This window comes from Peptoniphilus sp. DNF00840 (assembly GCF_001553125.1).
GTDB lineage: Bacteria > Bacillota > Clostridia > Tissierellales > Peptoniphilaceae > Peptoniphilus_A > Peptoniphilus_A vaginalis.
Window position 1 is genome coordinate 1 of sequence record NZ_KQ960196.1, and the last position, 57,671, is coordinate 57,671.

Below are 57,671 nucleotides of genomic sequence, written 5' to 3' on the forward strand. Positions count from 1 at the left end.
GTATTAGGTCCAACTTTATGGGGTCACCACAAATCATGAGGTTATTTTAATATTAACGCTTATATTAAATTAAATTACAATTTACTCATTCTTTTTTATTAGAGTAACAAAAAATTCACTAGCCTTAACAGCCTCAATAGAAATATAATTTTCACCATCAAACTTCAAAACCTTACCTGGTTCAAACTCTCTATCTTCTTCATCATTTAATAGTACTTTTATTTCACCCTTAACAATAGTTACAAGTACAGTAAAGCCAGGGTGCTTGTGTTTTTCAATAATTTCTCCAGAGGCTAAAACTTTTTTTACTAGAGTAAATTCTTTTTCGTTAAAAACTTTTCCAGGCATACTTCCTACATAACCAATCATTTTATACATCCTTTCTTAAAATTATTTTTCAAACTTATCTAAGTCTTTAAAAGAATCTAAATTTAAGTTCGACTTATCAAGATCCTTATCTCTTGAAGTGTTTTTCGCATCATCAAGATTTTTCTTTATAAGCTGATCATCTTCCATTGTAGATTCTTTTTCAGTTTTAATTTCTTCTCCCTTTTCAATTGAATCAATTAAATCTTCTGATGATTTTAAATCTTCAATCTTATATCCAGGCATCTTATCCAAGAAAGTTGAAAGATTAATAGTTTCACTTTCATACAGTCTTCTAATAATTTCATCAATATTTTGTGAATTTTTGCGAACTAATTCAGACCTAATTTCATTTAGAATATTAATTTTTTCAATGCTATATTTTTTTGAAAATTTTTCTAAATCTTCAAAAATAATATCAGTAATAGTTGGGTTAATCCTAGAAGAATTTAGTGAAAAAGTTAAAGGTCCTCGTTCAATAGATTTATTAATAGAGATCAAAGACTTAGACAAGATGTCAAACCTTTGATAAACCATTTTTCTTGAAAGAGCTCTTTTTTCTAAAGCTTCATTTACTTCGAAGTTTTCAGTAGCTATTAGTACATAATCATAGCCCATAAACATAAAGTCTTTATCAACTTCGTGTTCCTTTAATTTAATTCTGCCTTGGGACTTCTCAGCAATATTTACAATATTCGTTGTAAAAGAATCTCCAATCATATATATTTCTGCTTCTGAATCAATAACAGACTTTAAAGCAGAATAGGCAAGATAACCTCCCCCTAAAATTAGGATTTTTTTGTCGAGAGTATCTAAGCTCACTGGCATATATCGCATCTTATCACTCCTTTAAAAAATTTTTACATTAGTGTATGTATCACTTAGCTTAATTATACCAAATAAGAGCTAAGTTTATTCAAGATATTGTTTTAATAGAGACTTTTCCTTGTTAATTTAATAGAATTTTAATAAATTCTAAATTTCATAAAAGTAGATTTATGTTATAATGATTAAAAGATCTAGAAAGAAAATGGAGGTTTTATTATGAAATCCAACAATTTAAAGAGAGCTGCTGCTCTTGGACTTGCAGCTTTGATGCTAGCGCCAAGTGCAACTTTTGCAAAAGAGTTCAAAGATGTAAAAAAGAAAAACAACAAATATTCTTGGGCTTATGATGCTATCGATAAATTAAGTGACAACAATATTATTAATGGACACCCTGATGGAGAGTTTAAACCAGCTGAATCTGTTTCTCTAGAAGAGCTTCTACAACTAATCAAACAAGTTTTAAGGCCAAGTGATCAAGAGTTAAAAACTGCTAAAGAAAAATATTCTAAAATCGCTAAAGATAACGGTGTAAACTCTTGGGCAGAAGAAGCAATATGCCTAGCACTTCACAGAGGTTACCTAGATGAAAGCTCTTTAAAGAAAGCAAATGAAAGAGGTTTCTTTAAAATAAGTGGTAGAGAATACCCAACTAGAAGCGACATAGCAATTTTCTTTGCAAGGGCACTACAACTTAGTCCAAATGGAAATACAAGCCTTTTAAAACATAAGGATAAGGATAAGATGAGCGAAACTCTTAAGGGTTATTTATCTTCTCTTGTAGATGCAAAAATATTCGCTTCAACTGGATCTGATGGAAACTTTGAAGGTGATAGAGCAATCACTCGTGCCGAAACTGCAATAATTACAAAGGCTTCCTTTGATTATGCAGAAAAAAATAAGATTGAAGCAAAAACTGAAAAGATTAAGGGTACAGTTATTCTTTCTTCAAAGCTTAACAATGTTAATGTTGTTATAATCGAAACTAAGGGTTCAAAATATTCTTTTGATATTGATAGCAACACAAAGTATAAATTAAAAGATAAGGACATTAAGCTTGAAGACGTTAAGGCTGGACAAGAAGTTGAAATCGAATATGTTAAGGCTAAGTCTGGTGAAAGAGAAGGTACTGCAAAGACTATAACAGTTACAAATGCAATGCTTGATATGGTTGGATATGTTAACTCTAAGGGTAACAATCAAATCACTCTTAGATACAGAGACAACTCAGATTCTATAAACTTTAGAACTACTTCAAAGATTTCAACATCAGATACAAAAACTTTTGATTTAGATAAAAATGTAAAAATCAAAGCTTATGGCAAAGACTTAAAATTAGAAGACATTGCAGTAGATGACTTAGTTGAATTTAAGACAAATTCTGATAATAAAATAACAGAAATAACAGTATTCCCTAAAGAAGCTAATGTTACCGGAAGAATCATTTCAGTAGACACATCTAATAAAGATAGAGCATCTTTGAAGATAAGATTAAAAGATAATAAGGATTACGAATTTTATATCACAAATTCTACAAGAGATTTAGATAGAATAACAATTAATGACAATATAACACTTTATGTAAACTATAAAGTTGCTATGGGACTCGCATCAAATAACCAAACTAATACAAATGTAGTGGGAGATGTTGTAGGATATAGTGGAGATGAATCATCCTTTACGAATATAAGATCAAATAGATATATTGATATAATTACAACTGATGGATATACAAGGAAATATTATCTTGCTGATCGTTATGAAATAAAATCTTATAATGGTGTTAAACAAACTCAAGTTACAGAAAGTTATTTAAAAGGAAAGAGTGTTCTTTTATCATTAAATAGTTTCGGTGATGTTGAAACAATTACTTTGGTGGATTCTAACCTTAAATTTAGTGCAATGTTTCAGGTTGTAAGTAAGGTTGATGTTGGTTATAATTACAATGTTTTTAAAATTGGATTAAGAGTTATTCAATCAGATAATACAAAAATAGAACCAGGAAAAGTAATTTATTTCCAAACTGGACAAAATTTAGATTTATATGATGTTGTGTCTTTTGATGGTTATTTAAATTATGACGGTGAAATTATTGCAGATTCAAATAATAAATATATAGGAAATCCGAGAGTTTATTTAAACTATGCAAATAGAACTACTAATAAGAAAGACTTTCAAGATTACAAATATTTTTTAAATACTAATCGTTACAATAGTGATTATAACAGAAATAACTTTTATAAAAATAATGGAGTACCGAACTTCTAATAGTTAAGATAAGATAGGAACCCATGAGGGTTTCTATTTTTTTTATAAAAATTTGTGCTATAATTTAGGACGGAGTGATTATATGAAAAAGAAAATTATAGTAATAAACTTACTTCTTTCCCTTGTATTAGCTCCAGGAAGTATTTTTGCTAAATCATTTACTGATGTAAAGAATAGTGGAAAGACAGAATGGGCATACAAATATGTGGAAGAACTATCAAAAAAAAATATTTTAAATGGTTATGAAGATGGAACTTTTAGACCAAACAATCCTGTTAGTTTTTTGGAAACTATGCAAATAATAAAAACTCTTTTAAATCCAAGTGAGGATGATATGAGGTTAGCTAGAGAAGCTTACATGGAAACAGCAAATGCTAATGGAGTCATAGACTGGGCTAAAGATGCAATTTGTTTCAACTTATACCACGGCACAATCACTGAAAAGACATTAATAAATGCTCGCGAAAGAGGATTTCTAGATAATAAGCTTTACCCAAATAGAAACTCCATAGCCGTTTATTTTGCCAGAGCTTTAAATATAAATAAGAGTAAAGACACAAGTAATTTAAAGTATAAGGATAAGAAAAAAATTAATCCTCTCACTATTGAGTATCTTCCAAATCTAGTAAATTCAAAAATTTTTACTAGTACAGGATCAGAGGGCTATTTTAATGGAAATCTTGCAATAAGAAGAAGTGAGATGGCTGTCATTACTTCTAAATCTCTTGAACATTTTAATAATAATTTGGACAAGGTAAGAAAACATAAAGAAGTCAATGCTGAAGATTTATTAGTTAATACAGAAGAAAACAATAAGGATATAAAAAATAATTCTTTAGAAAAGGATAACAATATTGATAAAAATACAATCTTAGATAATAATGAATTAAATGCTAAGCCACACGATGTTGTTGGAGAATTAGAAGCTGCTGAAGCTAACATCCCAATTAACTTTAAGGGTCAAGTTATTGAAATTATAGACAGCAAAAATGTAAGTTTTATTAGGCTTAAAGTTATTGAATCTGATTCTGATAGGTTTGGTCCTGGACAAATAATAACTGTTAATACTTTTAGAAAGCATAACATAAACGACATTGTTGAGGGTAGTGGTATCCTTGGCGAAAATAGTTTAACAAACATAAAATTAAAATAATAGTAAAAGGGCTGTTCATTTGACGGCCCTTTCAAATTGGAGGAAAAGTGGAATTTTTAAGTAGAACTGAAAGAATGATTCCCAAAGAAGATATTGATAAAATAAACAATAAATCTGTAATTGTATTTGGACTTGGTGGAGTTGGAGGGTCTTGCGTTGAGGCTTTGGTAAGAGCAGGAATAGGAGAAATAGGTCTCGTTGATGGTGATGAATACGAGATAACAAATATAAATAGACAAGCCTTTGCCACTACCAAGACTTTAGGAATGAGAAAAGTTGATGCTTGTGAAGAAAGACTTCTTGAAATTAATCCAAAATTAAAAATAAAAAAATATGACTTATTTGTCAGTGAACAAAATATAAGGGATATTGATTTTGAATCTTATGACTATGTTGTAGATGCAATTGACACAATCACATCTAAACTATTAATCATAAAAGAAGCATACGATAGAAATATAAAAATAATTTCTGCTATGGGAGCAGGCAATAGGTTAGATCCTACAAAGTTTGAAGTCATTGATATTGAAAAGACAAAAAATGATCCAGTAGCAAGAATTATGAGGAAAAAATTAAAAGATATGGGAATAAAAAAACTAAAGGTAGTATGTTCAAATGAACTTCCAATTAAAACAGGCGATAGGACTCCTGGTTCAATTTCTTTTGTACCACCAGTTTGTGGCATGGTACTAGCTTCTCAAGTAATAAGAGACATCTTAAGAAGTTGAAAATAAGGCAAAAAAAACATATAATATTTAGCAGTAAGGAGAAGTCATGGATATAAATACATTAAACGATAAACAAAAGGAAGCACTTTTGGCTACAGAAGGACCTTTACTTATTCTAGCAGGGGCTGGAAGTGGCAAGACCAAAGTTGTAACTTCTAAAATCGCATATTTAATCGAAGATTTGCAAGTTCCATCATGGAAAATTTTGGCAATTACATTTACAAATAAGGCTGCAAATGAAATGAGGGATAGAGTTTCAAATTTAATCGACGAAGATATCTCCTCAATGTGGATTGGAACCTTCCATTCAATTTGTGTTAGAATACTTAGAAAAAATATAGATAAAATCGGCTATAGCTCTAGTTTTACTATTTATGACAGGGACGATCAAATTACTGTTGTAAAAGAAGCAATAGCAGAACTAGGACTAGATAGGGATATTTATAAACCAAGAGCTCTTGTTAATGACATTTTAAATATCAAAAGTGAAGGATTAAGTCCACAAGAATATGTAGATCTAAATAAAAACAATTTTTTTAAAGAAAATCTTGGTAAAATTTATGAGATTTATGAAAAAAAATTAGTAGGCAATAACTCCTTGGACTTTGATGATCTCCTAATAAAGACAGTTGATATTTTAAGAGATTATGAAGATGTAAGAGAATTTTATAGAAATAAGTTTGAATATATCTTCGTTGATGAATACCAAGATACTAATAAAATTCAATATGAATTTATCAAACTAGTGGCAGGAAAGGAACCCAATCTTACAGTAGTTGGAGATAACGACCAATCCATTTATAAGTGGCGTGGTGCTGATATCAATAATATCTTAAACTTCCATAAAGATTTTCCTGGTGCAAAAATTGTAAAACTAGAACAGAATTATAGATCCACACAAAAAATTCTTGAAGTAGCTAATAAGGTTATAGAAAATAACACAAGTAGGATTGATAAAAATCTTTGGACTTCAAGAAATGAAGGTAGTCCTGTAGTTTATAGAGAATTTCCACATTCAAATGAAGAAGAATATGAAGTAGTAAATAAGATAATAGGTCTTCATTACAAGGGTGAAGAATTTAAAAATATGGCTATCTTATATAGGACCAATGCTCAGTCAAGAGGTTTTGAAGAGGCTTTAGTGAGAGAAAGCATACCCTATAAGATTGTAGGCGGACTTAAATTCTACGACAGGATGGAAGTAAAGGACGTCCTAGCTTATTTGAGAGCTATAAATAATACAGATGATAATGTAAGTCTATCTAGGATAATAAACAGACCAAAGAGAGGTATAGGAGATACATCCCTAGCTGATTTACTGGATTATGCTGATAAAAATGGGATTTCACTTTATGACCTTGTGACAAATATTGATGAATTTGAAGATTTGAATATTAGGGCAAGAAAAAATATTAGAGATTTTGGAAGTATTTTAAAGATTTTAAAGGATAGATCTGAAAAACTTTCAATAGGAAAGCTTTTTGAAGAAGTATTATATGAAAGTGGTTATGTAGAAGATTTAAAAAATCAAAATACAATTGAAGCCAAGACAAGGCTCGAAAATATTGAAGAGCTTCATTCTAATATAATGGAATATGATAGAGAAGGAGTTGAACTTGCCGAATATTTAAATACCCTTTCCCTTTTATCTGATGTTGATAAGACTTCCGAAGAAAGTGGAGTCAATCTTATGACCATGCACGCTGCAAAGGGTTTGGAATTTTCAACAGTATTTTTAGTTGGATTTGAAGAAGGTCTTTTTCCATCTAACAGATCTATTGAAAGTGAAGAAGAGGTTGAAGAAGAAAGAAGACTTTGTTATGTAGGAGTTACGAGAGCCTGCAACAATCTATTTATTTCATCTTCTAGGACTAGGTCTTTGTATGGTAAGTTAACTCCTGCAAGAAGGAGTAGATTTATCAATGAGATGGGCGAGACAATAGACATTATTGAAGATAAGAGTAGAGAACTATTAGAAATTCGCGACTATAATGAAGGAAATAAACCTTCAGTTAATAGGAAAAATAAATTTTTTGGAATAGAGAAGAAGGACGAAGTCAGTAAGAGTGTTAATAATCCAACTAATGTGAACATAAATGTTGGGGATAAAGTTAAACATAAAATATTTGGCAAAGGCATGGTAGTCCAAAAGAAAGAAAAAAATGGAGATTATGAAGTGGTTATTTCCTTTGATAAAAAGGGATTAAAAAGACTAATGCTGTCTGTTGCTCCTATTAAATTAATTGATTAGTTGGTGACTTATGAATGAAAAAATAAAAGAAATGGAAAACTTAATCAAGGAAATTGATAAATTAAATTACCATTATTATACTCTTGACGACCCACTTCTTTCTGATGCTGAGTATGACAGACTTTATGACAAGTTAGTTAACTTAGAAAAAGAAAGTGGAATAGTCCTTCCTTATTCACCTACGAGTAGAGTAGGTGGTGCTGTCCTTAGTAAATTTGAAAAACATATTCATCTTGCAAGACTTTATTCAATGGATAAGGCTCAGGGAGATGATGCTCTTCTTGGATGGTTTAATAGAATTAAAAAATTTGTAAGTGATTATAATCATAATAGTGTAAATAAATTGCCAGAACCGGAGTTTATAGTTGAGCTTAAGTTTGATGGACTTACAATTAATTTAACCTATGAAAATCAAAATCTCGTTATGGCATCGACTAGGGGCAATGGAATAATTGGTGAAGAAATTCTAGAACAAGTAAAGACTATTTACTCTGTTCCCCTAAGGATATCTTATCCCGGTAAAATTGAAGTTCAGGGAGAAGGCTTGATGCCTCTATCTGAATTAGAAAAATATAACCAAGAAAATGATGAGAAATTAAAAAATGCTAGAAATGCAGCAGCGGGTGCTCTAAGAAACTTAGACCCAAAGGTTACTAAGAAAAGGCACTTGACAGCTTTTTTCTATAATGTTGGCTATATTGAAGAAGATATCTTTAAATCAGATGATGATATTAAAAAATTCTTAAGAGATAATAATTTTAAAGTTTCAAAATATAATTTTAAAGTCAAAAAATTCTCAGACATAATACAAAAAATAAAAGAAATTGGCGAAAATAGAAATAAGCTGGATATTTTAATCGATGGAGTAACTATAAAGGTAAATGACATAGAAACTAGAAAAGCTCTTGGTTATACAAATAAGTTTCCTCGTTGGGCAGTTGCTTATAAATTTGAAGCAGAAGAAATTTCAACTACACTTCTTGATGTAGTTTGGAATGTTGGAAGGACAGCTAAGGTTACTCCGTCAGCTATTCTTGAGCCAGTTGATATTGGTGGAGTAACGGTTCAAAGAGCGACCTTAAATAATTACGATGATATACTTAGGAAAAGAGTTAGAATAGGCTCAAGAGTTTTAATAAGAAGGTCTAACGATGTTATACCAGAAATATTAGGGACTCTTCCAAGTGACAACGAAACACGTGAAATAGAAAAGCCAAAAACTTGTCCTTATTGTGGGTCACATCTTTATCAAGATGGAGTCCACATATTTTGTCCTAATACCTTATCCTGTGTGCCACAATTAGTTTCTAGGCTCACACATTTTGCATCAAGGGATGCCATGGACATTGAGGGTTTTAGTGAGAAAACTATTGAAAAGTTAATGGCTACTATTGGATTGAAAGAAATCCCTGATATTTACAAGCTTAAATATGAAGATATAATTAAAATAGAAGGTTTCAAAGAAAAGAGGACGAACAATCTTCTAAAAGCAATTGAAAACTCTAAAAAGCCACATTTATCAAATTTTATATATGCCCTTGGCATACCTAATGTAGGTATAAAAACGGCTAGAGACTTAGCTAATCACTTTAATTCCTTTGACAAATTAAAAAATTCCAAGGAAGAGGAACTAGTTTCTATAGGAGATATTGGAAGTATCACTGCAAAAGAGATTGTAGAATTTTTCCACGATGATAGAATTATTGGGGCAGTAGATGAGTTATTTGACTTAGGTTTAAATCCTATATATGAAGATGACAATAATGGACCTAAGCCACTTGATAAAAAAACTCTTGTATTAACAGGAACTTTAGAAATTCCTAGAAAAGAATTAGAAGAAAAATTGATATCCTTAGGTGCTAAGGTAACAGGATCAGTAAGTAAAAACACTGATTATGTTGTTGTAGGAGAGAACCCAGGATCTAAGTATGAGAAAGCAAGGTCCTTAGATATAAAAATTTTGAGTTTAGAAGAACTTGAAGATTTAGTAGGAGGTTTAAATGAATAAAGAAGACATAAGGCATATTGCAAATATTGCTCAAATAGATTTTACTGATGAAGAGCTAGATAAGTTTGCACCAAGCTTTGATGAAAATATTGAACTTGTAAATAAAATAAAAGAAATTGACACTGATGGTGTTGAAATGGTATTTCAAGTCAATGGAACAGAAAATAATATTCGTGAAGATAAAACAAGAGAGTCTCTTTCTCAAGAAGAGGCACTAGAAAATGCCGCTACTAAAAAATACGGTTATTTTAAACTTATCAAGTTTGTAGAATAGGAGGGACTCATGACTTTTAGCAAATTAAAGGCTTGGGAGATAGCTCAAGGTTATAGAAATAGAGATTTTTCTTGTGAGGAAGTTACAAGAGAATTTTTAGATAATATTAAAGAAAAAGATAAAGAAATTAATTCTTATATTACAGTTACAGAAGAATTGGCATTAAAAAAAGCAAAGGAAGTGGATGAAAAATTCCATAACAGAGAAGAGATGTCACCTCTTGCTGGGATTCCTATTTCTATTAAAGACAATATTTCTGTAAAAAATGTAAAAATGACTTGCGGCTCTAGAATGCTTGAAAATTATATTTCACCCTATGATGCCACACTAGTTAAAAAAATAAAGGATAATGATGGAGTCATATTAGGTAAGGTAAACTTAGATGAATTTGCCATGGGAGCATCAACTAGAACTTCATACTTTGGGGTAACAAAAAACCCACTTGATACTACAAGGGTTTCTGGTGGATCCTCAGGTGGTTCAGCTGCGTCTGTTAGTGCTAATATGGCAGCTATTTCTATTGGATCTGATACTGGTGGGTCTGTAAGACAACCTTCAAGCTTTTGTAAGACTGTTGGTATGAAACCAACTTATGGTTCAATTTCTAGATTTGGTATGGCTTCAATGGCAAATACCTTTGACCAACCTGGAGTTATTGCAAATGATGTTAGAGACCTTACTATGATGTTTAATGTAATAGAAGGTAGAGATGAAAGAGATGCGACTTCTGTTGGAAATCCTGGATTAAATTTTGATTTTGATTTTTCAGATGAAGTAATTAAAAATCTTGAAGGTAAAAAGTTTGCTATTCCTAAAACGTATTTAGAAATGGATTTGAATGAGAGAGTTAGAAGCGAACTTGAAAAGGCAATTGAAATTTTAAGAGATTGTGGTGCAAAAGTAGACGAGTACGACATCGAATCCTTAAACCACACTATAGAAACTTATAACATCCTAGTCAATGGAGAAATCGCATCTAACTTGGCTCGTTTTGATTCCATAAGATATGGTCACAGAACAGACAAAAAATTTGAAACAATTGAAGAAATGTATCGTGCTTCAAGAAGTGAAGGCTTTGGTGATGAAGTTAAGAGAAGAATTATGATAGGCACTAATATTCTATCTATGGATAATGCTGAAGAATTTTATTACAAGGCTCTAAAGGTTAGAGGTTTAATTAAAAGAGATATGGATAGAATGTTTAAGGATTACGACTTTATGATTTGTCCAACATTCCCAGTTCTTCCTTTTAAAATTGATGATAATATAAGCCCAGTTGAAGCATATCAAGCTGACTTATTTACAATTCCAGCTAATATGGTGGGATCCCCATCAATTTCTCTACCAATGCCAGCAGGTGAAGATGGACTTTCTATAGGTATTGAATTTACAGGTAAGAGATTTAAGGACAAGGACCTACTTCAAGCGTCCCTAGCATTTGAAAGGAGCTTAAACAAATGAGATATAAAACAATTGTAGGACTGGAAATTCACGTAGAACTTTCCACAGAGACAAAGGCATTTTGTTCATGTAAAAACTCCTTTGGCGATGAACCAAACACAAATGTATGTCCAGTATGCTTAGCCCTTCCTGGTGGAATGCCTGTCCTAAATAGAAATGTAGTCAACTATACTATAATGGCAGGAACTGCTTTTAACTGTAAGATTAATAACAAATCAAAATTTGATAGAAAAAATTATTTTTATCCAGACTTAACAAAGGGTTTTCAAATCACACAAAATGACAAACCAATTTGCACTGATGGTTATCTTGAAATAGACACAGAGGATGGAAAGAAAAAAATTGGTCTTTTCCAAATTCAAATGGAAGAGGATACAGCAAAAAGTCTTCATACAGAAGACAACGAAACACTAATGGATTACAACAGATGCGGTGTTCCTCTAATAGAAATCGTAACTAGACCAGATATTTCTAGTGGAAAAGAAGCTCGAGACTTTCTAGAAAAATTAAAGTCAACTCTTAGGTTCTTAGGTATATCTGACTGTAAGATGGAAGAAGGGTCCCTTAGATGTGACGTTAACGTAAACGTCAAGGATATGGAGACAGGTGAAAAGACTGCTATAACAGAAGTTAAAAATCTTAACTCATTCAGGGGTGTTGAAAAGGCAATTGATTTTGAAGTAGAAAGACACATAAAACTTCTTGAAAATCATGAAGATGAAATTAGGACTACTAGAAGATGGGACGACGCAAAAAATGAAACTATCTTAATGAGGGTTAAGTACACTGCAAATGACTATAGGTTTGCACCAGAAGGTGATCTTCCGATAGTTCATATCACAGATGAAGAAATAAAAGAAGTAGTAGATAAAATGCCAGAACTACCCGAACAAATGATTGAAAGATTTGTAAAGGAATATGAAATTACACTTGAAGATGCGCAAGTTTTAACTTCATCAAGAGAACTTGCAAAATTCTTTGAAGAACTTGCAAAGGAATTTAAAGACTACACTCTTTTATCAAACTGGATTCAAACAGAAATTTTAAGAAGAGTTGAAATTTCTAATGATGAAGATTTTAAACTACCTTTTGAAAATAAAGAATTTATAGAGTTATTAAATTCAATCAAGAGTGAAAAAATTAGCAACAATGCTGGTAAAAAAGTTTTAAGAGAAATGTTTGAAACTGGTGATGGAGCAAAAGAGATAATTGAGAGACTTGGTCTTGTACAAATGACAGATTTATCTGCAATAGAAAAAATTGTAGACGAAGTTCTAGATGAAAATGAACAGTCAATTATTGACTTTAAAGAAGGAAAAGACAGAGCTCTTGGATTCTTAGTTGGACAAGTAATGAAAAAGTCAAGAGGAAAGGCAAACCCAAAAGTTGCAAACGAAATGCTTGTTAAGAAATTAAACGAGAGATAATTAAAAATTAAATAAAAATATAAATTAAACCCTAGGCAAAATTACCTAGGGTTTTGTACTGTCTAAAATAATAAATCTATTATTGACTCAAATTATTGCTTAATCTATTGCTTTTATAATTTCTAATTAATTCTCTTATTATTCTTACGATACCTTGAGACAAAACTATTCCTAAGGCAAGTGCAGAAGTCGTTAATGTTGTTTTTATAACATGCTCTCTCATAACAACATAATCAGACTCTATGAAGTAATACATAATGTAGTACATTCCGGCTCCTGGTACTAGAGGTACTAGGCAGGGAAGTGTGAAGACTGTTGCAGGTTTTTTAAAACAAACTGCGAAAGATTCAGAACACACTCCAATTAAAAAGGAAGATAACAAGTAAGAAACCATATAGTTATCACTAAAAGCGAAGAGGAGTTCATATACGACCCAAATAAAACCTGATAAAGCTGATGTTATTAACCTGACTCTTTTTGGAAGTTTAAAATAAATTGTGAAACCGTAAGTTGCAAGAGTAGATAATAAAAATTGGATAATACTTTTTTTAATCATAATATAAACCTCATTAACTTAAGACCAACACCGACTCCAAAGGCAATGGCTAGGGCTATAAAAAATGCTTTAATCATGGTAATAGCTCCAGTAATAAATTCTCCACTCATAATATCTCTAACAGAGTTTGTTATAGCTACTCCTGGTACCAAAAGCATAATCACACCAATTATAATCATATCTATATTAGAACCAAGGCCAAAGTAAACGCAAATAATTGCAAGAATTGAAGTTATAAATGCACAAATAATATTATTTATAAAAAATGAAAGTTTTAAATAAGACAACTTTTCTAAAACAAGCGATATTAGTATTCCAATAAAGAAACTAGCAGCAAAGTCTTTAACGTCTCCTCCGAATAAAACAGAGAAGAAGGATGCTGCTATTCCACCGCCAAAATAAATTTTTTTTGAGTTTTCTTCTGTTCCATCAATTTCAAAAAGTCTGTCATAGGCTTCTTTTATAGAAAGGTCATGAGAAACAAAATCCCTAGAAAAAGAATTTACTCTGTCAATTTTATATAAATTTGTATCAGAAATTGTAATTTTTCTAAAGTTGCTAAGAGTTTCTCCCTCAAACTCCATTGAAATGAAAATTGCAGAGGGAAGAGCATACGCTGATACATTAGAAATATTTGAAACAGATTTACAAATTCTTTCAATTGTATCTTCAGCCCTATAAGATTCTGCTCCATTTTGAATTAAAAGAGCACCTGTATAGAGAGATAAATTCATTAAGTCCTTAGCATCTTTAATATTATTTAAGACTTTAGCCATGCTATCACCAAAATCATTATACTATGGAGTTTTTTTATTCTCAACGAAATTAGTAAATTGAATAAAATAATCTCCTTTGATATAATAATTAAGATAGGGGTGATTATATGGAAATGCCCATAATTTCAATAATTGGCAGACCAAATGTAGGCAAATCTACACTATTTAATAAAATAGTTGGCAGGAAGGTATCAATAACTGAAGATACTCCAGGTGTTACTAGAGATAGAATTTATCAGCCTGCAACTTGGCTAAATTATAAATTTTTATTAGTTGATACTGGTGGACTAGATCTTAAAGATGAAAATATTTTTATGTCCAGTATTAAGACACAAATTGATATAGCTTTAGAAACTTCTGATGTTGTAATCTTTGTAGTTGATGGAGCTGAAGGTGTAAATCCAACAGACAGAGAAATTTCTAATTTTCTAAGGAAGACAAAGACTAAGGTTGTACTCGCTGTAAATAAGTATGACTCTAAAATAACAAAGGATAATATTTATGACTTTTTCGAATTAGGTCTTGGTGAACCTATTGGCATAAGTGCAGAACAAGGTTCAGGAGTTGGAGATCTTTTGGATGAAGTTGTAGATGGTCTAACTCCAGTTGATGAACTGGAAGAGGATGATAACATAAGAGTAACCCTAATCGGTAAGCCGAATGTAGGAAAGTCTTCTTTATTAAATTATTTAACAGGAGAAAACAGGTCCATTGTAACAAATATTCCTGGTACAACACGTGACTCTATTGACTCTCTTATAGAGTATAAGGGGAATGAATATATATTTGTAGATACAGCAGGTTTAAGGAAGAAAAAGAAAATTGTACCTGGTGTTGAACGTTACTCAGTTATTAGGACTCTAACAGCGATTGAAAGATCAAATGTATGTGTTCTTATGATTGACGCCCTAGAAGGGGTAACTGAACAGGATTCTAAAATAGTTGGTTATGCTCATGACAACAATAAGGCAATTATAATTGCTGTGAATAAGTGGGATGCGCTCGAAAAAGAAACAAAGACTATGAGAAACTTCGAAAAGAAGATTAGAGAAGAGCTTCCCTTTGTAACCTACGCACCAATTGTTTTTATATCTGCTAAGACAGGACAAAGAGTAAATGAATTCTTAGATATGATAGAGCTTGTTAATAACAACTACAACCATAGAATTCAAACTGGTGTTTTAAATGATATTTTAAACAAGGCTGTTTTAATGAATCAACCACCTTCAGATAAGGGGAAGAGGGGAAAATTATATTATGGTTCACAAGTTAGTGTTAGACCACCAAAATTTTTGTTATCAGTAAATGATAAAGAACTTTTCCATTTCTCTTACTTAAGGTATATTGAAAATCAAATAAGAGATACTTATTCCTTTGATGGAACACCAATAATCTTGGAACTAAAAAATAGAACAAGCCCAAGAGCTGATAAGGGCCCAAAAAGATGAACTATTTTTTAACTTTATTAATATCTTATTTTGTGGGAACTATTTCTGGGTCCTACATAATTGGAAATATTTTTTTACACAAGGATATTAGAAAATACGGTTCGGGAAATGCAGGAACTACTAATGCCATGAGAGTTCTTGGGAAAAAAGCTGGTGTCCTTACTTTTGTTATAGATTTTTTAAAAGGAGCCTTGGTTACTATTCTTATAAGAAGATTATTTGGTAATGAGTTTGTTCCACTAGGAATACTTGGAGCAGTCCTTGGCCATGATTTTCCCTTTTATATGAAGTTTAAGGGTGGTAAGGGAGTCGCTACAACTTTGGGAGCCTTAGCCTTATTTAATTTTCCCTTGACTTTAATATGCTACATTGTATGGGTCTTGGGAACTTTATTAACGAAGATGGTTTCTGTAGGTTCAATATTATTTTTTGTTTCGATTATTATTGTCTATACCTTTATGTCTAACTTAACATCATCTAATATTGCAATAATTGATGCTATTGCTATTATTGGAATAATTAGACACAAGGATAATATTAAGAGAATTATCTTGGGAAATGAGAATAAGATAGGAGGAAAGAAATGAAAATTACTCTTTGTGGTGGAGGAAGCTGGGGAACTGCAATAGCAAGACTTTTGTCCAATAAGGGTCATGAATTAAACTTCTATATTAGAAATAAAGAGGTAATTGAAGACATTAGGAAAAACAAAGAAAATACAAAGTACCTTCCTGGAGCTAAATTTGGAAAAGAAATTAATTTAACCAATAATTTGGATAGTGTGCTTCAAAATATTGATGTATTTATAATTGCAGTTCCAACTTCAAGTATAAGAGAAGTTTTAACTAATATTAAAGGCAAGATATCTAATGAAACTATTATAGTAAATCTTTCCAAAGGTATTGAGGTAGAAAGTTTAGATAGAATATCAGAAATTTCTGCTGAAATATTAAAAGATAATCCTTTTGTTGCACTTTCTGGTCCTTCTCATGCTGAAGAAGTTGGTAAAGACATACCGACGACTCTTGTTGCATCCTCTGAAAATCTAAAAGTTGCACAAACTATACAACATGAGTTCTCCACTCCAATTTTTAGAATTTACACAAATCCGGATCTTGTTGGTGTAGAAATGGGTGGAGCTTTAAAAAATATTATTGCCTTAGCAGCAGGCATGAATGACGGATTAGCTTATGGAGATAATTCTAAGGCAGCACTTATGACTCGTGGTATTTATGAAATGAGTAAGCTAGGGATTTCATTGGGTGCAAATCCACATACTTTTAATGGATTATCTGGCATTGGGGACTTAATTGTTACTTGCACAAGTATGCATTCTAGAAATAGAAGAGCTGGTATATTAATTGGAGAAGGTAAGTCTATGGAAGAAGCTTGTAATGAGGTTGGACAAGTTGTTGAAGGCGTAAAAACTGTTAAATCGGCCTATAAACTTGCGAAAATAAAAAACATAGAAATGCCGATAACAAATGCCCTATATAAAGTCCTTTATGAAGGATACGATCCAAACAAGGCAGTGTACGAACTTATGACTAGGGAAAATAAAGACGAAATAGAGCAAATCTTTTTCGAATAATATCTTATTATAAAACTTTATGATATAATAATTTGGTAAATAGGTGGTTTTTTGAGCAATTTTAAAAATAAAAATAAATATATAAAAAGAAGAGCTTTTGCTCTTTTGATTATTTTATTTTTGCTAATGGTTTTTGGAAAGTTATTAAGGGGAAATCGAGTAAATGATTATAAAACAATTTTTCCAACTTTAACCACTTTTGAAAAAGACATTGACACAACAATATATAATCTTTTCGAAGAGAAAGCTTACTATGCAAATGGCGATGGAGTAGTAGTTTTCCACGCAAGTGAAGGTCAAAAAGTTCCTTCTGGATATGAAGTTGCAAACTTAAACTTAATGGGCGATGTATCTTCTTTAAAAGATGAATTAGCTAAGGTAAATGCAGCTATTAAAATTAAAAAGGGAATTGAACCCTTAGAAAAAGAAAATTCAAAAACTTTTACAAAGAATTTGCAAGAAGAGATAAAAAATAAAAATTTTGCTGGTGTTTATTATGATATAAACTCCTCAGATAATGGGATTGGTGAAAATATAAACACGGCTGAACTAAAAGAGTATCTTGAAATGTCTGAAACTGCTTTAAATAATAAAAAAGAAGAATTAGAAAAGGAGATTTCTAAATATAACTTTTCTTATAGATCAGAATTTAGCGGAATTGTTTCCTATAAAATTGACGGAAATGAAGAGTACTTTAATAATAATGACCTTGATAAGTTTACATACAAGTATTTAAATAGGAATTATAACTTTAAAAATCTTGAAATGGAAACAAAGGTTAAAAAAGGAGAACCACTCTTTAAGATTATCAACAATTTAAATTGGAAAGTAGCCTGTACTATTTCAAATGCATCAAATATTGCGAACTATAACATAGGTGATTCTGTAAAAATTCAAATACCAGATATAGAAGATATGTATGGTGTTGTGGAAAAAATAAATAAAGATGAAAACCATGCAGTTATTATCGTTAGTTTAGACAGATATTTTGAAAATATGTACTCAAATAGAGTTCACGATGGTAAAATAATTGTAAATAAAACTAAGGGTTTTGAAATTCCAAAATCTACTTTGATTGAGAGAAATGATCTCACAGGAGTTTATGTACAAGAAATCAAAGGACTTGTAAAGTTTGTGCCAGTTGATATTGTAAGTGAATCAAATGACACAGTGTTTATTAATAGAGGCAATAAGCAATCTGTATTTAGCATAGGAGAGAAATCCTACAAGACCTTAACTGTTAATGACGCGATAGTAATTAACCCAAAAACAGTTGATGAATCAAGGATATTAAACTGAGGTGATAAGTTGAATTTAAAAGATAATTTAAAAAAACTTTATGAAGATATAGAAATAGCCAAGGACAAGTCTAACTTTAATAGAAATGTTAAGCTAATAGCTGTTTCTAAAACTCACCCAGTGGAAATGATTGATGAATTTAACAAGCTGGGAGTCAAAGATTTTGGTGAGAATAAAGTCCAAGAACTTGTTTCTAAGATTGAAGATGAAAAAATTAAAGAAAGTTTAAAAAATAATGAATTAAATTTTCATTTAATTGGAAATTTACAGACTAATAAAGTAAAATATATTTATAATAAAGTTAAATTAATTCAGTCACTTGATAGGATTAAGCTTGCCGAAGAAATTGACAAAAGAGCAAAAAAAGATGGCATTATTGTCGAATGCTTAGTTCAAATTAATATTGGGGATGAAGATAGTAAGTTTGGTATAAAGTATGATGAAACAGAAGCCTTTATATATGAACTTCTTGAATATAAAAATTTAAAAATTAAGGGTCTTATGGCTATTGCTCCAAATACCGAAGATGAACTTTTGCTAAGAAAATTATTTGAGAAAATGAATAATAAATTTGAGGAGATTTCATCAAAGAGATTTGAAGGCGTAGAAATGAAATACCTTTCAATGGGAATGAGTCATGATTTTAAATTGGCTATAGAAGAAGGTTCCAACATGATTAGAGTTGGTTCTAAACTTTTTGGAAATAGAAATTATAATTAGGAGGATATTATGGCAGAAAAAACAATGGATAAACTAAAGAAAATCTTTGGTTTTGCAGACGAATATGAGTATGAAGATTTTGATGATGAGTTTGAAAAGGAGACAAATGAAAGTGAAGCTGTAGAACCAGCTTATACTCCTAAGCCAGTTAGCCACAAGCCAGCAACAAAAGCAAAAGTTTCAGCAAGCAACATGGTAATTACAGTTCATGAACCACTATCTTATGATGAATCACCACTTATTGTTGATGATCTTAGAGACTTTAAGGCAGTAGTTCTTAACTTTGAACAACTTGATGTTGATGTTAAAAGACAAATTTTTGATTTTGTTAGTGGGGCTCTTTATGCACTTGATGGTAAGATGCAAAAGGTAAATAAGGATATCTTTATTCTTGCACCAAACAATGTTGAAATCGATGGATTAAAGGAACAACTCAAGAACAACGGAATGTTCCCTTGGTAAATTTAAACAGAATAGATTTAATTAATCATATTAACAGACCTGAAGAAAAGATTTCTATTAGAAGAGTAATTGACAAAATGGAATCTGTAATGAATAGTCATATTTCGACTTCAACAGACTTCCTAAATCCTCACGAGATTAATTTATCTATTTCCATATTGAATAGGTTTAGGGACAACATCTCTTATGAAGTTGATGGGGGATATGAAGATAGCGAATCTAGCATTATCTACATATACCCCTCTTATATGTATGAAAAAGAAGATGTTGACCTCGTCCTATTTAAGTTTGAAACTAATAATAAAATTAAACATGGTGATATACTAGGCTCTATTTTAGGACTTAGTGTAGACAGAGGAAAAATAGGTGATATTTTAATTGGGGAAAAATACACTTATTTTTTTGTGAAAAGAGAAATTGCAAATTTTGTTGAAATTAATCTTACAAAGGTATCAAGGTATAATATATTACTTTTAAGAGAAGATGATATAAGTGGTCTACCAAAAAAAGAGTACGATTATAAAAAGATAATTGTTTCTTCTTTTAGGTTGGATAACTTAATTTCAAAAGTTTTTAATCTTTCAAGGTCAAAAGTTAAGGATATGATAAAGTCTGAGCTTGTTAAGGTCAACTTTGCGAAGGAAACAAGGTCTCATCTTGAATTAGAATTGGGTGACCTGGTTTCTCTTAGACATTATGGAAGATTTAGGATTTTTAATTTAGAAGGAAACACTAAAAAGGGAAATTTTGTATTAATCGTGAGATTAAACAAATGAGGAGATATTTATGTTTGTTGCTATTTTTAGCATTATTTTAATTATTATAGACCAGTTCACAAAATTTTTAGCTGCAAGTAATCTAGCTAATAAAGATTCTGTTGTATTAATAGATAATTTTTTAAGACTTTATTACATAGAGAATAGAGGGGCAGCCTTTGGAATTCTTCAAGGTTTTAGGTATCTATTTGCAGTTATAACATTGGCAGTTCTAATTATATTAATTGTATTTTTAATTAAGAATTATAATAAAATTCCCTTTATCTATCTACTTAGTTTTAGTCTATTAATAGGTGGTACTATAGGAAATTTTATTGATAGGATAAGACTTCACTATGTTATAGATTTTATTAGTATGAAATTCTTTGGATATGATTTTGCCATTTTCAATTTTGCTGATGTATTCATAGTTGTGGGAACAATTTTGATTTCTATAGGAATACTGCTTCACGATAATAAAAGGTGATTTATGTATAAAAACACTTTTAATGTAGATAAGGAATCAGTAGGACTAAGACTAGATAAGTTTTTAGAGAAAAATCTTGAAATAAACAGGTCACAGATAAAAAAAAATATTGTTGAAGGAAATATTTTAGTTAATAATAAAAAGGAAAAAGCTGGTTATAACTTAAAATTAGATGACGAAATATCAGTAGAGTATGAGGACGATTTTAGTTTGTCGCCAGAAAAAATTGATTTTGATGTTTTATATGAGGATGACTATCTAGCTGTGATATCAAAACCACAAGGTCTTATTGTCCATCCTGGTGCTGGTAATAACAATGGGACTCTTGTTAATGGGCTTTTATATAAATTTAAAGAGCTTTCTAATCCTAAAGATTCTGATAGACCAGGAATAGTCCATAGACTTGATAAAGATACATCTGGTCTAATGCTTGTTGCAAAAAAAGATGAAGCCTATTACAAATTAGTTGATATGTTTAAAAATAGACAGATAGAAAAACACTACCTGGCCATTTGTCATGGAAATATTTACGAAGATTTTGGACTTAATGCTCCTATTGGAAGAGACCCTAATAATAGGACTAAGATGAAGGTTATTGATGAAAATTCTAAAGAAGCTTTTACTAGTTTCAAAGTCTTGAAAAACTTTGATAAATATACTCTATTAGATGTTCACCTTCACACAGGAAGAACACATCAAATTAGAGTTCACTTGGCCTATGTAAATCACCCAGTAGTTGGCGATGAGATTTATGGAATAAAAAATAAATTTAAAATTAATAAACAGCTTTTACATGCTTATAAACTTAAATTCACACACCCAATAAGTGGAGAAGAATTAGAAATAATAGATAAGTTCCCAGTAAGATTTGAAGATTTTATAAATAATTTTAGTTAGGAGATATAAAATGAAAGACTATGATGTAATAATTGTAGGAGCAGGTGCTTCTGGTGTATTTGCTTCTTATGAATTCAAAAAAATTAACTCAGACCTAAGGGTTCTAGTTATAGATAAGGGAAATTCAATTTACAGAAGGCAGTGCCCTATAAAAACTGGAAAAGTTGAGACTTGTATCTCCTGCAATCCTTGCAACATTATGAATGGTTATGGCGGAGCCGGAACTCTATCAGATGGAAAATATAATATCACTACAAATTTTGGTGGACAAATGCATGACTTCCTTGGTAAGGAAGATTCCATAGAACTAATGGAATATGTTGATAAGGTTCTTTGTGATTTTGATGGAGGAGACTCTAAATTATACGAGACAAAATCATCTAATTTAAAAACTCTTGCACTAAAACATGACTTACACCTTCTTGATGCCAAGGTAAGACACTTTGGAACAGATAGAAATCTTAAAATTCTAGAAAAAATATATGAATGGACTAAGGATAAGGTCGAAATAATTTTCAACACAACTATTGTTGATGTTGATAAGAAAGATAAATTTATTTTAACTAGTGACAAGGGTGAAAGCTATTCATGTGATAAATTAGTTCTTGCTTCTGGTAGAAGTGGATCTAAGTGGATTTCTGAAATTTGTAAAAAATTTAATATTAAGTTATTTTCTAACCAAGTTGATATTGGTGTTAGGGTGGAATTGCCAGCAGAGGTCTTTAAGCATATAACAGACGCTGTATATGAATCTAAAATAGTTTACCAAACAAAAATGTATAATGACTTAGTAAGAACCTTTTGTATGAACCCCTATGGGCAAGTAGTAGCTGAAAATACTAATGGTATAATCACAGTTAATGGTCACTCCTATGCAGATCCAAAACTCCAATCAGAGAATACTAACTTTGCCCTTCTTGTTAGCAATAAATTTACGGAACCTTTTAAGGATTCTAATGAGTATGGCGAATCAATTGCTAAGTTATCTAATATGCTTGGTGGAGGTGTTCTTCTTCAAAGATTTGGTGATTTGGTCAAGGGAAGAAGATCAGATGAGAGAAGGATGCAAAAGTGTTTCACAGAGCCAACCCTTAAGGCTACACCTGGAGACCTATCTCTTGTAATACCTAAGAGGCAACTGGATTCCATAATTGAAATGATTTATGCTCTTGATAAAATTGCTCCTGGTACAGCCAACGATGACACACTTTTATATGGAGTAGAAGTTAAATTTTATAATTCTAGGGTTGAAACGGACAACAACTTTGAAACTTCAGTTGATGGATTATTTGTTGTGGGCGATGGTGGCGGTGCAACTCATTCTCTTTCACAAGCATCTGCTTGTGGCGTTTACGTTGCTAGATATCTAAATAATATATTATCTTAAGAGTATGCTTATGCATACTCTTTTCTTGATATAGCGGTTATTTTTCAGGTATAATATAAAGATATGAAATGAGGATGTAGTATGGATAATAAAGAATTAATTAATGATATAAATAACAACGTAAATGAATATATAAGAAATATAAAAGAGGGTTATGATGATAAGAAGGCACTTGTTATAACTCATGGATGTCAAATGAATGAGCACGATTCAGAGAAAATAACTTGGCTTCTTGAGAAAATGGGCTATAGCTTTGTCAATGAAATTGATGATGCGGATTTTGTTATTTTAAACACTTGCTCAGTAAGACATTCAGCAGAAGATAAAGTTTATGGTCAACTGGGAAACTTAAAAAATTTAAAGTCAAAAAAGAAAAATATTAAAATTGCAGTTTGTGGATGTATGATGCAAAGGGATGAATCTAGGAATTATGTTATAGAAAAATTTCCAAATGTAGATATAATTTTTGGAACGAATAATATTTGGAAATTGCCAGAACTCTTAACTGCTTCATACAATGGGACGAAGCTTGCTATGGATATCGAAGAAAATGCCCTTAGTATTGACGATAAGCTTGGAGCCAATAGACTTTATAATTTTAAGTCCTACGTTAATATTATGTATGGTTGTAACAATTTCTGCTCCTATTGTATAGTTCCTTACACAAGAGGGCGAGAAACGAGCAGGAGACCAGGTGAAATCATAAGAGAAATAGAAGATTTAGCAAGGAATGGAACAAAAGAAGTAACGCTACTAGGACAGAATGTAAATTCCTATGGGAAAACACTTGATGAGAAATTCTCCTTTGCTAATCTCTTAGAAGAAATTAATGACATAAAAGGCATTGAGAGACTTAGGTTTATGACCTCACACCCTAAGGATATTTCAGATGAGCTTATTTATTCTTTTAAAAATCTAGATAAGCTTTGTAATTTTTTACATCTACCTGTTCAAGCAGGTTCATCAAGTGTTCTTAAAATGATGAATAGAAAGTACACTAAGGAAGATTATCTTAGAAAAATTGATAAGGTAAAGAATGTAAATCCAAACATTGCTCTTTCAACTGATATTATGGTTGGTTTTCCTGGAGAAAGCGAAGAGGACTTCTTGGATACTTTAGATTTAGTAAAAAGAGTTGAGTACGATACTGCTTTTACCTTTATTTATTCTGTTAGAGAAAATACTCCGGCTGCTAATAGGACTGACCAAGTTCCAGACAAGGTAAAACATGATAGGTTTGAAAGATTGCTTGATGTTCTTTATCCAATTCAAGAAAGAAAAAATAAGGCATTCATTGGTAAAGAAGTTAATGTACTTGTTGAAGATATTTCTAAGAAAAATGAAAGTAAGGTAAGTGGAAGAACTGATGAATTTAAATTAGTTAACTTCAAAGGCGATAAAAATGATGTAGGAAATATTGTAAAAGTTAGGATAAAAGACGCAAATAGTTTTTCTCTAGTAGGTGAAAAGATTGAATCGTGAAAAATTAACTCCAATGATGCAGCAATATCTTGCTGTTAAGGATGAGAATCCAGACTCCATTTTATTTTTTAGACTTGGAGATTTTTATGAAATGTTCTTTGATGATGCCTTATTAGCGTCAAGAGAACTCGAAATAACTCTTACTAGAAGAGATGCTGGATTAGAAGATAAAGCTCCTATGTGTGGTGTCCCATACCACGTAGCATCTTCTTATATTTCAAAGTTAATAGATAAGGGTTATAAGGTTGCAATTTGTGATCAGATTGAAGATCCAAAGCTTGCAAAGGGTATAGTAAAAAGAGAAGTTACACAGATTATTACTCCTGGAACATTTACTGACACAGAATATTTAAAGAGTGATTTAAATAATTATCTCCTATCTATTTATATTCAAGGTTACTCTTTAAACTTAACTTATTCAGACTATTCCACAGGTGAAATTTACTTTACTAATAGGACTTTCTTATCTAAGACAGAACTATTTAGATTTCTTCAAAACCAAATAGATAGGATTAGCCCAAATGAGATTCTAATTAATGAAGATGCCTTAGCTACTTTTAAAAAGGAAACTAAAAAGAGCAATGTATTTTTAAACCCATATATTGCTGAGAATCTTAAAGAAAGTAATATATTCAAGAATTTTGGGAACTATTTTAGTGATAATTTTAAAAACAACTTAAAAGACTTCCTATCTGATAATAAGATAGCTGATTTCACATCACTAAAAAAGATTTTGCAATATTTAGTTGTAACTCAAAAAATCAATTTAAAGCATATAAATAATATTTCTTATTACAATAATTATGATTTTTTACTTTTGGATGAAAGCTCAAAAAGAACACTTGAGTTAGTTAAAGGATTAAACACTTTTACAAAAAAAGGCTCTCTATTAGATGTCTTAGATAAGTGTAGTACATCTATGGGGTCAAGGAAATTAAAAAAATGGGTGGAAAGTCCCTTAGTTGATTTAAATAAAATAGAGGAAAGACAAAATATTATTGAATCTTTTACAAGAAATTTATTATTGCAGGACAAGATAGAAAAAATTTTAAGAGAAGTCTATGATATTGAAAGACTTGTAGTAAAGATATCAAATGGAAGCATAAATCCCCGTGAGTTATACTCTCTTAAGTCTACAATAGAAAATTCAAATATAATAAAAAGAATTTTAGAAGAACAAGGCAATAAGTATTTAAATTCACTTTCAGAAGAATTTATTAACTTATCTGATGTTTACGATGAAATTGATAAAGTTTTAATAGAAAACCCACCAGTAGTAATCGAAGAAAATAGGATTATTAGAGATGGATATTCTTCTGAATTAGATGAGCTCTTTAAAATTTCAACAGAAGGAAAAAACTGGTTACTTGACTTCGAAGAAAAGGAAAGAAATAGGACTGGAATAAAGAAATTAAAGGTTAAACACAACAAAATATTAGGTTATTTTATTGAAGTCACAAAGTCCTTCTTGGACCAAGTGCCAGATGATTATATCAGAAAGCAAACCTTAGTGGGTTCTGAAAGGTTCTTTTCCATGGAATTAAAAGATATGGAAGGAAAGTTGCTTGGGTCAAAAGAAAGAGCCTTGTCTATGCAGGCTGAAATCTATAATAATTTAAAAGATTTTATTGGCAAAGAAATTTATAGAATACAAATTCTTGCAGATAAACTTTCAAAACTTGATTCTCTTTTATCTCTTGCTAAAGTTTCAAGCTTAAATAACTATGTGAGACCTAAATTTAACAAGGAAGGATATATAGAAATAAAAGCAGGAAGACATCCAATAGTTGAGTCTTATATGAAGGATGATTTCTTTGTGCCAAATGATACCTTTATAGATACTAAGGACAATATGATACATATCATAACTGGTCCCAATATGGCGGGTAAGTCAACTTATATGAGGCAGGTTGCACTTATTACAATTATGGCACATATTGGTTGCTTTGTGCCTTGTGATTCTTGTAATATTTCCTTAGTAGACAGGATTTTTACAAGAATAGGAGCTAGTGATAATTTGGCGATGGGTCAATCAACTTTTATGGTTGAGATGCAAGAGGTTGCCGATATAATACAAAATGCATCTTCTAACTCTCTTTTAATACTAGATGAAGTGGGAAGAGGAACAAGTACCTTTGACGGCCTTGCAATAGCAAATGCAATAATAGAGTACATCGCAGAAAATATTAAGGCAAAAACACTTTTTGCAACACATTACCATGAATTAGTCCATCTTGAAGATAAATATCATTCCGTTGAAAACCTAACTATAGCTGTAGATAGACAAGAAGATGACATTATATTTTTAAGGAAAATTATCAAGGGATTTACAAATAATTCTTATGGAATTGATGTAGCAAAACTTGCAGGCATTGATGATAGGATAATTAATAGGGCAAAAGATGTTCTAGCTCTTATTGAGAAAGAAAACGAAGGACTTAATATTGATCTTAATAAGGAAATTATAAGAGAAGAGAAATCCAGCCCAGAAGTCGAAAACTTTATCAATAAATTAAGAGATATAAACATACTTGAAGTAAGTCCAATGGAGGCCTTTAATTTATTAGATGAAATAGTTAAAAAATCTAAGGAGTTAAAATGATAAGACTTTTAGATGAACAAACAATATCAAAAATTGCAGCAGGAGAAATAATTGAAAACTCTGCGTCTATTGTAAAAGAATTAGTTGAGAATTCAATTGATGCTGGAGCAGATGACATTTTAGTTGAGCTAAGAGGCGAAAGTACTAATTATATAAAAGTTTCTGACAATGGTTTAGGATTTTCTGAAGAAGACCTTGAATTAGCCTTTCTACGCCACTCTACATCCAAACTTCAAGTAATTGAAGACCTTGAAAAAATTAGAACTCTTGGATTTCGTGGAGAAGCTCTTGCAAGTATTTCGAATATTTCTAAAATAAAACTAATGACAAAAAGGGAAAATGACTTAGCAGGGAATTCCCTTGTCATAGAAAATGGAAAAATTATCAAAAAAAATAAAGTTGGAATGCCAAAGGGTACAACTTTTATTATTAATGATGTTTTTTACAATACTCCTGTTAGGAAGAAGTTTCTTAGAAAAGATTCTACAGAGATAAGTAATATAATTGATATTGTGCAAAAAATTGCCCTATCAAATAATAATATTAAATTTACCTTAATAAGGGACGGAAAGACTATTCTCAATACAGGAAATGACAAAGATCCTATTAATAGAATATTTTCCATCCTAGGCTCAGAAATAGCTTCTTCTCTAAATGAAGGAAGATTTGAATCTGAAAATTATACAATTAGAGGATTTTTCTCTGATAATAAGTTATTTAGATCTAATAGAGACAGTCAATATATTTTTGTAAACGGAAGGTTTATAAGAGATATAAATATTTCAAGAGCGGTAGAAAAAAATTATAATTCCTTGATTCCATTAAACAGGTACCCTGTGTTTATCTTATACATTGATATAGATCCTAAATTAATTGACGTAAATATTCATCCAAAGAAAAACGAAATTAAAATTTCAAATGAAAATATCTTAACAGCACTTCTATCTGAAGTAGTTGAGGAAGTTATTTTTCCTAACAGGTCTATAAGGGAAATAGAATTTGAAGATAAGAAAGAAAATATAAATGTTTTCGATATTTTTGATGAAGATGATCTTGAAGAATCTCTAGATTCTATTGAAACAACAAAGACAGGAGATAATAATGGGCTCAAAAGTCTATGGGATTTAGAGAGGGAAAATGAAGAATTCGAAATTCGAGAAGAAAAAGCCTTTAATGAAGAAGCTTTGTTATATAAAGAAGAAGAGAAAAGTGATTTAAAATCCTCTAATGAACAAGAGCAACATCTAGAAAAAAACTTTTTATCTAATAGTGAAGCTAGTCGAATTGATGAAGGCCTTTTAAACACAAGAATAAGTGGAGTTCTATTTAAGACTTATATTTTGTTGGAAAATCAAAGAGATGGCAAAGTTTTTGTCGTTGATCAACACGCAGCTCATGAGAGAGTAAACTATGAAAAATTTCTAAATATGTATCTCAACAGTGAAATATCTTCACAAATTTTAATTAAACCGGAGATTATTGAATTAAATCAAATTGAGTACGACAAAATTCTAACATATCTTGATTTATTTACTAAGCTGGGATTTAAGATTGAAGATTTTGGAAATGGGTCTGTTGTCCTAAGAGAAGTTCCAATGATTTTTGGACTTCCAACTTATGTAAATTTTATTAGAGATATAATAGACTCTCTTGATAAAGAGATTTCATCGAATTATGAAGCAGATCTTTATAAAATTATGAGAAAAGCTTGTAAGGCTTCAGTTAAGGCGGGAGATGACTTGTCTGATATTGAAATAGAAGCTTTAATAAGAGACTTGAAAAATTGTGAAAATCCCTACACTTGTCCTCATGGAAGACCAACGATAGTGGAAGTTTCAAAACACACAATTTCAAAATTATTTTTGAGGGAATAAATGGAAAATTTATTAATACTTACTGGACCAACTGGAATAGGTAAAACTGAAATTTCATTAGAACTTGCTAAAAAATATAAGGGAGAAATAATTTCCAGTGACTCCATGCAAATTTATAAGAAATTAGATATTGGTACAGCTAAGGTTGATCTTAAAAATACAGAAATCCCCCACCATATGGTGGATATAATTGATCCTGATAAAAATTTTTCCGTTGCAGATTTTAAATACATGGCTGAAGAAATTATTAGTGAAATAAATAATAGGGAAGGACTGCCACTTGTAGTTGGTGGTACAGGCTTATATATAAATTCTCTTGTCTATAATCTTGATTTCACTGAAACAGAAGCAGACTACGCTTATAGAGAAGAGTTAAATAAAATCTTACAAGAAAGAGGCAGTGAATTTCTTTACACTAAACTTTATGAACTCAATAAGGATATGGCAGAAAAAATTCATCCAAACAATGGTCAAAGAATTATTAGAGCCTTAGAAATTTTAAAAGACGGAAATGAAAAAGGAAATAATTTTCGACAAGAGAATGGAGACTACAATTTAATCTTTATTGGCTTAAATATGGATAGAGAAAGGCTTTATGAAAGAATAAATAAGAGGGTTGACAAGATGATAGAGCTTGGTCTTGTTGAAGAAGTAAAGGACCTATTAGATGCTGGTTTAGATAAAGGCTCACAATCCCTTAAGGCAATTGGATATAAGGAAGTTATATCATATCTTGATGGTGAGATTGAATATAATGAAATGATTGAACTTATAAAAAAGAATTCAAGGCACTATGCTAAGAGACAATTAACCTGGTTTAGAAGAGATAATCGCATACAATGGTTTGATAGGGAGTCAGATAATTTATTAAAAAAAATTGAGACTTACATCGATAGTAAATTAGACTGAGGTTTTAGGAGAAAAGATGACAATATACGATAATTTATTTAAAGAAAAATATAATATAGACCCGAAAATAATTGAATTTGTAAATAGAATAGAAGACTCTCTTCAAGAGAGGTTTAAAGAATTTAGTGACATAGCCCAATACAACCAAGTTAAAATTTTAAAAGCTATGCAAGAAGAGGGACTTAAGGCAACAGACTTCAATTGGACAACAGGATATGGTTATGGAGATATAGGAAGAGATAAGGTTGAATCCATCTATGCAAGAATTTTTAATGTAGAGGACAGTCTTGTTAGGTCTAACATTGTATCAGGTACCCATGCTATTACACTTGCAATTAAAGCTATTTTAAAGCCAGGGGACCATTTATTATCCATTACATCAACTCCCTATGATACCTTACAAAAGGTAATAGGTTTAAGGGGAGACAGCCCTGATTCTTTAATAAAATCTGGGTATGAGTATTCTGAGATTCCCCTAGTGGACAATATGATAGATATAGGTGGCATAAAAGATTATATACAAGACAACACTAGCCTTGTTATAATGCAAAGATCCACAGGTTACTCTAATAGGAGGGCATTTACTGTTTCTGAACTTAAAGAAGCTGTAGATGAAGTCAAGAGATTAAATAAGGATATAAAAATTTTTGTAGACAATTGCTATGGAGAATTTACAGAATTAATTGAGCCTAGTGAAATCGGGATTGATATAATGGCGGGGTCCTTAATAAAAAATCCAGGAGGAGGACTATGTTATACAGGTGGATATGTTGCTGGTAAAAAAGAGCTTGTTGAAAGGGCAGCCAATTTTTTAACTGCACCAGGAATAGGCAAGGACTGTGGACTAACATTTGGTATGACTAGACAAATATTACAAGGACTTTTTATTTCACCCAAAATTGTTGAAGATGCAATCAGAGGTGCGACATTATTTTCAAGATCTTTTGAAGAATTAGGATTTAGAACAATACCAACAAGCACTGATCCAAGAAGCGATATTGTTACAGCAATAGAACTTAAAAAACCTGAAATTCTTGAAATATTTTGTAAGTACATTCAATTTTCATCTCCAGTTGACTCAGAATTCACACCAGTCCCTTGGGATATGCCAGGATATGACGACAAAGTAATAATGGCTGCAGGAGACTTTATAGAAGGCTCATCTATTGAATTATCAGCAGATGGACCTATGAGAGAACCTTATTATGTATATTTTCAAGGAGGTCTCTCTTACTATCATATAAAATTTGCTCTAATTAATTTATTAAATGCATTATATAAAGAAAGTCTAATCTTAATTTAATTTAATTGTTAATAAGAAAATATAAGCAAAGGCATATTATAAAATGCTAATTTTTAAACTTAAAGAACCCTACTGTTGTATAGCAGTAGGGTTCTTTTGAATTAGTTAAATCGTCTATAAAGTCCAATGATTTTACCAAGTATATCAATTTTGTCAAAGTAGAGGGGTTCCATTGTATCATTTTCAGGTTGTAGCCTAAATCTATTTTCTTCTTTGTAATATGTTTTAATTGTTGCTTCGTCCTCAATTAAAGCTAAAACTTTTTCTCCATTATTTGCACAATGTGTTTTTTCAATAATTACATAGTCACCATCAAAAATTCCTACATTGATCATACTTTCGCCAGAAACTTTTAAAATAAAAAGTTCTTTATCTGAAACGAAGTCAACTGGTAAAGGCATAGTGTCTTCAATGTTTTGAACGGCTAATATTGGGGCACCAGCAGTAACCTTTCCAAGCACAGGGACATCAACTGTTTTCTTCTTGAGCATTAAGATGTCATCATCTTGGGGAACAATTTCAATAGCCCTAGTTTTTGATGCATCCTTTCTTATATAGTTTGTAGTTTCAAGTTTTTCAAGTGCGTAATAAACAGTTGAGGTTGATTTAATGTTACAGCCTGCACAAATTTCACGAACAGTAGGTGGGTAGGACTTGGATTCGATAAATCTTTTAATAAAAAATAAAATTTCTAGTTCTCTTTGGTTTAAGTCTTCGTACATGGGATTACCTCCTATTTTTATTAAATTAATAATATCATATTTGAACAAGCATTTCAAACTCTAGTTTAAAAAACTTGTTCTTTTTTATTGACAAAAAAGAACATAAGATGTAACATATGTTTAGAACTTTTATTTGATACGATTGTTTGATACAAAGGTTTAAACTATAGTTGGAACATAATTTTGAGGTGATGAGATGAAGCGTACTATTATTATAAAGAAACAAAAAGTTTTAATTTTTTTATTGTTAATTTTTATTTTTAATTCTGGATTAATTTTAAAAAATGAATCAGATTTGAATATTAAAGAAGAAATTAAATATGACGTTTACACAGTAAAAAGTGGAGATACGATTTGGTCCATATCTGAAAATTATGATTATAAAAACAAAATGAAGTTTGTAATGGATATCGAAAGGGCAAATAGTATTTCATCTTACGATATTAAACCGGGATATAAATTAGCTATTCCTATATACAAAAGTAAATAGGATTAGCTTATATACACGCTTTTCTGTTTGACTTATGCTTTTAAAAGATATACAATTATTTTAAGGCTTGTGCCTTAATAATGATTTTAAAATTTGAAACATGAAAACTAAATAGGAGGTGTGTAAAATGGGTTTTAGTAGTACTTTAATATCTATTGTAATCGGTATTATTGGCTTAGCTATTGGCTATGCTGTTAGAAAATATATTTCTGAAGGTAAACTTAATAATGCTGAAGAATTATCTAAAAAGATAATATACGATGCTGAAAATCAAGCGCAAACACAAAAGAAAGTTTTGCTTGTTGAAGCTAAAGAAGAGATTCAAAAGTTAAGATCTGAGCAAGAAAATGAAGCTAAGATCAGAAGAGCTGAAATTAAAGAATTAGAGGACAGGGTTATATCTAAAGAAAAGCTTTTAGATAAAAAATCTTCTCAAGTTGAAAAGAAAGATGAAAAACTTAGTAAAAAATTAGAAGGTTTGAGAGAAAAAGAAGAACAAGCCGATGAACTTATAAAACAAAGAGAAGATGAACTTCAAAAAGTTGCTGGCCTAACTAAAGAAGAAGGTAAAGAAATTCTTTTAAATGAACTTAAAAAAGAAATAACTAATGAATCAGCACTTATTATTAAAGAAAATGAAAACAGGATTAAAGAAGAATCTGGTAAATATGCTAGAAATGTCATTGCTCAGGCTATTCAAAGATGTGCAGCCGACCAAGTTGCAGAATCTACTGTTGCTGTTGTAAATCTTCCAAACGATGAAATGAAGGGAAGAATAATAGGGCGTGAAGGTAGAAATATTAGAGCTATAGAGTCAATAACAGGAGTAGATTTAATTATTGATGATACTCCAGAAGCAGTTGTTCTATCTTGCTTCGACCCAATTAGAAGAGAGATAGCCAGAGTAGCTTTAGAAAAGCTTGTTAATGATGGTAGAATTCACCCTACAAAAATCGAAGAAACTGTTGAAAAGGCTAAAAACGAAGTAGAAACGATAATTAAGGAATCAGGTGAACAAGCAGCTTACGATGCTGGAGTTCACGGTCTACATCCAGAAATTATTAAATATTTAGGTAGACTAAAATACAGAACTAGTTACGGCCAAAATAACCTAAAACACTCAGTAGAAGTTGCAGAGATTGCAGGTATCTTAGCTGGGGAAATTGGAGCTGATGTTAAACTAGCAAAGAGAGGCGGACTTCTTCACGACATAGGAAAGTCAGTTGATAGAAATCTCGATGCTCCTCATGTTGACATTGGTGTTGAAATTGCAAGAAAATATCATGAATCCGAGCTTGTTATTAATGCAATTCAAGCCCACCATGGAGATGTTGAGCCTATATGTGTGGAATCTGTATTAGTTCAAGCAGCAGATGCTATTTCTGCAGCTAGACCAGGAGCTAGACGTGAAACAGTTGAATCTTATATTCAAAGGCTTGAAAAACTTGAAGAAATTGCAAACGAATTTGATGGAATTGAAAAGTCTTATGCAGTTCAAGCTGGACGTGAAATACGTATAATTGTAAAACCTGAAAAAATTTCCGAAGCAGAAATAACTATTACTGCCAGAGAAATTGTTAAAAGAATTGAGTCTGAACTAGATTTCCCTGGACAAATTAAAGTTAATGTCATAAGAGAAACTAGAGCAGTTGAATACGCAAAATAATTAAGAACCTGACATATGTCAGGTTTTTATTTTTATAGGAGGTGATGACTTGATAAATTCGAATTTAATTGATGATTTTTTAGATTATATGAAATCAACAAAGGGTGCATCTGATAACACTGTTAAAGAATATTATTATGACCTAAGGATGTTTGCAAGATTTATTAAAAGGAGGAAGGGTCTTGTAGGTTCAAATATTAATTTTGACGATATTACAATTGAAGATTTAAGCCCTGAGCTTCTTGAAAGTATTACTAAACAAGATATTTATGCCTATAACGCATTTTTAGAAAGAGAAAGGAAAATCTCAAATAGATCTAAATTTAGAAAGATTTCCTCAATTAGAAGTTTTTATAACTACCTTCACGCAAAGATTGATATAATTAAGGTAAATCCAGTAATAGATATTGATATGCCAAAGGTCGAAAAGACTCTTCCAGTTTATTTGACTTTAGATCAGAGCCTAAATTTATTAAAAACTATAGAGAAATCAAAGATTAAACCCCTTTATAAAAAGAGAGATTATGCAATCGTAACCTTGTTTTTAAATTGTGGCATGAGGCTTTCTGAACTTGCTGGTATAGACATATCCCATTTGCAGGAAGATAATACACTAAAAGTTATTGGAAAGGGTAATAAGGAAAGAATCATCTATTTAAATGAAGCATCACTTTATGCTATTGAAGAGTATCTAAAGCTTAGACCGCAAATAAAGGATGATGCCTTGTTTTTATCAATGAGACAAAAAAGGATGAGCAATAGGTCTATACAACATATGATAGAAAAACATATGAAAAACTCAGGTCTAGATACGAATATTTACTCAGTCCATAAGTTAAGGCATACTGCTGCAACTCTCTTGTATGAATATGGGAATGCTGACATAAGGGCACTTCAAGAAATCCTAGGACATGAGTCAGTTAACACTACTGAAATATATACGCATGTTAACAAAAAGGCTTTAAGAAAAATGGTGGACTCTAATCCACTTTCAAAACTCAATAATTTTACAAATAACAAAGATGAAAGTAATGAATAAAGGAGAGCTTATGAGAAATATAAAAAAATTAGTAGGTATTGGAATAATGTCTGTTATGCTAAGCACATCTGTTTTTGCTGCAGGCAAACTACCAAAAGAAGCGGCTGATAAAAATATCAACATTTATATCAACAATAATATACAAAATATTCCAGAAGAAATGGGAAAGGCTTATCTTGACAAGACTAACAATAGGGTAATGGTACCAGTTAGATATATTACAGAAAATCTTGGTGCCAATATAAACTTCTATCAAAGAAAAGAAACTAATACTAGTGGTATTCTTATTGGGGCAATAGATATACTAGTTGAGTTAGATATTAATTCGACAAAGGCTAAGGTAAATAACGGGGAAAGTGAAAAAATATTAAATCTTGATTCTCCTGCAATACTTTATGATGGTAGGACTTATGTTCCTATTAGATTTATTTCTGAAACTTTAGGGCTTAATGTAGATTGGAAAAATGATACAGTTTATATTACAGGAAACTTTAAAACTAAGGGTAAGAGATATAACTATGAAGAAGATAAGAAAGTTTCAGAGAAAAAAGAAAATAATTTAAATGATTTAAAAAAGGAAGAACAAAAAGATTTAAAAGATATAAGAGATAATTCTACAAAACAAGAAAATAAAAACTCATTATTTGATTTTTAGTTTGAAAAACAGCCTTTATGGTATTTTAGTTCAGTAAAAATATCGCATTTTTGTTTATCTTATTATAAGTAGGGAAGCAAATTTTCATAAATAAGTACAAAAAAATCAATATAAAAGAAGAAGAATTTAGTCACAAAATAATAATTTTGTGACTATTTTTAAATGGGTAATCTAAAATTTATAATTTAGCTAATTGTTTATAAATTTTTCCTTTTTTAATTAGTTCTTCATGATTTCCACTTTCAACTATTTCTCCATTTTGTAGTACTACAATTTTATCTACAGTATTTACAATATTTAAAAATCTATGAGCTATGATTATACCAATTTTATCTTCTAAAATATTTTCGTATAGATTAGAAATTTCTTTTTCTGTAATAGAATCCATCGAAGCATTTGGCTCATCTAATATATATAAACTACTTTTTTTGCAAATGCCCTTGCAAGAGCCACTTTTTGCCACTGACCCATAGAAAGATTAATTCCATCGTCAAACCACATTCCTAATTGAGTATCTAGTTTCTTATCATAGGAATTGATCAAATCTAAAAAATTAAATTTATTTGCTATATTTTTTATTTTCTCATCTTCATTCATAATATCTAAATTACTATAAGATATATTTTCTCTGAAACTTGCCTCATATTTCACAAAGTCTTGAAACAATGTGGAAATTTCTCTTAACAAAGATTCTTTTTCAATATCCCTAACTTCAATGCCATTAATTAATATATTTCCTTCATAATTTCTATAAAATCCCATAATTAATTTTATTAAAGTTGTCTTTCCACTTCCATTCATTCCTAAAATTGCGATTTTTTTATTCTTATTTATATGTAAGTTAATATTTTTAAGTACATATTTTCTTGAAGAAGTATATTTGTAATATAAATTTTTTACTTCTATTTCCTTTATTTTATATATTTTTATCTTGTTAGCAACTTCCTATTCTTTCAAATCAAAAAACTCAAATAATTGACCTATAAATAAACTTTGATTAACCATATTTGATAGTCCTAAAAGGACCGAAGTCATATTAGAATTGGAATTTGAGATTGCCCTAATATATATAATAACATCTCCAATTAAAATACGTCCAAGAAGACCTAATGAGATTGTAAAATAAAAAATAAATCCATCTAATTAGTGTTTCAACTACGCTAATTAAGCTTGCCCATTTTATTTGAGATTTATTTATATCTAAATCTTCTTTATTAAATCTCTTAATAAGACTTTTATATTTATTTATAAAATAAGAAAAAAGATTATAAGTTTTAAGTTATTTATAAAAATTTCCATAAGACAATAAATATGTTAAATACCAGCTTTTTCTGCTATAGTTTGTTCTCTTTTTTATTATCTCAAATCTTTTTAAGTTAAATTTATTATTTATAATGTATTTGAATATAGGAATAACCATAATAACAGCAACAAGCCAAACTCTAAAATTTATTAAAATCAAAATATAGGAAGAAAGAGTAATCAACTGAGTTATTATGGACATAAAGTTTTCATAATAAGATGAAAGATTATCTCCTCCTTGATTCTGTGCCCTATTCATTATGTCATAAGTTTTTGAATTCTCATAATCAGACAGAGATTGTCTAGATGCCTTTAAATATATTTTTTCAGAATAAATTTCATTGTATATTTAGTATTCTAATATCCTAGAATGCTTGAATATATCGAGTTAAATAAGTCTATAGAAATATAAAGTATAATATAAAAAATTATATTGTTTAAATTTCTTTCCGTTTGAACTCCATTTATAATTTTTTGAATTACAATAAGAGAAACAGAAGAAATAATACCATTTATTATAGTAGCTAGTATAGATATGAAAATATATTTACTATCAATTTTTCTAATATTATGAATAATCCAAATTAAATGTTTAAATATATTTTTATCGTACTTTTTTTCTTCATTTTTAATCCCTAACATTTGTTTGAATTTATAAATAGCAATCTTTTGTTATTCCACATTTTACCTAATATTTTTGTCAATATGTACATTATAAAAAAAATTGTAAACATAATTAAAAAAGATAAAAACAGCCAATTTTCGCCCAATTTTTCCTGAGGATCTAATAATTTTATTATGGGGTTTATTAAAATCGAGTTTATATTAACTATAAAATGAATAAAAATCGAATAGACTAATCTTTTTGTTTTTAAAAAGGTTACAGCTAAAAAATATCCAATTATTGTAGCACTTATTATTGAAAGAATATCTACAGAATGAATAAATCCAAAAGAAAATGCACTAATTAATGCGATAACTTTCTCACTGTATTTTTCTTCTAATACTTTCACTAAAGTAAATCTAAAATAAAATTCTTCAAGAATAACATTTAAAAGAACAATAATTAAAATTTTCATGGTATAGTTATCAAAATTATTAATATTTATAGCATCATTTGAGTAAATCATACTATCAAAAAAATTCATATTGCATTTTATAATTACAAGGAAAATTATAAAAAAAATAAAAAAGATTATGCTTCCGTATTTAAACATATTATTAATATTGCTAAGTAAACCATCATTATATTTAGATTTTAAAAAACTGATATTTTTAATTTTAAAAAACAATATAATCAACAATATAAAAAGCAAGGATTTTATAGAACTCAAAATCAATAAATGGTTAGTATCTTCAATGTTAAAACTTGTAAATACTTTTAAAAAAAATTAATTGATATATTAAATTAAAAAAATAAAAAATAAAGCTTGCAATTCCACTTACAAAAATAGTTTTAATTATCATTACAAATCCCTCTTTTCTATAATAAATGCTAACATCAATAAATAATTAAGAAATCACTTGTTTATACTTTATTTTACATACTTTGTTATTATATCGTTTAACATATTAATGGTTCGATATTTCCAGTTTCATTGTTATTTGCTTTTAAATTATCACACATACCCATATCAGTTGGAGATATAGTTGGGCATAAGGTTGAATCTGGAGGTTGAGGACGGCCTTCTGAACAATTTGGATTTTTTAGAGAAGGACATTTCCACTGAGATAATACACAAGGTATACATGTAATTGCTATACTAGGAATGCCTGATTTATTTGTTTCGTTTTTTACTATATTTAAATCTAGAACAAAGTCTCCTTTTACAAAAGAATCGCTAAATCGCTGAAACATTGAGCCTTCTTTTGGAGCTCCTCCATTGGGACCAACTATTAAATCGTAGGCTCCTTTTGATTTAGTTATGTATAAATTTAAGCCAAATCCTTTTGTAAGATTTAGCTTGCTATTATCGATATTTTTAAAATCACCTTTTACAAGATATACTTCTTTGTCATTAAATATAGCTATTTCAATTTTATTTTTAATTATTTTTATAATTTCTTTTTCCCTATCATTTGCATTAAAAGAATCATTTAAATAGGCAAGTCCATTAAATTTATTTTCATCAATTATTTCAATTAAATCGACTTCTACATTATTTCCATACTTCTCCATAAACTTATTTTTAAAATTACTCAAAAATCCATAATTGTTAATCTCCGGACTAATTTTTGTAAACTCATTAACAAAATTTTCTATCTTATTTTTTAATTTACTATCTAGTATTTTACTTGAATATTTACATCCAGTATTAAGTTCTATATAGTTACTAGATTCATTTAAAGATTTCATAATATTATAAATCTTTTCTAGGGTACTTACTTATCTACTTTTCTTATACTCACTAAATAAAAAGTTCAACTTTTTTAAACTATCAGTAATATCCCTAGCCTCTATAATTTTTTCTAAGATCTTTATTAAATAAGTTAATATATCACTGCAATAAGCTGGCAGTCTTAAATTAGTAAATAAATATTCATTTTCCATTAATTTTTGAATTGTATTGTGAATAAGTAAATCATCTACATCTTCATATTCATTTTTTATAATATAATATAAGTCACTATATTTAATAAACTTTTTGGAGTTATTTTTTACTAACTTTACAAGATTTGTAAATCTAATACTATTTTCTTTAATCTCCTCAGAACTATTTTTTAAATTTCCTCTATTTGAAAAATAAGGATTTTTCAGTCTATCTCCGATAACATAGCAAATATCATTAAATTTTAAATATAATTTTTTAAATATTGTTGAGTCATCCTCTAATTTTTTTATTAAACCATTAGCCCAATCTGTATCTACTTTAATATCTATTATTTCATATTCTTTTTCAATTTTTGTATTTTTATCAGATTCTCCAATCGCTACGTTTGCAAAACTCCAATAGGGGGTTGGTCTAGAACTTGCTCTTATAAAATACTTTAATAACCCTTGACATAGATTTCTTTATTTTTTCCCTTTTTGAGGCTTATTTATATATGAATAATAAAGTGATTTAGAAGATATTAAAAGAGCATTAAAAAAAATTATCTAAAAATTGATTTTCTGAAATAAATTCATAAATATCTGTATTTGAATTTCTCTATTCTTCTAAATAACAAAAAGGAATAGTTGGTGTTCTAATCATAAAAGAATCCCAAATATCATAATCCATAACAACATCCCCCTTCTAACGAAAACGATACCACTTCTTTTAATATTTGTCAAATTTGTATACTCTTTTTTAGCTTTTAAAATAATTAATTTTAAAAGTTTTTAATATATGTGCCCTTTCCTTGAATAAAGTTAGTTATCTATGGAAGATATATTAGAATTTCTTCCTAAAGAATATTATGATTTTACCAAAGTTTATAATATAAAATCATCAGTATCTAAATGTTTTGATGAAAATATTGCCATCAGAAAATTTTAAAGAATGGGATTAACTTTTACTTAAAAAATTTAAAATTATGACTTTTTTATTTAACCTGTGATCAATAAAATATTGCAACAAATATTTTGTTTAAAATGCAAGAGGGAGAAAAAGTTCAAGGATTAATTCAAGGCGATGTTGGCTGTGGGAAGACTATAAGCAGTCTTTCTATTAATGTTTATAATGGCAGACAATAGATAGGATTGGCGTAAGATAAAGATAGAGCTTGTCTAAGATGTATAAGAATATTCATAGTATATCAATGTTGGCTACTCCTATACCTAAATCCTTAGACCTAATAAGTCATTGTAAGAATATCGAAATTTATTATATATTAGAGTTGCCTAAAGGAAGACAGAAAGCAAAAACAGAAGTAACAACAGACACAGAGGAAGCTTATGCTCATATAATTTGAGAAGCTAAGAAAGGTCATCAAGACTATATAATTTCTCCTTTAACTGATGAAGAGAAAATATAAGCTAAAAAAGTAATAGATACTAGATTTGGCTTTGAAAACAATTTTATCTTTCCAGATTCAACTCAGGAATTCAACTATTTTTTACAAATATCAATAAAATTTAAGCATGTTTCTTATTGATAATATATTCTATAAATTAGTCTTTTTTATATAATATATGCTTTCTATTTTCATTTAACTTCTTATCTCATATCATATATATCATTAATGTTAGTTCTAAATTTTAAATTTTAACTCGCAATGTGCACACACGTTCTAAACTATTGTTTCGATATTTTGTAAAATTGATTTTATAATATATGTTATAATAATTTTCAGGTGATAAAATGTCATTAGATGGAACAGTAGTAAAAAATTTAGTTTATGAAATAAATAATCGTGTTAATGGTGGCAGAATAGATAAGATTTACCAAAATGAAAGCAATGATCTTTTAATAAATATAAGAGCTAATGGTAAAAGAGAAAGACTCTTTATATCTATTTCTGGAAGTCCTAGGATGTATTTTAGTGAAGAGATTTTCGATAGTCCACAGAATCCCCCTGCTTTTTGTATGCTTCTTAGAAAACACCTTGAGAATAATCAAATTTTAAGTATAAAGCAATATAAGATGGATAGGATTGTAGAAATACATGTAAAGTCTCGAGATGAACTTGGAATATATAGTGAAAAGTCTCTTATAATTGAACTTATGGGCAAGCACTCCAATGTCATATTAATTGATAATGAAAGTAAAAAAATTATTGATTCTCTTAAGAGAGTAAACTTTAATTTATCAAGTGTTAGAGAAATTCTCCCAGGATTTGTTTATAATGAGGTGGATATTTCTCAGGGTTATGATCCTTGTGAAACTGAAACTATTATTAAACTAATAAAAGATTGTGAGGAAAATTTAAATTTAAAATCTTTCTTTTTAAAGACTTTTACAGGAATTAGTCCCCAAATGTGTGAAGAGATTGAATACAGGACTAACATTGATTTTAAAAAGAATATTCTTTCACTTAATGATCAGGAGATTGATAATTTAAATAAGGTTTTCGTCGGTATTTTTGAAAATGTTAGAGAAAATAAATTTTTACCAATAAAAATTTATAGAGAAGAAATTTTTAAGGATTTTTATTCTATAGATTTAAAATCCTTGAGTGATAAAGATAAGGTAATAACAGATAGCATCTCTTCCCTACTTGAAGAGTTTTATAATTCAAAATTTCTGCGTGATTCTCTTGGATTTAAGAGTAAAGAGCTTAGAAAGGCTGTTAAGAAGCATATTGATAAAATTAATAGGAAGATATCAAACCAATCAAATGAACTCAATCTCGCGCTAAATAGAGAGAAATATAAAATTTATGCAGACCTTATTTCTTCAAATTTTCACAGAATAATAAAAGGTTCTAACAATGTTATAGTTGAGAATTTTTATAATGAAATGGAAGAAATAGAAATTCCACTTGATTCGAAATTAGATGGTCCTGGAAATGCTTCTAAGTATTACAAAAAGTACTCTAAACTAAAAAACGCAGCTGTATATTTGGAAGAACAAATAAATATAGGAAAATCAGAAGTTGATTACTTAGAGTCAATATTATTAAATATAGATTTTGCTGAGACTCCTGATGATGTTGATGACTTGTATGAAGAGTTAGAAAAAGAGGGTTACTTAAAAAAGAAAAATAAAAGTAATAAAAAGAAAAGGAAAGATTCACAAGAAAATTATATTAAAATAAAAACTGAAGATGGATTTGATATTTATATCGGTAGAAACAATAGGCAAAATGACTATCTAACCTTAAAAAAAGCCAAAAAAAATGACCTATGGTTTCACGTAAAGGACGCACCAGGATCTCATGTAATATTAAAAAATGATAATAGGGATTTTTCAAATAGTGCAATGATGACTGCGGCTAAACTAGCAGCAAAGTATAGCTCTTTGTCAAAATCGCAAAACATTCCTGTTGATTATACCTTTAAGATGAATGTAAAAAGACATCCAGCAAAAAAGCCTGGTTTAGTATCCTATACAAATTATAAAACTATAAATATAAGCATATAAAAAAGAATAAGGAATTCCTTATTCTTTTTCTTCGTCTTCATCTATAAAGTTCAATCTTTGTAAAACTAATTTATATCCATCGGAACCGTAGTTTAAAGATCTATTTATTCTAGAGATTGTAGCTGTTGAAGCTCCAGTTTCACTTTCGATTTCATGATAAGTTTTGTTTTTAACTAGTAGCTTAACTACTTGTAGTCTTTGTGCAATTGCTTGCAATTCCTTAACTGTACAAATATCTTCAAAAAATCTATAACATTCTTCTAAATTTTCAAGTAAAAGAATAGCTTCGAATAAACCATCGATATCTTTATTCTTTAATTTTGAGTCGTAAATCATTATACATCCTCCTGACTTAAAGTTAATATTAATATAATACATAAACGCTCTATATGCTCATTAATATACTAACAATTTTGTTCACTAAAGTCAAGAAAATATTACTCTTCATATAGGCTTACTTCACTAATTCCCTTCTTATTTCTGACCTGAAAAGCCCTATCAGAAATTTGTGATAAATGTGGATTGTGGGTTACCATTATTATTTGTCTGTTGAAAATATTTGATGATTGTTTTAAAAACTCCCCAAGATTAAAAATATAATCATTACTTACATGCTTTCCAGGTTCATCCAATATCAAAGGACCAGATAATATTGGTTGGTTTTGTTGCAAGAAAGCAATCCTAAGGGCAAGAGAAATTATATCAACAACTCCCCCACCTCTTGCTATCTCAGGCTTTGTCTTTATGCTGTAGCCTTCAGCATAGTTAGATTGAACAAAAAAGTCTGCAATAGGAACTGATCTTGCTTCTGATAATTCTATTAGAAACTCTATGTCTGTTTCAAAAATAAACTGAAGACATTTTGTTACAGTATCTTCAATTTGTCTCTTCGATTGTTCCCTAGCGAATTCAGAAGTCTTTTGAAAAAGTAGTGAGACTTGAGTGAGAACTTCGCTATATTTTTCTTTATCTTCAAGTTTTTTCTCTACTTTTTCCAACTGGTCATTTAAAATTTCAATTTTACCTTCATCGCTTAAAATCTTACTATTTAATTTATTTAAGTTTTGATCTAATTCTTTAAGGTCCAAGTAATCACAACCTTGGCATTAAGTCATTGGCTTCAGCAAAAAGCCTATCAATTTCACTTTTTAAATTTGATATTTCATTTTCAAGATCTTCTGGTTTAATACCTAGCTTTTCTATTTCATTTAAGATATCCTTCTTTTGGGCATTAAGTTGCTCAAGCCTTGCTTCAGATTTGTACTTCATATTTTTTAATCTATCTAATTGTTCTTTTAAATTTTTTAAATTTTCTTCGTAATTCATTTAATCATTCCTCAAATGGTATTTTATATGCTCAATGTTCTCCTTATTTATTTCGCTATAACAGAAGGGACAAACACCAATTTCTAAAATGGTTTTCTCGTATGTTTCTGTATAATTCTTTAAATTATTATTAACTTCAGTAAGTTTATCAGTTTCTATTCTATATTCTTTTTGTAGTTCATCTAATTTTCTTTGAATATCTGATAAAATAAATAAATTTTTTATACATTTCTCCAACTTTTTGGAAATATTTTCTATATTATCATTATTAGAAAAGTTCTTTATATAATCATTACCATAATTTAATTTGTCATTAATCACTAGAAGACTTTCTCTTCCTGAAAAAATTTTATTATATAGATTTATCTTTTCATCTAAAGTCTTATTAATTTCTGCAATCTTATCACTATTTTTTAAAGAATCTAAATCTTTTTTTGTATCGAGAATTTGATTGGAGGTATTTTTATATTTATGGAAGAGTTCGGAAAAAGAATCTAACTTATTTTTTTTGATTTCGATGTTTTTAGTTTTTTCATTCAAAGATTCAATATTATTTAATTTTTCTAAACTATTAGAAATGATAGTAACTTCAGATTCAGTTCGATTTAGTCTATCAAAAAAAGATTGGTAAGTGCTTCTTTTAATTAGATTAGTTTCAATTTTAGGAATAACAGAATCTATCGCACTTAAATTCTTAAAATTTTCCAATAAAATGCCAATGTTATCTATTTCCAAATTATATTGCTCATAAGTATCTTTTAGATTAGATACTAAATTTAATCTTTGGTTTAAATCACTTATTTTATCTCTAATATGAGAAAGTTTTTGAAATTTATCTTTATAGTCTTTGATATAGTCAAATTCTTTTAATTGTTCTTTAAAATCATCTCTACTTGCTCTAAGATTATCAATTTCTTGATTAATTCTTTTATTATCTCTTACAACGGTCCTAAGAGCATCGTCTACATAATTAACTCCAATAAGTCTGCCAATAGCAGAGGCCCTCATAGAGGCCTGATCATTAAGTAAAAAAGGCCCATCTAGTTGTTCTGCAATATTTAGAATAACTTTGTTATTAGAATTATCTAATGAAACTTTATGCATATGGATAGCATCAGTTATTTCTTTTGGGACATCTAACCCAAAACCTTCGAAACGCATTTCTTGACCTTCAGCATCCATAAGATAATAGGAATTTTTAGATGGAGTTCTTGATCTCTCAACCACAACCCCATTGGAGAAGGTAACTTTAACTGATACATCCTTCTCCCCTTGTCTAATAAAATAATCACCTTTTGGTTCATTGAAAAGAGCCCACTTTATAGCCCTTAGAATTGCAGTTTTACCAGCATCAGAATTACCGAGGATAACATTAAGACCTCGGTCAAATTCTATTTCTGTATGATTGTGAGATTGGAAATTTATAAGTTCAACATTTTTTATATATATCATGAGTAGTTAACCTCATTAATTTGAGCTTCTTCCACTCTCTTTAGAGCTTCACTTTTAACTTCCTCACTAATATTTTCACTTTTAGAAATTCTTAGGAGCAAATCAAAAATATCGAGGCTCTTATAGTTTGCAGAAGCTTCTATACTCTCTTTAAATTCTGCCATCTTAATTCCCTTAAATTGATGTCTTTCCATTTCGGACCTATCAAGAACTTCTTCACCAGGCTTAGCAGACTTAAGATATCTCTCTTCTATCTTAATTTCTTCTCCTAAGTTGATGATATCAACTTTAGGCCTTCTTTTCATCTCAATTTTCGAATTTGAAATTCTTATCAAGGCACCAGGATTTACGAAAAACTTATTATCGATCTCTACAGTTTTAAATCCAAAATGATAATGTCCCCCTAGAGTGATATCTGCTTTTGTATCTTTAATATCTTCTATTAAAGTATGGCTGACTTCTTTCATAAAGGGCTTGTCGATTAAAAATCCATGAGTCATATGTATTGCATATTTACAGGATTCATCAACTTCAGTAACCTTATAGTTATCTCTATTGGAAAGTTCATCCATGGAATAAATATAAGGAGATCCTGTTAACTGAACTCTTAAATTATCTTTTTCTAAAATAATTTTTTTATAGTTCACAAGATGCATAATTCCAAGATTGCATAAAAGACCAAGCATAGTTCTATCTAAGGTATCTGGATTGTGACCAAATATATCATGATTTCCACTAATTATATATATAGGCACACCAAAAGATTGAAAAATTTGTGCAAATTCGGAGACTATACTGACAGACACATCGGGTCTGTCAAATAAGTCTCCTCCATGCAAAACATAATCAACTTTCTCTTCCTTAATAATATTTGAAATTTCTTTTAATTTTTCTTTTAAAGTTTCACAATAATCATCTAATCTATTCTTCGGATTAGTACCTCTTATGTGAGTATCTGTTAAATAAAGTAATTTCAATAAATCACGCCTTATTCTTCATTATTAGATGTGTTTTCTTCCTCATCTTTTTCTATATTTTCATCATCTGAAATTAGATTGTAGTGAAGTCTTACTTTGTGGTCTATTTCCCTTAGCAATTCAGGGTTTTCTTCTAAGAAGTCCTTAGCATTTTCTCTACCTTGACCAAGCCTTTCTTCACCATAAGAATACCAAGCACCAGCTTTTTTAATTATGTCAGCTTCAGCGGCAACATCAAGTATATTGCCTACGCTGGATATTCCCTTACCGTACATAATATCAAACTCAGCTTGTCTAAAAGGTGGAGCTATCTTATTTTTAACAACTTTAACCCTAACTCTGTTACCAATTATTTCATCACCCTTTTTTATATTTTCAGATTTTCTAATATCAAGTCTTACAGATGAATAGAACTTAAGTGCCCTACCACCTGTAGTTGTTTCTGGGTTACCAAACATAATACCAACTTTTTCTCTAAGTTGGTTAATAAATACAACAGTACATTTTGACTTGTTAATTGCTCCAGTTAATTTTCTAAGAGCTTGAGACATTAGTCTTGCTTGAAGACCTATTTGTGCTGCTCCCATGTCACCATCAATTTCTGCCTTTGGAACAAGGGCAGCAACTGAGTCGATAATAATCAAATCTACAGCGTTAGATCTTACAAGGGCTTCAGTTATTTCTAGAGCTTGTTCGCCTGTATCAGGTTGAGAAATAATTAAATTTTCTACGTCTACACCAAGGTTTTTAGCATATCCAGCATCAAGAGCATGCTCAGCATCTACAAAAGCACCTGTACCACCTATTTTTTGCGCTTCGGCTAACATATGTAGAGCCAAAGTAGTTTTACCTGATGATTCTGGTCCATATATTTCTATAATTCTTCCCTTAGGAATTCCACCAATTCCAAGGGCAATATCAAGAGCAAGTGATCCAGTAGGTATAGATTCAATATCTAATTTAACGTCGTCACCTAGAATCATTACGGATCCTTCACCGTATTGTTTTTCAATTTTTGATATGACGTTGTGAAGAGCTTCTTGTTTTTCTTTACTTAAATTGCTTTCTTTCATAATTACTCCTTAAAATTTTTTCTAAGTAAATAAAGAATTTGAGATAAAACTCTATTTACAGTGCTTCTGCGTATTTTATTTCTGTCTCCCGAAAAGAAATAATGTTTTGTATTGTAATTATCTTCACCGAAATATATACAGGTAAAGACATTTCCAACTTCAGTTTCTGATGGATTAGGACCGGCTTCACCAGTTGTAGAGACTCCAATATCCGCTTGGGACTTTTCTTTTACTCCCTTTGCCATTTCGTAAGCAGTATGCTCACTTATTGCACCAAATTTCTTCAGTGTATTCTTAGATACATTTAAATTCTTATTTTTTGAATCATTGGAGTAAGTGACAAAGGAGCTTTCAATAACACTAGATGCTCCACTTATATCAGTAATAGCTGATGCTAACATTCCACCAGTTATAGATTCTGCGAAAGAAACTTTTAAATTATTTTTTCTTAAAATATCTACAATTTGTTTTGCAACATCTTCGTTATTTTCTGAATAAATGTGAGTTTTAAATTCCCTATAAAGAGAATTAACTGTTTCTTCTATGGAAGACTTAAGTTTTTCTTTATTAGAATTTTTTCCGATTATTTTAACCTCTGTATAAGTCCCGTGGGCAAAAGTATTGATTGAGATACTCCTGTCATTAAAGTCCATATGTCTTATTCTATCTTCAATAACAGATTCACCGAGACCAATAATATCTATAGATTTTATAATAATATTATCTCTTGTAAAAGATTTATTGGCAATATAATAATCAAGCATTGGTTCCATTTCATTTGGAGGTCCAGGTAGTAGGATAATTTTTTTATTATTGAATTCTATAAACTCTCCAAGAGCAACGCCCCACTGATTGTCAATTTTTTCTGATCCTTCTATAAGCATAACTTGTTTAAGATTGTTTGGAGTCATTGTTCTTCCAAGTCTATTAAACCTATCTTCTAATTTTCTCTTTTCGTTTTGGTCGAGATAGACCCTTCTATTTAAAAATTTTGCTACAGCATCTCTTGTTAAGTCGTCATCTGTAGGTCCAAGTCCTCCACTTATAATTATTAAATCAGATGATTTGGAAATATAGTTTAACTCTTCGACAATTTCTTCCAAGCAATCATCCACTGAGACCTGTCTTATAACATCTATCCCCATGTCAGTTAATTTTTCTGATATATATTTTGAATTCGTGTTTACAATTGAACCAATTAAAATTTCTTTACCAATTGTTAGAATACTTGCTTTCATAATTCTCCTTATATATTTTCTAAGTCCAATACTTTTTTGTTTTTAATAAGGTAATCAGCACCAGAAATAATAGTAAATACTACAGCTAGATAGAATATAATCATTCCAATGCCTCTTAGACTTTCTAGACCTGTTAAAAGTAGAATATTTGAAATTAGTTGCGTAACTGTTTTAAATTTTCCTAAGGGACTTGCGGCAATAGTAATATTTTCAGAAGCTGCTATTATTCTAAATCCAGTAATAGTAAACTCTCTTGCAATAATTATTATTACAGCCCAAGCTGGCATTTCGCCAGTACTAACTAACATTATCATTGCAGAGCATACTAATATTTTATCTGCAAGGGGGTCAGCAAATTTACCAAAATTTGTAACAAGATTGTATTTTCTTGCTATGTGACCATCTAAAAAGTCAGTAAATGATGCCACTGCGAAGATAACTGTAGCTATTAACCTAGAATTATTAAAATCTAAATACATACATAGGATAAAAATAGGAACCATTAAGGTCCTCATTAAAGTTAATTTGTTTGGAGTATTCATATAATTTCACCTACTAAGTCATAATCTAAACTATCAACAACATTTACTTCTACAAAGCTACCAATTCCAAGTTCTTTATTTGAGTGAACATAAGTAACGCCATCAATCTCTGGAGAATCCATATAGGTCCTACCAACATAGTTTTCCTCATCAACTTGTTCTTCAATTAAAACTTCAAGTCTTTTTCCTATATTTTTTGATAGGATTTCAGCAGAAATTTCGCTTTGGATTGCCATAATTTCATTTTTCCTTTTCTCTTTTAAAGAATCAGAAATTTGTTCATCTAAGGAAGCTGCCCCTGTTCCCTCTTCCAAAGAGTACTCAAAAATACCGAGTTTATCAAATTTTACATCTTCAATAAAATCAACTAATTGGTTAAAATCATCATCACTTTCTCCGGGGAAACCAACAATGAATGTTGTTCTAATCACAATATCGGGAACAGATTTTCTGAGGTTCTTTAGAGTTTTTATAATGTGGTCCTTACTTGTCTTCCTATTCATCCTTTTTAAAACATCATCTGAAATGTGTTGAAGTGGCATATCCACATAATTTATAAGTTTTTCATTGTTTTTAAACTCTTCGATTAATTCTTCTGTGAAATGATCTGGATATAAGTATAAAACTCTGATCCATTTTAAATCCTCTATTTTGGAAATCTCTTTTATTAATTTTGCTAAAGAGTACTTAGAATATAAGTCTATTCCATAGTCTGTAGTATTTTGAGCAATTAATATAATTTCCCTTGCACCTTTACTTACCAGGTAGTCAACTTCACTATAAATATCTTCTATTTTTCTAGATCTATTTTTCCCACGGAGTGAAGGAATTATACAGTAGGAACAATTATTATTGCAACCTTCAGAGATCTTAACATATTCTGTAGTCTTTACTACTTCTTTTCTAATTCCTTCTATATAAGCTGAGTTTAAATTATCTGTCTTTATGAATAAATCCCCAGCAAGACTCCTATCTAAAAGTTCATTTATATAATCAATGTTTCCTGTCCCAATTATTCCGTCAATCTCAGATATTTCTTTAATAAGTTCTTCAGGGTATCTTTGAGCAAGACATCCAGATAATAAAACTTTTTTACACTTACCTTCATTTTTATATTCCACAGATTCAAGTATTGTATCAATGGATTCTTCCTTAGCCGCATCTATGAAACCACATGTGTTTACTATTAAAATATCAGCTTTGCTTGCTTCATTAACCATTTGATATTTATTTTTATCTAATAGTGAATACATCATAGAAGAGTCCACATCGTTTTTTGAGCACCCAAGGGTCACTATGTGAACATTATTCATCGCCTTCACCTAAAATCATATCCAATTCTTCCTTTGTTTTTAAAAGTTTACGAGGTTTTGAACCTTCGTGAGGACCAATTATGCCCATTTCTTCCATTTGATCAACAATGCGACCAGCTCTTGAATATCCAACCTTTAATTTCCTTTGTATATAGGAAATAGAAGCTTGTTCATCATTAACTACAAGCTCTACTGCTTCTTTAAAAAGAGGGTCCCTTTCGTTATCAATTTGTACCTTTCTATCTTCAATTGCTTGTTCAATTTTTGACTCAACATTATTTTTAATTTCGTTGTTATTTTTGACAAAGTCGACAAGTCTTTCAACTTCCCCATCACTAATAAAAGCACCTTGAATTCTCTTTGGCTTAGGATATTTACTTGGATAGAATAGCATATCTCCCTTGCCTAATAACTTTTCAGCACCACCCATATCGAGTATAGTTCTAGAGTCTACAGAAGAAGCTACTGCAAAAGCAATTCGAGATGGAACATTGGCCTTAATAGTTCCAGTGATAACATCAACAGAAGGTCTTTGAGTTGCAAGTATTAAGTGCATACCAGCAGCTCTTGCTTTTTGAGCAAGCCTAGCTATATATTCTTCTATTTCTTTAGAGGCAACCATCATAAGATCAGCCAACTCATCTACTATTATTAAAATTTTTGGAAGTTTTTCATCTTCTTTTCCTTCTGCCATCATTTTTTTATTATAGCCCTTTAAATCCCTTACATGATTTTCTGCAAAGGCTTGATATCTCTTTTCCATTTCGTCTACTGCCCAATTAAGAGCAAAGGCTGCTTTCTTTGGATTAGTAACAACATCAATTAAAAGATGAGGAATTCCATTATATACACTTAGCTCAACTACCTTAGGATCTATTAGCATTAACTTTACATCTTTAGGAGATGATTTGTATATTACACTAGTGATAATCGAATTTATACAAACTGACTTACCTGAACCAGTTGCACCAGCTATTAAAAGATGTGGCATATCTTCCATACCAGAAATTAAAATATTACCTTCTACATCCTTACCTAAAGCTAAAGGAATATCTGATTTTATATTTTTAAATTCTTTTGACTCAATTAATTCCTTAAGGGCAACTGAATCCTTTTCATTATTTGGTACTTCAATACCAACTACGGTTTTCCCTGGTATTGGAGCTTCAATACGCAAATCAGAACTTGCTAGAGCCATAGCTATATTGTCACTTAAACCAACTATTCTGGATAATTTTATTCCTGGAGCAGGCTTTAATTCATAGGATGTTATAACTGGTCCGCGATTTATAGCAACAACCTTTGACTCAATACCAAAATTTTTCATAGTATTTTCGATTATTCTACCCTTTTCTATAACTTCATCTTTAGAGAAATTTCCCTTTGATGGGATTCTTTCTAAAAGAGCTGGGTCTGGATAAGTATAGACAAACTCTTCTTCTTTTTTGTGTTCGATATCATCTTTTATTGTATCAATTACTTCTTCATCTTCTTGACTATCTATTAAAGAATTATTTGGTGTAATATTTTCGCCACTTTCATTTATCTTTTCAAAGTGATTATTATCAGTAGCATCTATGATATTATCTTCTGAATAGTCTTTTATGATTAAACTTTCTGAAATATCATCACTATTATTTTCAGACTCATTTTTGTCGATGTTTTTTAAAGCATCTTTTTTTCTAATTTCTTTTAAGGCTTTTTTCTTTTCTTTTTCTTCAGCCTTTAATTTTCTAGCAGCTTTCTTATTTTCTAAAGCTTTTTTTCTATCTTCAAGGCTTTCCCCTAGATCTTCAAAAGCCATAATAATTTGCTCCATATTAGGTCTGAGCATAAAGTATATAGAGGCAATAATTATCAATCCTAGGATTAAATAGGTACCAAGAGAGCCTAAGAGTTTATAAGAAAAGAAACCAAAAATAGCTCCGATTATTCCACCGCTTCTAGTAATATCCATATACTCTGTTGACTTTATAATTCTTTCAATAAGTGTCATATCCATTTCCTTTGATCCATCCAAGAAAACTAAAACACATAAAAATATTATAAGTGAAAAAATTATATAGCGATTAACGTGTAGTTTTGTTGCTTGAATATTAAAAAGTATTCCCCAGAAAATTAGAAGAAGTGGAATTATAAAATTGCCTGAACCAGATAAGGCTGAGAATAATTTGTAAATTAATGAACCAACAATTCCCATTTTTTGACTATAAAGGCAAATGAAGAAGACTATACCAATTACTATTAAAAATAGTCCCATGATTTCTTGACCACTACCTATATCTGAATTTTTATTTCTTTTATTAACTTTTTTATTATTTTTCTTTTTTGTAGGTTTTTTATTTGATTTAAAAAATTTTTTCAAGAGCTAGCACCTCATTAATATTATAACAATTTGTGCTCTTAAAGACCAGTGTGACCGAAGCCTCCGTCACTTCTTTCTGTCTCACTTATTTCTTTAACTTCTACTACTTCGGGAAGCTCAATTTTCATAAAAACTACTTGGGCAATCCTATCGCCATCTTCGATTACAACATCTTCCCTACTCATATTAATCAAAATAACTTTTAACTCTCCTCTGTAGTCTGAGTCAATTGTTCCAATACCATTTGGAAGTCCTAAACCTTTTTTTAATGCAAGTCCAGATCTTGCCCTTACTTGTGCTTCATAACCTTTTTCAAATTCAAAGTATAAGCCTGTAGGTACTAGAACTCTATCAAGAGGTTTTAAAACTAAACTTTCATCTAAGTTAGCTCTTAAGTCCATACCAGAGGAACCTTCAGTTTCGTATTTTGGTAGTGGGTGTTTACTTTTATTTATAACTTTTAATTTCATAATTTCTCCTTTAAAAAAATCGCATTAAAATAAATTCTAATGCGACTAAAATTTTTCTTATTTATTTTCTTCTTTTTTTGAATTATCTTCTCTTTCAATTAGAGCTTTTCTTGATAGTGAAATCTTACCAGTGTCTTTAGCTATATCAATTACTTTAACTTCTACTGAATCGCCAACTTTTAATACATCTTCGACGTTATTTGTTCTTTCGTGGGCAATTTCAGAGATATGAAGAAGACCTTCAGTTCCTTTTTTAAGTTCTACGAAAGCTCCAAACTTAACAATCTTTTTAACCTTACCAAGGTAAACTTCTCCAACTTCGATTTCTTTAACGATATCTTCAATTATAGCAATTGCTTCTTTAGCTTTTTCATCATTATCAGATAAAATAGAAATCTTACCATCGTCATCAATATCGATTTTAACACCAGTTTGTTCAATAATTTTATTTATTATCTTTCCACCAGCACCAATTACTTCTCCAATTCGTTCAGGGTCAATAGTAATCATATGGATTATTGGAGCATATTTAGAAAGTTCTTCTCTTGGTTTTTCAATAGTTGTTGCAATATGATCTAGGATTTCAAATCTAGCATCCTTTGCCCTATCAAGAGCAGTCTCAAGAATTTCTTTTTTGATTCCTTCAACTTTTATATCCATTTGAATAGCAGTGATACCTTTTCTAGTGCCCGCTACCTTGAAGTCCATATCGCCAAAGTGATCTTCTAAGCCTTGAATATCAGTAAGTATTTTCATAACTCCATCTTCTTCAATAAGCCCCATAGCTATACCAGCTACTGGTGCTTTAATAGGAACACCTGCATCCATAAGAGCAAGTGTAGATCCACAAATAGATGCTTGTGACGAAGATCCATTAGATGATAAAACTTCAGAAACAACCCTTATTGTATAAGGGAATTCTTCAGAATCTGGGATAACTGGAATTAAAGCTCTTTCAGCAAGAGCACCGTGACCGATTTCACGTCTACCAGGAGATCTCGATGGTTTTGTATCCCCAACGCAAAATCCTGGGAAGTTATAGTGGTGAATATATCTCTTAGGCTTATCATCTCCCAACCCATCAATAACTTGCTCTTCAGAAAGTGCTCCAAGAGTTGCAATTGAAAGGACTTGAGTTTGACCTCTAGTAAATAAACCTGAACCATGAGTTCTTGGTAGGACACCAACTTCTGAAGAAAGGTGTCTTATCTCAGTTAATTTCCTATCATCAGGTCTTCTTTCTTCTTCGATAATACCACGTCTAATTTCATTAACTTCAATTTCATCAATTGCAGCTGAAATATCTTTTTCGTGTTCTTCCATAAGGTCTTCAAAGTGTTCTTTAATAGCTTCCTTAGCTTTTTCAGTATTTGCTTCTCTAACTACTTTATCCTTTTCTCTAATAGCATTAACAAGTAAATCTTGACCAAACTCTTTAACCTTAGCAACAATTTCTTCGTCAGCTTTAAATACTTCGTATTCAGCTTTTTCTTTGCCAATTTCCTTTGCAATTTCTTCAACGAAATTACAAATTTCTTTAATAACTTCATGACCCTCTAGAATAGCTTCGAGCATTTCTGCTTCGCTAACTTCTTGGGCACCTGCTTCTACCATCATAATGGCAGTTTTTGTTCCAGCGAGAGATAAATTTATTTTAGAATTATTTCTTTCCTCTTCACTAGGATTAATTATATATTTTCCGTCAATATATCCAACTTCAACTGAACCAGTAGGTCCATCAAAAGGAATATCAGAAATAGAAAGAGCAATAGAAGAACCTATCATGGCAACAATTTCTGGTGAATGATCTTGATCAACACTTAAAACAGTTGCTACTATGTGTACATCATTTCTATAACCTTCTGGGAAAAGTGGTCTTAGTGGTCTGTCAATTAGTCTAGCTGAAAGAGTAGCTTTTTCGCTAGGTCTTCCTTCTCTTTTAATAAATCCGCCAGGAATTTTACCAACAGCGTACATTTTTTCTTCATAGTCTACACTTAGAGGAAAAAAGTCGATTCCCTCTCTTGGATTAGAAGATGCTGTCGCTGTAACAAGTACAACAGTATCTCCATATTGTACTAAACAAGCACCATTAGCTTGTTCAGCAACTTTTCCAATTGTTACTTTTAACTGAGAACCTGCAAGATCCATAGTATAAGTTTTTTCCATTATTTCCTCCTTCTAATAAGAAAGAGCGGGATTACCGCTCCTATTATCCTCTTATTTGTAGTTTTTTAATAAGTGTACGATATCTTTCTATATCACTATTTTTTAAATATCTTAATAAGTTTCTTCTCTTACCTACCATTTTAAGAAGTCCTCTTCTTGAATGGTGGTCTTTTTTGTGAATTCTTAAGTGTTCGTTTAAATCGTTAATTCTTCTAGTAAGAAGAGCAATTTGTACTTCTGGTGATCCTGTATCACCTTCGTGAGTTTTAAATTCGTCAATAATAATTTGTTTGATGTTTGTTTCTAACATATTTTCCTCCTAAATTTTTAGATAAAGCTAATCGAAGTAGGCGTCGAGGAGCGACCAACTGCGAATAGCTATTTAACCTTAGATATCTTAACACATAATAACTTACTTGTAAAGTCATCTATTCCTTGTAACTAAAACATCTTTAGCGATTTGTTTAAATAATTCTTCAATAGAAGCAAACTTTAATTCTGGTCTAACAAAATCTAATAGTTCAAGCTCTACAATTTCTCCATAAATATCTCTATTAAAATCAAGTATATGGGCTTCTATTTTTATTCCATCGTGTTCAACGGTTGGGTTAGTTCCAATATTGGTTGAGGCCCTAAACCTCTCTCCCTTGATTATAATATCTGTATCATAAACGCCGAACCTTGGGATTACAAAATTATCTATTAACTTTAAATTGGCAGTGGGATATCCCATTTTTTTGCCTAAGCCTTTGGCATGAATAATTTCGCCTATTAATTTATAGGGCCTAGATAAAAGTTCATCTGCTTCTTTAATCTTGCCATCTTCAATTAGTTTTCTTATAAGAGTTGATGAGATTTTTACACCGTGTGAAGAAATTTGTTCTATAACATCCACACTTTTAAATAAATTTTTATTTTTATTTAAAAATTCAACATCTCCAGATTTTTTATAACCATAGGTATAGTCATAACCTACAACAACACCTTTTATTTTTAGATTATCGGCTAGAAAATCTTTTAAAAACATCATTGGTGTATATGCCATAAAATCTCTAGTAAAGTCTATAAGATAGATAATATCTACACCTAAGTCCTCAATTATTTCAAATTTTGTTTGGTTAGTTGTTATGATATCTTTCTTTCCAACTTTGACTAGGTTATCAGTATGCTCATTAAAAAGTAATAAACTAGATTTAATATTTAATTTTTTTGCATTTTTAACTGCCCTATTTATTAATTCAATGTGCCCCTTGTGGACCCCATCAAAATTCCCAAGGGCAATAACTGAATCTTTATCTGCTACATAATTTAAGTCAATTTCAATTATTTTCATAAATCACCTATTAATTTCTTCTTCATTTTTAGGTAGGCTTTATTATCAATAAATTTTACTTCTCCAATGCCTAAAAACAAATTATCACAGTAGACTCTGTAATCTTCGTCTTCTAGTTTATTGTTTAGTTTATAAAATTGTCCATTAAGAAATTTCTGACAAAAACTCTTATCTATCTCAAGCCTTTTAAAATTACTTAAAGCTCTATCCATAGGCAAGATTTTT

The 57,671-nt window shown here is 30.1% G+C and carries 51 protein-coding genes and 1 pseudogene (1 of these 52 running past the window's edge); 28 read left to right on the forward strand and 24 right to left on the reverse strand.

The annotated features are described in order from the left end of the window. Positions 1–81: 81 nt before the first annotated feature. Together HMPREF1864_RS02060 and HMPREF1864_RS02065 are read right to left on the reverse strand one after the other, a co-directional pair. On the reverse strand, positions 82–369 hold the full coding sequence (locus HMPREF1864_RS02060; RefSeq protein ID WP_062571186.1) for a Cro/Cl family transcriptional regulator: 288 nt from the start codon (positions 367–369) through the stop codon (positions 82–84). Between the two features lie 21 nt (positions 370–390). After that, complete coding sequence (locus tag HMPREF1864_RS02065) at positions 391–1,203, reverse strand: precorrin-2 dehydrogenase/sirohydrochlorin ferrochelatase family protein (protein ID WP_062571187.1); 813 nt, start codon at positions 1,201–1,203, stop codon at positions 391–393. A gap of 207 nt (positions 1,204–1,410) precedes the next feature. Here HMPREF1864_RS02065 and HMPREF1864_RS02070 point away from each other — a divergent pair, with 207 nt between their 5' ends. The 8 genes from HMPREF1864_RS02070 (at position 1,411) to gatB (ending at position 12,761) form a co-directional block, all read left to right on the forward strand. Then, entirely contained in the window at positions 1,411–3,459 is a 2,049-nt protein-coding gene (locus HMPREF1864_RS02070) for an S-layer homology domain-containing protein (protein ID WP_062571188.1), read from the forward strand. An 82-nt stretch (positions 3,460–3,541) separates the two neighbouring features. Further along, the gene (locus HMPREF1864_RS02075; protein ID WP_062571189.1) at positions 3,542–4,612 is read left to right on the forward strand and encodes an S-layer homology domain-containing protein; all 1,071 of its coding nucleotides are present in this window, start codon (positions 3,542–3,544) and stop codon (positions 4,610–4,612) included. Positions 4,613–4,659: 47 nt separating this feature from the next. Continuing rightward, positions 4,660–5,340 carry a tRNA threonylcarbamoyladenosine dehydratase gene (locus HMPREF1864_RS02080; RefSeq protein WP_062571190.1) on the forward strand — a complete coding sequence of 227 codons (681 nt, stop codon included), beginning with the start codon at positions 4,660–4,662 and terminating at the stop codon, positions 5,338–5,340. A 46-nt stretch (positions 5,341–5,386) separates the two neighbouring features. After that, entirely contained in the window at positions 5,387–7,591 is a 2,205-nt protein-coding gene (locus HMPREF1864_RS02085) for an ATP-dependent helicase (RefSeq protein WP_062571191.1), read from the forward strand. Between the two features lie 10 nt (positions 7,592–7,601). Beyond that, positions 7,602–9,599 carry an NAD-dependent DNA ligase LigA gene (ligA, locus tag HMPREF1864_RS02090; RefSeq protein ID WP_062571192.1) on the forward strand — a complete coding sequence of 666 codons (1,998 nt, stop codon included), beginning with the start codon at positions 7,602–7,604 and terminating at the stop codon, positions 9,597–9,599. Next, a complete protein-coding gene (gene gatC, locus HMPREF1864_RS02095; protein ID WP_062571193.1) occupies positions 9,592–9,873 on the forward strand; it encodes an Asp-tRNA(Asn)/Glu-tRNA(Gln) amidotransferase subunit GatC in 282 nt (93 codons plus the stop codon). Before ligA ends, gatC begins: the two co-directional genes overlap by 8 nt. 9 nt (positions 9,874–9,882) lie before the next feature. After that, positions 9,883–11,334 (forward strand): Asp-tRNA(Asn)/Glu-tRNA(Gln) amidotransferase subunit GatA, encoded by a 1,452-nt coding sequence (gene gatA / locus HMPREF1864_RS02100; protein ID WP_062571194.1) that lies wholly within the window; start codon positions 9,883–9,885, stop codon positions 11,332–11,334. Then, entirely contained in the window at positions 11,331–12,761 is a 1,431-nt protein-coding gene (gene gatB, locus HMPREF1864_RS02105) for an Asp-tRNA(Asn)/Glu-tRNA(Gln) amidotransferase subunit GatB (protein ID WP_062571195.1), read from the forward strand. Before gatA ends, gatB begins: the two co-directional genes overlap by 4 nt. Positions 12,762–12,840: 79 nt before the next feature. Here gatB and HMPREF1864_RS02110 read toward each other — a convergent pair whose 3' ends face one another. Then, the gene (locus tag HMPREF1864_RS02110; protein ID WP_082718895.1) at positions 12,841–13,317 is read right to left on the reverse strand and encodes a threonine/serine exporter family protein; all 477 of its coding nucleotides are present in this window, start codon (positions 13,315–13,317) and stop codon (positions 12,841–12,843) included. Further along, the gene (locus HMPREF1864_RS02115) at positions 13,314–14,093 is read right to left on the reverse strand and encodes a threonine/serine exporter family protein (protein WP_062571196.1); all 780 of its coding nucleotides are present in this window, start codon (positions 14,091–14,093) and stop codon (positions 13,314–13,316) included. Before HMPREF1864_RS02115 ends, HMPREF1864_RS02110 begins: the two co-directional genes overlap by 4 nt. 107 nt (positions 14,094–14,200) lie before the next feature. On the opposite strand from HMPREF1864_RS02115, the gene der reads away from it, so the two are divergent. The 15 genes from der to HMPREF1864_RS02190 all read left to right on the forward strand — a co-directional run bounded on the left by der (position 14,201) and on the right by HMPREF1864_RS02190 (position 31,309). Next, positions 14,201–15,541 (forward strand): ribosome biogenesis GTPase Der, encoded by a 1,341-nt coding sequence (der, locus tag HMPREF1864_RS02120; protein WP_062571197.1) that lies wholly within the window; start codon positions 14,201–14,203, stop codon positions 15,539–15,541. Beyond that, complete coding sequence (plsY, locus tag HMPREF1864_RS02125; RefSeq protein ID WP_062571198.1) at positions 15,538–16,128, forward strand: glycerol-3-phosphate 1-O-acyltransferase PlsY; 591 nt, start codon at positions 15,538–15,540, stop codon at positions 16,126–16,128. The genes der and plsY overlap by 4 nt, the downstream gene beginning before the upstream one ends. Next, a complete protein-coding gene (locus HMPREF1864_RS02130) occupies positions 16,125–17,132 on the forward strand; it encodes an NAD(P)H-dependent glycerol-3-phosphate dehydrogenase (RefSeq protein ID WP_062571199.1) in 1,008 nt (335 codons plus the stop codon). Before plsY ends, HMPREF1864_RS02130 begins: the two co-directional genes overlap by 4 nt. 51 nt (positions 17,133–17,183) lie before the next feature. Beyond that, the gene (locus HMPREF1864_RS02135; RefSeq protein WP_062571200.1) at positions 17,184–18,431 is read left to right on the forward strand and encodes a biotin/lipoyl attachment domain-containing protein; all 1,248 of its coding nucleotides are present in this window, start codon (positions 17,184–17,186) and stop codon (positions 18,429–18,431) included. 9 nt (positions 18,432–18,440) lie between these two features. Beyond that, positions 18,441–19,151, forward strand: a complete 711-nt coding sequence (locus tag HMPREF1864_RS02140; protein ID WP_062571201.1) for a YggS family pyridoxal phosphate-dependent enzyme — start codon at positions 18,441–18,443, stop codon at positions 19,149–19,151. Positions 19,152–19,160: 9 nt separating this feature from the next. Continuing rightward, entirely contained in the window at positions 19,161–19,613 is a 453-nt protein-coding gene (locus HMPREF1864_RS02145) for a cell division protein SepF (RefSeq protein ID WP_062571202.1), read from the forward strand. Next, positions 19,607–20,389 carry a YlmH family RNA-binding protein gene (locus HMPREF1864_RS02150; protein WP_062571203.1) on the forward strand — a complete coding sequence of 261 codons (783 nt, stop codon included), beginning with the start codon at positions 19,607–19,609 and terminating at the stop codon, positions 20,387–20,389. Before HMPREF1864_RS02145 ends, HMPREF1864_RS02150 begins: the two co-directional genes overlap by 7 nt. 10 nt (positions 20,390–20,399) lie before the next feature. Continuing rightward, positions 20,400–20,855 (forward strand): signal peptidase II, encoded by a 456-nt coding sequence (gene lspA, locus HMPREF1864_RS02155; protein ID WP_062571204.1) that lies wholly within the window; start codon positions 20,400–20,402, stop codon positions 20,853–20,855. Between the two features lie 3 nt (positions 20,856–20,858). Beyond that, positions 20,859–21,752, forward strand: a complete 894-nt coding sequence (locus HMPREF1864_RS02160; RefSeq protein WP_062571205.1) for an RluA family pseudouridine synthase — start codon at positions 20,859–20,861, stop codon at positions 21,750–21,752. A 10-nt stretch (positions 21,753–21,762) separates the two neighbouring features. Then, on the forward strand, positions 21,763–23,139 hold the full coding sequence (locus HMPREF1864_RS02165; RefSeq protein ID WP_062571206.1) for an NAD(P)/FAD-dependent oxidoreductase: 1,377 nt from the start codon (positions 21,763–21,765) through the stop codon (positions 23,137–23,139). Between the two features lie 81 nt (positions 23,140–23,220). Beyond that, positions 23,221–24,621, forward strand: coding sequence for a tRNA (N6-isopentenyl adenosine(37)-C2)-methylthiotransferase MiaB (miaB, locus tag HMPREF1864_RS02170; protein ID WP_062571207.1), 1,401 nt, complete (start codon positions 23,221–23,223; stop codon positions 24,619–24,621). After that, positions 24,611–27,223: a DNA mismatch repair protein MutS gene (mutS, locus tag HMPREF1864_RS02175; RefSeq protein ID WP_062571208.1), complete on the forward strand. Its 2,613-nt coding sequence runs from the start codon at positions 24,611–24,613 to the stop codon at positions 27,221–27,223. Before miaB ends, mutS begins: the two co-directional genes overlap by 11 nt. After that, positions 27,220–29,097, forward strand: coding sequence for a DNA mismatch repair endonuclease MutL (gene mutL / locus HMPREF1864_RS02180; RefSeq protein ID WP_062571209.1), 1,878 nt, complete (start codon positions 27,220–27,222; stop codon positions 29,095–29,097). The genes mutS and mutL overlap by 4 nt, the downstream gene beginning before the upstream one ends. After that, entirely contained in the window at positions 29,098–30,006 is a 909-nt protein-coding gene (gene miaA, locus HMPREF1864_RS02185; RefSeq protein WP_062571210.1) for a tRNA (adenosine(37)-N6)-dimethylallyltransferase MiaA, read from the forward strand. 16 nt (positions 30,007–30,022) lie between these two features. After that, positions 30,023–31,309 (forward strand): methionine gamma-lyase family protein, encoded by a 1,287-nt coding sequence (locus HMPREF1864_RS02190; protein WP_062571211.1) that lies wholly within the window; start codon positions 30,023–30,025, stop codon positions 31,307–31,309. Between the two features lie 101 nt (positions 31,310–31,410). Here the strand turns inward: HMPREF1864_RS02190 and lexA are convergent, their stop codons facing one another. Next, positions 31,411–32,031 carry a transcriptional repressor LexA gene (lexA, locus tag HMPREF1864_RS02195; RefSeq protein WP_062571212.1) on the reverse strand — a complete coding sequence of 207 codons (621 nt, stop codon included), beginning with the start codon at positions 32,029–32,031 and terminating at the stop codon, positions 31,411–31,413. A 196-nt stretch (positions 32,032–32,227) separates the two neighbouring features. On the opposite strand from lexA, the gene HMPREF1864_RS02200 reads away from it, so the two are divergent. The 4 genes from HMPREF1864_RS02200 to HMPREF1864_RS02215 all read left to right on the forward strand — a co-directional run bounded on the left by HMPREF1864_RS02200 (position 32,228) and on the right by HMPREF1864_RS02215 (position 35,881). Next, entirely contained in the window at positions 32,228–32,521 is a 294-nt protein-coding gene (locus tag HMPREF1864_RS02200) for a LysM peptidoglycan-binding domain-containing protein (protein ID WP_062571213.1), read from the forward strand. A gap of 127 nt (positions 32,522–32,648) precedes the next feature. Continuing rightward, positions 32,649–34,187: a ribonuclease Y gene (gene rny, locus HMPREF1864_RS02205; protein WP_062571214.1), complete on the forward strand. Its 1,539-nt coding sequence runs from the start codon at positions 32,649–32,651 to the stop codon at positions 34,185–34,187. A gap of 49 nt (positions 34,188–34,236) precedes the next feature. Further along, entirely contained in the window at positions 34,237–35,226 is a 990-nt protein-coding gene (locus HMPREF1864_RS02210) for a tyrosine recombinase XerC (protein WP_062571215.1), read from the forward strand. Positions 35,227–35,236: 10 nt separating this feature from the next. Next, positions 35,237–35,881 carry a copper amine oxidase N-terminal domain-containing protein gene (locus HMPREF1864_RS02215; RefSeq protein WP_062571216.1) on the forward strand — a complete coding sequence of 215 codons (645 nt, stop codon included), beginning with the start codon at positions 35,237–35,239 and terminating at the stop codon, positions 35,879–35,881. Positions 35,882–36,059: 178 nt separating this feature from the next. Here HMPREF1864_RS02215 and HMPREF1864_RS02220 read toward each other — a convergent pair whose 3' ends face one another. The 4 genes and pseudogenes from HMPREF1864_RS02220 to HMPREF1864_RS08705 all read right to left on the reverse strand — a co-directional run. After that, complete coding sequence (locus HMPREF1864_RS02220) at positions 36,060–36,269, reverse strand: hypothetical protein (protein ID WP_062571217.1); 210 nt, start codon at positions 36,267–36,269, stop codon at positions 36,060–36,062. 17 nt (positions 36,270–36,286) lie between these two features. Next, positions 36,287–36,811, reverse strand: a complete 525-nt coding sequence (locus tag HMPREF1864_RS02225) for an ATP-binding cassette domain-containing protein (RefSeq protein ID WP_082718896.1) — start codon at positions 36,809–36,811, stop codon at positions 36,287–36,289. 1,007 nt (positions 36,812–37,818) lie between these two features. Then, positions 37,819–38,331 carry a CPBP family intramembrane glutamic endopeptidase gene (locus tag HMPREF1864_RS02235; protein WP_197415049.1) on the reverse strand — a complete coding sequence of 171 codons (513 nt, stop codon included), beginning with the start codon at positions 38,329–38,331 and terminating at the stop codon, positions 37,819–37,821. 416 nt (positions 38,332–38,747) lie between these two features. After that, positions 38,748–40,178: pseudogene (locus tag HMPREF1864_RS08705) on the reverse strand (lantibiotic dehydratase); the annotation flags it as partial. A gap of 1,288 nt (positions 40,179–41,466) precedes the next feature. On the opposite strand from HMPREF1864_RS08705, the gene HMPREF1864_RS02250 reads away from it, so the two are divergent. Beyond that, positions 41,467–43,188, forward strand: coding sequence for an Rqc2 family fibronectin-binding protein (locus tag HMPREF1864_RS02250; RefSeq protein ID WP_062571223.1), 1,722 nt, complete (start codon positions 41,467–41,469; stop codon positions 43,186–43,188). 18 nt (positions 43,189–43,206) lie between these two features. Here HMPREF1864_RS02250 and HMPREF1864_RS02255 read toward each other — a convergent pair whose 3' ends face one another. The 15 genes from HMPREF1864_RS02255 to truB form a co-directional block, all read right to left on the reverse strand. Next, the gene (locus HMPREF1864_RS02255) at positions 43,207–43,524 is read right to left on the reverse strand and encodes a YerC/YecD family TrpR-related protein (RefSeq protein WP_062571224.1); all 318 of its coding nucleotides are present in this window, start codon (positions 43,522–43,524) and stop codon (positions 43,207–43,209) included. Positions 43,525–43,625: 101 nt separating this feature from the next. Then, positions 43,626–44,276: an ATPase gene (locus HMPREF1864_RS02260; protein WP_062571225.1), complete on the reverse strand. Its 651-nt coding sequence runs from the start codon at positions 44,274–44,276 to the stop codon at positions 43,626–43,628. Between the two features lie 4 nt (positions 44,277–44,280). Then, on the reverse strand, positions 44,281–44,514 hold the full coding sequence (locus HMPREF1864_RS02265; RefSeq protein ID WP_005956548.1) for a hypothetical protein: 234 nt from the start codon (positions 44,512–44,514) through the stop codon (positions 44,281–44,283). Continuing rightward, a complete protein-coding gene (locus HMPREF1864_RS02270; RefSeq protein WP_062571226.1) occupies positions 44,515–45,966 on the reverse strand; it encodes an AAA family ATPase in 1,452 nt (483 codons plus the stop codon). Next, on the reverse strand, positions 45,963–46,943 hold the full coding sequence (locus HMPREF1864_RS02275) for a metallophosphoesterase family protein (protein WP_062571227.1): 981 nt from the start codon (positions 46,941–46,943) through the stop codon (positions 45,963–45,965). The genes HMPREF1864_RS02270 and HMPREF1864_RS02275 overlap by 4 nt, the downstream gene beginning before the upstream one ends. 11 nt (positions 46,944–46,954) lie before the next feature. Then, positions 46,955–48,016, reverse strand: a complete 1,062-nt coding sequence (recA, locus tag HMPREF1864_RS02280) for a recombinase RecA (protein ID WP_062571228.1) — start codon at positions 48,014–48,016, stop codon at positions 46,955–46,957. A gap of 2 nt (positions 48,017–48,018) precedes the next feature. Continuing rightward, positions 48,019–49,254 carry a competence/damage-inducible protein A gene (locus HMPREF1864_RS02285; protein ID WP_062571229.1) on the reverse strand — a complete coding sequence of 412 codons (1,236 nt, stop codon included), beginning with the start codon at positions 49,252–49,254 and terminating at the stop codon, positions 48,019–48,021. Positions 49,255–49,262: 8 nt separating this feature from the next. After that, the gene (pgsA, locus tag HMPREF1864_RS02290) at positions 49,263–49,796 is read right to left on the reverse strand and encodes a CDP-diacylglycerol--glycerol-3-phosphate 3-phosphatidyltransferase (protein ID WP_062571230.1); all 534 of its coding nucleotides are present in this window, start codon (positions 49,794–49,796) and stop codon (positions 49,263–49,265) included. After that, positions 49,793–51,109 carry a 30S ribosomal protein S12 methylthiotransferase RimO gene (gene rimO / locus HMPREF1864_RS02295; RefSeq protein ID WP_062571231.1) on the reverse strand — a complete coding sequence of 439 codons (1,317 nt, stop codon included), beginning with the start codon at positions 51,107–51,109 and terminating at the stop codon, positions 49,793–49,795. The genes pgsA and rimO overlap by 4 nt, the downstream gene beginning before the upstream one ends. Beyond that, positions 51,102–53,369, reverse strand: coding sequence for an FtsK/SpoIIIE family DNA translocase (locus HMPREF1864_RS02300; protein ID WP_082718899.1), 2,268 nt, complete (start codon positions 53,367–53,369; stop codon positions 51,102–51,104). Before HMPREF1864_RS02300 ends, rimO begins: the two co-directional genes overlap by 8 nt. Positions 53,370–53,512: 143 nt before the next feature. Continuing rightward, positions 53,513–53,944, reverse strand: coding sequence for a dUTP diphosphatase (dut, locus tag HMPREF1864_RS02305; protein WP_062571233.1), 432 nt, complete (start codon positions 53,942–53,944; stop codon positions 53,513–53,515). Positions 53,945–54,001: 57 nt separating this feature from the next. Then, positions 54,002–56,113 (reverse strand): polyribonucleotide nucleotidyltransferase, encoded by a 2,112-nt coding sequence (locus HMPREF1864_RS02310; protein ID WP_062571234.1) that lies wholly within the window; start codon positions 56,111–56,113, stop codon positions 54,002–54,004. A gap of 43 nt (positions 56,114–56,156) precedes the next feature. Then, positions 56,157–56,423, reverse strand: a complete 267-nt coding sequence (gene rpsO, locus HMPREF1864_RS02315) for a 30S ribosomal protein S15 (RefSeq protein WP_062571235.1) — start codon at positions 56,421–56,423, stop codon at positions 56,157–56,159. Between the two features lie 114 nt (positions 56,424–56,537). Next, positions 56,538–57,446, reverse strand: coding sequence for a bifunctional riboflavin kinase/FAD synthetase (locus HMPREF1864_RS02320; protein ID WP_062571236.1), 909 nt, complete (start codon positions 57,444–57,446; stop codon positions 56,538–56,540). Then, positions 57,443–57,671: the 3' portion of a tRNA pseudouridine(55) synthase TruB gene (truB, locus tag HMPREF1864_RS02325; RefSeq protein WP_369817834.1), read on the reverse strand. Its footprint extends 662 nt past the window's final position; only the last 229 of its 891 coding nucleotides appear in the window; its start codon lies beyond the right edge, outside the window; the stop codon is at positions 57,443–57,445. Before truB ends, HMPREF1864_RS02320 begins: the two co-directional genes overlap by 4 nt.

Coding starts and splice junctions, on each gene's coding strand:
- HMPREF1864_RS02060 (WP_062571186.1), bottom strand. CDS start 369: ATGATTGGTTATGTAGGAAGTATGCCTGGAAAAGTTTTTAACGAAAAA.
- HMPREF1864_RS02065 (WP_062571187.1), bottom strand. CDS start 1,203: ATGCGATATATGCCAGTGAGCTTAGATACTCTCGACAAAAAAATCCTA.
- HMPREF1864_RS02070 (WP_062571188.1), top strand. CDS start 1,411: ATGAAATCCAACAATTTAAAGAGAGCTGCTGCTCTTGGACTTGCAGCT.
- HMPREF1864_RS02075 (WP_062571189.1), top strand. CDS start 3,542: ATGAAAAAGAAAATTATAGTAATAAACTTACTTCTTTCCCTTGTATTA.
- HMPREF1864_RS02085 (WP_062571191.1), top strand. CDS start 5,387: ATGGATATAAATACATTAAACGATAAACAAAAGGAAGCACTTTTGGCT.
- ligA (WP_062571192.1), top strand. CDS start 7,602: ATGAATGAAAAAATAAAAGAAATGGAAAACTTAATCAAGGAAATTGAT.
- gatC (WP_062571193.1), top strand. CDS start 9,592: ATGAATAAAGAAGACATAAGGCATATTGCAAATATTGCTCAAATAGAT.
- gatA (WP_062571194.1), top strand. CDS start 9,883: ATGACTTTTAGCAAATTAAAGGCTTGGGAGATAGCTCAAGGTTATAGA.
- gatB (WP_062571195.1), top strand. CDS start 11,331: ATGAGATATAAAACAATTGTAGGACTGGAAATTCACGTAGAACTTTCC.
- HMPREF1864_RS02110 (WP_082718895.1), bottom strand. CDS start 13,317: ATGATTAAAAAAAGTATTATCCAATTTTTATTATCTACTCTTGCAACT.
- HMPREF1864_RS02115 (WP_062571196.1), bottom strand. CDS start 14,093: ATGGCTAAAGTCTTAAATAATATTAAAGATGCTAAGGACTTAATGAAT.
- der (WP_062571197.1), top strand. CDS start 14,201: ATGGAAATGCCCATAATTTCAATAATTGGCAGACCAAATGTAGGCAAA.
- plsY (WP_062571198.1), top strand. CDS start 15,538: ATGAACTATTTTTTAACTTTATTAATATCTTATTTTGTGGGAACTATT.
- HMPREF1864_RS02130 (WP_062571199.1), top strand. CDS start 16,125: ATGAAAATTACTCTTTGTGGTGGAGGAAGCTGGGGAACTGCAATAGCA.
- HMPREF1864_RS02145 (WP_062571202.1), top strand. CDS start 19,161: ATGGCAGAAAAAACAATGGATAAACTAAAGAAAATCTTTGGTTTTGCA.
- lspA (WP_062571204.1), top strand. CDS start 20,400: ATGTTTGTTGCTATTTTTAGCATTATTTTAATTATTATAGACCAGTTC.
- HMPREF1864_RS02160 (WP_062571205.1), top strand. CDS start 20,859: ATGTATAAAAACACTTTTAATGTAGATAAGGAATCAGTAGGACTAAGA.
- HMPREF1864_RS02165 (WP_062571206.1), top strand. CDS start 21,763: ATGAAAGACTATGATGTAATAATTGTAGGAGCAGGTGCTTCTGGTGTA.
- miaB (WP_062571207.1), top strand. CDS start 23,221: ATGGATAATAAAGAATTAATTAATGATATAAATAACAACGTAAATGAA.
- mutL (WP_062571209.1), top strand. CDS start 27,220: ATGATAAGACTTTTAGATGAACAAACAATATCAAAAATTGCAGCAGGA.
- miaA (WP_062571210.1), top strand. CDS start 29,098: ATGGAAAATTTATTAATACTTACTGGACCAACTGGAATAGGTAAAACT.
- HMPREF1864_RS02190 (WP_062571211.1), top strand. CDS start 30,023: ATGACAATATACGATAATTTATTTAAAGAAAAATATAATATAGACCCG.
- lexA (WP_062571212.1), bottom strand. CDS start 32,031: ATGTACGAAGACTTAAACCAAAGAGAACTAGAAATTTTATTTTTTATT.
- HMPREF1864_RS02200 (WP_062571213.1), top strand. CDS start 32,228: ATGAAGCGTACTATTATTATAAAGAAACAAAAAGTTTTAATTTTTTTA.
- rny (WP_062571214.1), top strand. CDS start 32,649: ATGGGTTTTAGTAGTACTTTAATATCTATTGTAATCGGTATTATTGGC.
- HMPREF1864_RS02215 (WP_062571216.1), top strand. CDS start 35,237: ATGAGAAATATAAAAAAATTAGTAGGTATTGGAATAATGTCTGTTATG.
- HMPREF1864_RS02220 (WP_062571217.1), bottom strand. CDS start 36,269: ATGGATTCTATTACAGAAAAAGAAATTTCTAATCTATACGAAAATATT.
- HMPREF1864_RS02235 (WP_197415049.1), bottom strand. CDS start 38,331: ATGAATTTTTTTGATAGTATGATTTACTCAAATGATGCTATAAATATT.
- HMPREF1864_RS02250 (WP_062571223.1), top strand. CDS start 41,467: ATGTCATTAGATGGAACAGTAGTAAAAAATTTAGTTTATGAAATAAAT.
- HMPREF1864_RS02255 (WP_062571224.1), bottom strand. CDS start 43,524: ATGATTTACGACTCAAAATTAAAGAATAAAGATATCGATGGTTTATTC.
- HMPREF1864_RS02265 (WP_005956548.1), bottom strand. CDS start 44,514: ATGAATTACGAAGAAAATTTAAAAAATTTAAAAGAACAATTAGATAGA.
- HMPREF1864_RS02270 (WP_062571226.1), bottom strand. CDS start 45,966: ATGATATATATAAAAAATGTTGAACTTATAAATTTCCAATCTCACAAT.
- recA (WP_062571228.1), bottom strand. CDS start 48,016: ATGAAAGAAAGCAATTTAAGTAAAGAAAAACAAGAAGCTCTTCACAAC.
- HMPREF1864_RS02285 (WP_062571229.1), bottom strand. CDS start 49,254: ATGAAAGCAAGTATTCTAACAATTGGTAAAGAAATTTTAATTGGTTCA.
- pgsA (WP_062571230.1), bottom strand. CDS start 49,796: ATGAATACTCCAAACAAATTAACTTTAATGAGGACCTTAATGGTTCCT.
- rimO (WP_062571231.1), bottom strand. CDS start 51,109: ATGAATAATGTTCACATAGTGACCCTTGGGTGCTCAAAAAACGATGTG.
- HMPREF1864_RS02300 (WP_082718899.1), bottom strand. CDS start 53,369: ATGGGACTATTTTTAATAGTAATTGGTATAGTCTTCTTCATTTGCCTT.
- dut (WP_062571233.1), bottom strand. CDS start 53,944: ATGAAATTAAAAGTTATAAATAAAAGTAAACACCCACTACCAAAATAC.
- HMPREF1864_RS02310 (WP_062571234.1), bottom strand. CDS start 56,113: ATGGAAAAAACTTATACTATGGATCTTGCAGGTTCTCAGTTAAAAGTA.
- rpsO (WP_062571235.1), bottom strand. CDS start 56,423: ATGTTAGAAACAAACATCAAACAAATTATTATTGACGAATTTAAAACT.
- HMPREF1864_RS02320 (WP_062571236.1), bottom strand. CDS start 57,446: ATGAAAATAATTGAAATTGACTTAAATTATGTAGCAGATAAAGATTCA.